The organism is Neptuniibacter sp. QD37_11 (assembly GCF_047778105.1).
In the GTDB taxonomy this organism is placed as follows: Bacteria; Pseudomonadota; Gammaproteobacteria; order Pseudomonadales; family Balneatricaceae; genus Neptuniibacter.
Map to the genome: position 1 here is coordinate 806,860 of NZ_CP180552.1, position 57,671 is coordinate 864,530.

Genomic DNA, 57,671 nt, shown 5'->3' on the forward strand with positions numbered 1-57,671 from the left:
GCCAGCATTCACTAAGTTGCAGTACAAATCATCAAAATGTTCAGGGTGCCGAGTCAATGAGGTTGAGAAATCTGTTCCGCTGTTTACGTCATTTTTAATTTCATAAACAATATCTTTTAGTTTTTGTTTTTCTATACCTCCAGCAGTAATTTCTAGTCCTTGGAGTAATGGAACGCCCGAACGCATCATCGTAGCCATTTGACGGGTAAAGAAAGCAATGTCTACAGGCTTTATAGGCTTGTTTTTTGCGCTAAATAAGCCGGCAGATTGCTCTTTGGATATTTTAGAAGTTAAGATTCCTTGAGTGCGAAGTTGTGCTTTAGCTTGAACTGCGCTGCTTGCATCTATCTTGCCTTTGCTTTTGTTACCGCTTTTATCTTTCCCTTGCCAGGTGAAAGTATATAACTTGGCATTTTTAGCCATAAATTAATTCCCGTTATCAGGTCTTGATGACTCGGTTCATTTCTTCAAGACTGGTGATTCCTTCCGCGACTTTTTTCAAACCAGAGCGTCTCAGGCTCTGGAAATTCTGTGTTTCAGCTACTCTTAGTATATCTAGTGAGTTGCCATTCTCCATAATAACTTCAGCAATTTCTGGCGTCATAGGAAGCATTTCATAAATGCCTACTCGACCTTTATAGCCGCGATTGCACTTGCTACAGCCATCATGATTAGCTTCAAAGAGAGTTAGATTATCAAGTTCTTCATTGCTAAAGCCTTCTTCTATTAGTGTGACTTCAGGAAGAGAAGTCGGTTTTTTGCAGCTTTCACATAAACGCCTACCTAATCGTTGAGCTATGATGAGACTAACCGATGTGGCTATATTAAATGCAGGAACCCCCATATTTCGTAAACGAGTGAGTGTTTCTGGAGCGCTATTTGTATGTAGCGTGGATAATACCATGTGTCCTGTCTGGGCTGCTTTAATAGCTATTTCGGCCGTTTCAAGGTCTCGAATTTCACCAACCATTACTACGTCAGGGTCTTGGCGAAGGAATGCACGAAGAGCTTCAGCAAAATTTAAACCAACTTTGGCATTTACATGTACTTGGTTTATCCCTTCCAAGTTGATCTCAACAGGGTCTTCTGCAGTAGATATGTTCCGTTCTTCAGTGTTGAGAATATTTAAGCCTGTATAAAGACTTACGGTTTTACCACTTCCTGTTGGACCTGTTACTAATACCATGCCTTGTGGGCGATGAAGGGTTGTTAAATAAAGATCTTTCTGGAAATCTGCAAAGCCCAGAGCTTCGACTCCCATTTTTGCACTGCTAGGGTCTAGTATACGAAGTACAATTTTTTCACCCCATAGAGTGGGAAGAGTATTTACACGAAAATCTATGGCGCGTTTTTTAGATATCTTCATTTTAATGCGGCCGTCTTGGGGCACACGCCTTTCAGAAATATCCATTTGCGACATTACTTTTAACCGAGCAGATAGCCTCGCTGCTAGGTTGGAAGGGGGTTTGGCTACCTCTTGAAGGATACCGTCAATCCTAGAGCGAATTCGATAGCTTTTTTCATAAGGCTCGAAATGAATATCGGATGCACCATTTTTAATGGAATCTAAAAGGATTTTGTTAATAAAACGCACGATAGGTGCATCTTTTGTAGCGTCTTCTTCGGAATCTTGCTCTTCAGGCTCTGGAGCAGATCCGTCTGAAATTTCTAGATTATCTAGATCACTATCTTCTAATTCATCTAAAGCAGAATCTTGCCCTTCTAAAAATGTTTCTATAGCCCGTGTAAGTTTGTCTTCTTCAACAATGATAGCTTCAGTTGTGATACCGCATTGAAACTTAAACTCATCTAATGCTTGTATATTTGTGGGGTCGGATATAGCAACGAATAGGCGGTTATCACGTTTCTGTAAAGGCAGAGCGTGATGTTTCGAAATAAGAGAATCGTTAATTAGGCCTTGGGGCAAATTGGTTAGGTCTAGTGCATCCAAATCCAATAAAGGAATACCAAATTCTTCAGATGCTGCTGCGGCGGCTCTATATGCACTTACAAGGCGTTGTTCAATGACATATGAGATAAAGGTTTGCTGCTTTTCTCTTGATTGAAGAGAAGCCTCTGCTGCAACTTCAGCTGAACATACACCTTCATTAACCAGTCGTTTTGCTAGTCCACTTAATGGTTGGCTAGGTTGCAAAGTGTGACTCCCGTCTCATTCCATGACACCAATTTTGATTACTAAAACTAACGAATCAGTGATAAATAGCTCAGATCTATTTTTGTTACAGTGCTACCCACTTAAAATAGCATTTGCATAGCAGTTTGAAAATGCGCTATATAAGTATTATGAAATAAAATCGGATAGGTCACTGGCGTGTTTTGAAAAATGCGCTACAATCAAAGGACTTGGTGATACCAAGGATTTTTATTCGCTGGAGAAAAAAAATGAAAAAAGTACAACAAGGTTTTACCTTAATTGAATTAATGATCGTGGTTGCGATTATTGGTATTTTGGCTGCAATCGCATTGCCTGCATACCAAGATTATACGCTTCGCTCAAAACTATCTGAAGTTGTTGCATTGTCTGGTGGTAACAAAGTGGCTGTTGAGGAGTATTACCACGTAAATGCTGCACTTCCTACGTCTTCTGCATCTATCACTGGTTGGGATGCTACTATGGAAGGTTCCCATGTTGGTACAGTTAACGTGACGTTGGTTTCTAGTGCGATTAACAATACTCTTGCTACGCAGATGGATACTGACGACAACGCTGCCGACGTAGTAATCCTAACACCAACGGCTACTAGCGGTAATGTTACTTGGGCAATTACTTGTACTGGTATCCAAGATGCCCGTTGCCCAGCTCGTTAAGGTTAGTCGTATCTTTTAAAAAAAGAGGGTGTTACCCTCTTTTTTTTGTTTTTAAAGAACCTAAACATAGAAATGAAACGAAATATAATAATTATTCTAATCGCGGCGTGTGTTGGTGTGACTTGGTATATCGCTAATACAACTGAAAGGCTCACCCCACAAATTAAAAGCGCAGCAGAAAACGCTATTCTCGAACAGCCAGAATTTCCTGCACGTCCTGTTTGGTGGCATGATGATTCCGTAATGGCTGTTGGTATTGTCCCAGACACTGTTAATCCTCACCATGCAGCAGCTAAAGCTTGTGAAATCATTAAAGCCAAAGGTGTGACGACTGCCATTGTAGAGATCTATGATGTGGTCAAGATTCAGAAAGAAGATGATTGGGATCAGCTAGCCGCAGATAGCTGTCAGTAAACGATAAATTTTAAGTGTTATTTAAAATGAAAAAGGCTGCATATGTGCAGCCTTTTGTCACTCAAGAATAATGTAATCTGGGCATTAATCTTCAATTAGGCGCATAGATAGATCTACTGCTTGGCAGTGCTTAGTCAGCGCGCCGATAGAAATATAATCTACGCCAGTTTCTGCGATAGGGCGTAAGGTTTCGTCAGTAATGCCGCCAGAGGCTTCAAGCTTGGCAATACCGCGAGTTAGCTTAACTGAATCCCTCATCGCTTCTAGAGAGAAGTTATCCAGCATAATAATGTCCGCACCGGCTTCTAGCGCTTGATGAAGTTCTTCCATCGTTTCCACTTCAACTTCGACAGGTTTGCCAGGCTCATTTGATTTAGCTGTGGCAATTGCGGCGTCGATACCACCACAGGCCATAATATGGTTCTCTTTAATCAAGAAAGCATCGAATAAGCCAATGCGGTGGTTGTAGCAGCCACCACAGGTAACGGCATATTTCTGGGCAAAGCGAAGGCCTGGAAGAGTTTTGCGAGTATCAAGCAGTTTTACCGTTGTGCCAGCTACTTTGTCCGCATAGAACTTACTCACAGTAGCTGTGCCTGAAAGCGTTTGTAGAAAGTTTAAAGCCGCGCGCTCTGCTGTTAAAAGGTTTCTAGCAGAACCTTTCGCCCAGAAAAGTACTTGGTCGCGTTGAACGATGTCACCATCATCAACTTGCCAGTCTAGCTCTAGTTCAGGGTCTACTTGGCGAAAAACTTCATTTACCCAATCGATACCGCAAACAACAGCCTCTTGCCGGCTGATGATTCGAGCCGTTGCGGTTTGTTCAGCAGGAATCAGTTGTGCGGTAATATCGCCACTGCCTATATCTTCCTGTAAAGCGTAACGAACGGCGTCTGGGATAAGGTGCTGAATTTCTGCGCGGGTCAACATAGTCGGTCCTGATTGAAAATGTGTGAGGCTTGGCTTTTACAAATGGGCCTCTGATAATATGCAGATTCTATCGAAATAGATCTAGAGCGGGTAGGGGATAAATGAATATTGCATGTCAAAACTGGCACAAAGAAGTAGAGGTTGTGCCTTCGCCGAATTTTAATGAGCGCCCAGACTCTAAAGATATTTCGTTGTTGGTTATCCACAACATTAGTTTGCCTCCGGGTAAGTTTGGTGGTGGCTACATTCAGCAATTTTTTCAGAATAAATTAGATCCTAGTATCGATCCCTTTTTTGAAGAGATAAAAGAGTTAAAGGTCTCGGCCCATTTTCTAATTGAGCGTAGTGGTCATATTGTCCAATTTGTGCCAACCGGCTGTAGAGCTTGGCATGCTGGGGTATCTATCTTTGAAGGTAGAGAAAATTGTAATGATTTTTCGATAGGCATAGAGTTAGAAGGAACGGATATAGATCCTTATTCGGATGATCAGTACAACGCTTTAGCTACCCTTACCCAGCAGTTACGCGATATCTATCCAAAAATAGAACTGGATAGAATCGTTGGGCATTCTGATATAGCCCCAGAGCGTAAAACCGACCCTGGTCCATCATTTGACTGGCAAAAATATCGCAAACTATTGGCTGAATTAAACAGGGAATAGTTTAGCTAACAAAACTGGGACTGCATTTTCAACTCTTAAGATGCGCTCACCAATATGGATTGATTTGAATCCGCATTGATTGAGTTTATCTACTTCGTATTCAATAAAGCCGCCCTCAGGGCCAATCGCTAGGGTTGTGGGGATTGCTTCTGGTTCTGGGCACCTATTGGCATTATAGGGATGAGCAATTAAAGAGCGTGTATTTTTCGCGATCTCTGGAAGTTCATCTTCTACAAAAGGCTTGAAACGTTTGCGTAAATGAACGCTCGGCATAATCGTATCGCCAGCTTGTTCCAGGCCAAGCTTTAACTGCTCTTCTACTTGATTAAGTATTGGCGTGCTCCAATAGCTCTTATCTACTCGATAGGAATTAATCAGATAAAGCTCTTTTACGCCCATGGCTGAGACAGTTTGTAGTATCCGTTTCAGCATTTTAGGTCTGGGTAAGGCCAATATTAGGGTTAGAGGTAACGCGGCTGGAGGTTGTTTTTCTAGTGATATTTTTAGCGTTGCACAGTTGTCATTGAGTTCTAACACTTCTCCCTTACCAATAGCTCCATTGAGTAGGCCTACATTGAGTAGGGCTCCAATCTCAGGTTTATGCACGGTGCGAATATGTTCAAAACGATGATCTGTTAGAACTGCAGTATCGCTTGCTACAAAGTCAGCTGTATTAATTAGTATTAGGTTCATGGAATTATCAGGTAGATAGAAGAGGCTAAAGTGTACTGGTCTAGGGCATTTAAGGCTAATTTTAACTCTAATCAAAAAAATAGATGTTTATCTAAATGAGAATGTTTATCTGTAGCGTTATCTTTTGGCGTGTGATATCTTTGCGCCATCTTGTATAAGCGATCAATATTCTGTGAATCCATGAAGGGGGTTTCTGTGAAGCTTAAAGTTCTTGTTGCTAGTGTTGCTATGGTTACTGCACTAGGTGCTAATGCGGCTCAAAATTACGACAATTTCCCTGTAACTCTAAAAGGTTACAAAGGTGATGCTACTAATTCTGTTGCCTACACGGGTCAGGCTGCACGTCAGGTTCTTCACACTTCTTTGAAAAAATTGGCAGGCCAAGGTAACGGTCAGCCAAACGCTGAGCTTAAAGCAAAAATGCTTGCTTACTACGAAGGTAAAGATGCTGGTCGTGAGATCCTTTCTCCAGCAACTAAGGGCGGCTTCGTAGTTGCAGAGACTTCTGTAGACGAGATTTCTAAAGGCAAAAACCTATCCGGTAAAACGTTTAAAGGTGCTGTACCAGGCTGGCCTGGTAACATGACAGGTCCTGAAGTAATTACTTTCATGATCGAGAAAGCAGCAGCTTCTGACAAAGGTTATGACCCTCTAACAGGTTACGACTACCGTCAGCTTATCTCTAAATTCGCAATGGGTGCAGTATTCTACAATCAGGCTGTAGATAACTACCTAGATGAAAAGCTAGATGCTGACAAAAAACCAAACAACAAGCCTTACAAAGAAGGTAAGCATTACACAGGTAAAGAGCACGCTTGGGACGAAGGTTTTGGTTACTTCGGTGCACCAGCGAATACGCTTAACCTGACAGCAGAAGATGTTTACAACATCGCTAAGCAGAAAGAAGGTGCGCTTGCTAAAGCTGACTTCAACAAAGACGGTAAAGTATCTCTTTACAATGAGATGACTTACGCTCACGCATATTACGCAGCTGGCTTCGATAAGGGCGGTAAAACAACTTACCTGCACAATATCATGCAAGCTTTCGTTGATGGTCGTCAGCTGATCACAGATGCTAAAGGTGAAGCACTAACTGATAAGCAGCGTACAGAGCTTAAAGCTCACGCTGCGACTATCGCTGATAACTGGGAAATGGTTATCGCAGAAGCTGTATTCAAATACGCAGGCTCTACTTACAAAGACCTTAAAGAGATCAACAAGCTAGTTGAAACTAACGGCGATGTTGCTCCTGCATTCCGTGCTTACGCTAAGCACTGGGGTGAGTTGAAAGGTTTCGCACTAGCACTTCAAACAGGTAATAAAAACCTTGGTGAAACGGCTGTTAAACTTAACCGTTTGATCGGTTTCAGCCCTGTATTGCTGGGTAATACGCAAGTTGTTGGTCTAGACGACAAAGGTAACTACATCCAAGCGTCTTCTGGCGACATGAAGCAGTACATGCTACACATGCTTAAAGTTCAGCAGTTGATGGTTGATCAGTTTGGCGTTAAAGCGCGTAACAAAGATGTTCTTGGTGACATGGGCGCTCTAGCTGACAAACTGGGTTCTGGCGGTTACGTAGAAAACGACTAAGTCGCTACAGAGCAATTGATAAAAGCCAGCCTTGCTAACAGGGCTGGTTTTTTTGTATTTGAGGGGGCTATGCTCGAGATCTTTTCTGAATTCTATAATTCAGTGCTAGCGGACTTTACCAATAGTAAAAAACGCGTCTATTGGGGCTACTTGTTAGCAGCTCTTGTTATTGCTGTCGTTTGGTTGGTTCAAACTAAACGAGTCTCTTTTGCTAAAGCGATTTCGATTATCTTTAGCGCCAAGGTTTGGTGGTCGCAATCAGCGAAAGCTGATTACCTTATTTTTCTGATCAACAAGTTCTCTTTTTTATTTATAGCGCCTTTGCTGTTAACACATGCGGTTGTTTTCGAATGGCTGTTTTTTAAATTTCATGAGTGGTGGGGTTATCAATCAGTTGGTAATGACTGGCCACTATGGACTATAACTGCACTATTCACATTCAGTTACTTTATCCTGAATGACTTCTCCCGTTTTTTTGTACACAAGCTTCTGCATGAAGTACCGTTTTTGTGGGAGTTTCATAAAGTCCACCACTCCGCCCGGGTCTTAACACCCATCACTGTATTTCGCACCCATCCGGTTGAAGGCATTCTGTTTGCGTTTCGATCGATATTTGTTCAAGGTTTTTTAATCGCAGTATTTACATTCCTGTTCGGTGATCGTGTTGATCTATTTATGTTTTACGGTGTGGTTGTAACGACCTTTCTATTTAATGTGCTGGGATCCAATTTGCGTCATTCCCAGATAGCGATCGGTTATTGGGGCGGAGTAGAGCGATGGTTGATCTCGCCTGCGCAGCATCAGATCCATCATTCAACCTTGCCTAAGCATTTTGATAAAAACTATGGGGTTATCTTGGCGGTTTGGGATCGTTGGACAGGTACTCTGGTTCATTCTGAACGAGATCAGAAATTAGAGTTTGGTATTTCTAGAAAAGTAGAGGCGAATGAGCAAAATGTTCTCTATCTTTATTTTCAGCCGTTTAAATCACTGTTAAGTCGTTTAAGGCCGATATCGAAGCCAAAAGTAGCAAATGATAATTGAATAGATATATATCAATGATAACGGTTATCGTTTATGATTCTATTCTTACTTTAAGACACGTTTTGTATTGTTGAGTGTTGAGGTTTTTAATGAAGATAAATGCTTTAGCTAAGATTGTTTCCTCTGTTGGTGCTGTTGCTGCTGTCACTGTATCCGCTTTATTGCCTACATCTGCTTTTGCTCAAGAAGCAGGTGTTGTAAATGTTTATTCGGCACGTAAAGAAGCCTTGATTAAACCGCTTCTAGATCGTTTTACCGACGAAACAGGTATCAATGTAAACCTTGTTACAGGTAAAGCTGATGCGCTGTTAAAGCGCCTTGAGGTAGAAGGTAAAGCAAGTCCTGCTGACCTGTTTGTGACTGTTGATGCAGGTCGTTTGCACCGCGCTAAAAGTGCAGGCGTTCTTCAGGTTTCTGGAAGCGACACTCTAAATAAAGTTATTCCGCCAAGCCTCAAAGATGCTGATGGCTATTGGTATGGCATGTCACAGCGTGCAAGAACGATCTTTTACGTAAAAGGTAAAGTCGATCCTTCAGAGTTGTCCACTTATGAAGATCTTGCTGATCCAAAATGGAAAGGGCGCATCTGTGTTCGTTCTTCCAATAATATTTATAACCAATCCTTAGTTGCTTCTATGATCGATGCTATCGGCGTAGAGAAAACTGAAGCTTGGGCTAAAGGTTTAGTGAAAAACTTCGCTAAGCCGCCTTCAGGTGGTGATACTGATCAGCTAAAAGCGGCTGCCGCAGGCGTATGTGATATCGCGTTAGCAAACACTTACTATTTTGGTCGTTTGTTGAATAGCGAAAATGCTGAAAAGAAAGCAGTTGGAGCTAAATTAGCAGCGTTTTGGCCAAACCAAGCTGACCGCGGTGTTCACATGAACGTCAGTGGTGCAGGTGTTACTAAGCATGCTCGTAATGTTGAAAATGCTGTGAAGCTAATGGAATTTATGGCCTCTGATCAGTCCCAAGCTTGGTATGCAGAGGTGAATAACGAATATCCTGTAGTAACGACTGCTAAGGTTTCTGATACGTTGGCTGGGTTGGGTGCGTTTACTGCTGACGATATTGTGTTGAGCAAGCTGGGTGAAAATAACCGTAGCGCAGTTGAATTAATGGATCGCGCAGGTTGGAAGTGATCTATTTTACTATCAAGTAATTGTTTATTAAGTGATAGAATAGCTTGACCTAAGCGCCTGTAGAGAAGTCTTACAGGCGTTTTCTGTTTTTTCAGAGCCTTTAAAAAGAATGCCTGCAGTTAAATTCAAACAGTTTGGACAAAATTGGCTTGCGACAAGTTCTTTCGTCGTGACCTTTCTGTTGTTAATGCCAATTGCTGTGATCGTTGGATTTGTTTTTAACGGCTCTGCAGATGTTTTCTCTCACCTATACAACACGGTCTTAGCTGATTACGTCAGTAATTCATTACTACTCATGCTCGGTGTGGGGTTTGGTGTTCTTCTTTTAGGTATCCCAACCGCTTGGCTCACAAGCGTATGCGAATTCCCTGGGCGTAAATTGTTTGCGTGGGCTTTACTACTGCCTTTAGCGGTCCCTGCTTATATCATTGCTTACACTTATACAGGCTTATTGGATTATGCTGGTCCAGTGCAAACTCTAATCAGAGATATCACTGGACTTGGTTACGGCGAGTATTGGTTTTTCGAAGTTCGCTCTTTAGGCGGAGCGATAGTGATGTTGGCTTTAGTGTTGTATCCGTATGTCTATCTTTTAAGCCGAGCAGCCTTTCTCGAGCAATCCTCCAGCACTTTAGAAGTCAGCAGAACACTCGGCTATAACCAGTGGCAGGGGTTGTTTAAATTAGCCTTACCTTTAGCGCGCCCTGCAATCATTGCGGGGTTAACTTTGGCGTTGATGGAGACATTGGCTGATTACGGCACCGTACAGTATTTTGGTGTTAGTACCTTTACTACAGGTATTTTCCGTACCTTTTATGGTTTTGGTGACTCCGCTGCTGCTGCACAGTTGGCAGCTTTTCTACTCGGATTTGTAGCACTCTTAGTGTTGGTTGAAAAATATTCTCGCCGTAAAGCGCGGTACCACTCTTCAGCAGAATATAAAGCGAAGGCAAAGTTAATCGAGCTGAAAGGTGGAAAGGCATTTTTTGCTTTTGTTGTATGTTTATTTCCAGTTCTATTTGGTTTTCTGATTCCGGCAGTCTTGCTTGGATATTGGAGTTTTACACAGGCAGATTTATCGGATGGCGATTTTGTCGAGTTAGCTTGGAACTCTTTCTATTTAGCATTTTTAGCTGCCTTGATTGCTGTAGGCTTTGCGCTATTGCTAGCTTATGCTGGTCGCTTAACGCCAAGTAAAGGTGTGCGTTTCTCTATTGCGACCGCAGGTATGGGCTATGCTCTACCAGGAACGATTATCGCTATAGGGGTTATCATCCCATTTGCGTGGATGGATCACCAACTAATCGCGGCTGCCAAGAATTGGTTCGATATTGATTTAGGGTTGGTCCTCTCGGGGACGATTGTCGCGCTATTATTTGCTTATACTGTTCGCTTCTTAGCCGTCTCACTGGGCGCGATTCAGAGTGGCTTAGGAAAGATAAAACCGAGTCTAGATGGCGCTGCGCGCACTTTAGGCTGTACGCCTTTACAAGTATTGAAACAAGTACATGTGCCTTTGATGCGTAGTTCTGTATTAACTGCGCTTCTCATTGTTTTTGTCGATGTTTTAAAAGAGCTACCAGCGACTCTTATATTGAGGCCCTTCAACTTCAACACGCTAGCCGTTAGAGCGTTTGAGTTAGCGTCAGATGAAAGGTTGATAGATGCAGCGCCAGCGTCACTTCTCATAGTGGCAGTAGGTCTATTACCGGTGATTTTACTAAGCCGCTCAATATCTAAAGGGCGTGCAGGAAACTAAGTTATGAGCCAAGCAAAACACCTTTTAATTGATGATGTGACCTTAGCCTATAGTGATGTTGAGGTTGTGCATAATGTTTCATTGGGATTAGAAAAGGGTGAAATTGGTTGTCTCTTGGGACCGAGTGGCTGTGGTAAATCTACACTGCTAAGATCGATTGCAGGTTTTGAGCCGGTTAAATCTGGCGAGATTTCCATGTTGGGGCAGCAGTTATCCACTTCGCAATTTTGCATGCCTACAGAGCAGCGCAATATAGGTATGGTTTTCCAAGATATTGCATTGTTCCCGCATTTGAGTATCGCGGATAATATTGCGTTTGGAATCAAAAATTGGAGCAAAGCTGATAAGAATACCCGTATTTCAGAGCTGCTTGAGCTTGTCGGCTTACCTGGTGTAGAGGAACGTTATCCTCATTCCTTATCGGGTGGTCAGCAACAACGAATCGCGCTTGCACGTGCGATGGCGCCAAAGCCAGACTTGCTATTGTTAGATGAGCCGTTTTCTGGCTTAGATGCTAACCTACGTGAAACACTAGTGCCTGAGATCCGAGATATCCTCAAGAAAGAAGAGATGAGTGCTATTTTGGTAACTCATGATCAGATGGAAGCCTTTGCAATGGCGGATAAAATAGCCGTAATGCAACAAGGTGTTATTCAACAGTGGGGCACGGCTTTTAATATCTATCACGAACCAAAAACTCGCTTTGTAGCTGACTTTATCGGTTTGGGCGAATTTCTTAAGGCACGTATCAACGATGCTTATTCGGTTGAGACATCATTAGGCGTTTTAGTCGGGGACGAAAAGTTAGTCTATGCGCCAGGGACTGAAGTTGAGTTGTTAATTCGACCAGATGATATTCAGCATCAAGAAAACAGTGATATAACGGGGCTCATCGTCAGCAAATGGTTTAGAGGCTCGCACTACCTTTACCAAGTTCAATTGGATAATGGCGAAATCGTACCTTGTATCACCGCGTGTCATCATGACCATGATGTAGGTGAGCGTATCGGGTTAAAAATTGAATTTGATCACCTTGTTGTCCTTCCGATTTGCGATCCTGAATCAGGAATTTGCGAGATACAAGAGTCAGATGTTGTACCGGCTGCGGGCGCTTGAATACGCGTTTACCCTTAAACTTTCTGTTTAGGTCGTTCTAAATCGTTAAAACTGTTAGCTGCTTCACTATGCTAATAGTTGTTGCGATGCGGTAAAGCATAGATAGTTTAATGGCTTTTCTTACCTATAAATAAAATCTTGTTTAAAATATAACCTGTCTTTTTAACCTGCTGAAAAGTAAGGTTTTATTTTGGTTTTCTGATTCCTGGTGTTTGTTGTTCTATACATCCCTCTTGTCTTTATAGATTCAATCGCAAATATAATTGTTGCGTTGCGTCAGCTTCCTTAGATGTGCTGGTTTGTCACTTTTATTTAATAGTATTGGATTATCCTTATTACTCTTCAACCAAAGTCATATTATTATCGTTGAAGAGATCGGATTATGATCGATATATAACCAACTTATGAAATACCTTATTCAAAGCCTCAAGCTGGTGGGTATTCTTAACTTGGAAATGATGGACCATAAATAATTACTACAAAGCACAAATGCGTAAAAAGGGGATGTAACATGGGTCAGAAAATTGCCCTAGTAACAGGTGGAACAGGTGGCTTAGGTACGTCGATTTGCCGTGAATTGGTTGATGGTGGTTTCAGAGTAGTTGCTGGTTATAACAGCGGTGGAGATCATTCAAAAGCTCAAGCTTGGCAAGAAGAGCAAAAAGCAGCAGGTTATGAAATCGACGTGGCTTACGGCGATGTAACGGACGCTGAGTCTTGTGCACAATGTATCGCTACAGTAGAAGAGCTGACTGGCGGCTCAATTGATATTCTTATCAACAATGCTGGTATCACTCGCGATGGCCAGTTTAAAAAGATGAGCTGGGAGCAGTGGGATGAGGTATTAACAGCAAACCTTGATTCTATGTTCCATATGACCCGTTTAGTTATCAACGGCATGATTGATAGCGGTTGGGGCCGTATCATCAATATCTCTTCCGTAAACGCTCAGAAAGGTCAGTTTGGTCAGTGTAACTACTCTGCAGCAAAAGCAGGTATTCATGGTTTCACTAAAGCCTTGGCTCAAGAGGTTGCACGTAAAGGTGTGACGGTAAATACGGTTTCGCCTGGTTATATTAAAACTGCAATGGTGGCGAAGATCGCTCAAGAGATTCAAGATCAGATTTGCGCTGGTATCCCTGTGGGTCGTTTTGGTACGCCTGAAGAGATTGGTCACATGTGTAATTTCTTGTGTGGCGAGCATTCTGGTTATATCACGGGTGCGGATATGTCGGTGAATGGCGGCTTGCACATGTCATAAAACTGAATAGCTTATATATAAAAAAACCGCTTTTTAGCGGTTTTTTTTGTTACTAAGCTTTTTACAGTAATTGCTGCAATCTTTCTTCAAAGCGTTCATTGAACTCTTCGAAATGAGCGGCAAAAGGTATGCCTAGCCATTCTTGTTCGAGCTGTTTGATCTCACTGAGATTAAAGCCCTGCTTTTGTTCAGCTAATGCCTGCTGTAAACGCTCCATCTGATATTCCATGCGCAGTGCTTGGTCTTCCGGTGGTGAAGGCTGAGAAGTTGCGATCTCCAAGCGAATGCACAGATGACGCAAACGTTGCTCTTGGGTATTGATCATCTCATCCATTTGATCTGGATTAGAGATCAGAGATAGCAGAACAGCAAAGCGCTGATCAATATCTGATGTATCAGAAGGTGATGCAGGTTCGTGTTCCCAAGCTTCTCGTAGTGAGTCTAAGCAGTCGCTTGTCGTTTCATCCAAAATTGCATGTTCAAGCTGTTCACAAATCTCTGCTTTACGCTGAATCGTCAGATATGGCTCAGACTCAAATTGTTTTAACTCGTGCTTTTGGCGCTGCACATAGTTAATCGCTTTCTCGATACGCTCAGATAGCGTTTCGTCCTCTACCGGAAGATGCTGTTGCATTGAGCCAAGCAATTCTTGTAGATGGTTGAGGCTGGCACCGGTTTCAATCAGTTGTTCAAGTTCAGTGCACTGCTTTTCTAAAGCATTACTGTTTTGTGACGGAGAGCTGCCTTCTTTCGATGATGATTTATCAGCGAAATACATTTCAAAAATTTGACTGCAGTTCTCTCTGAACTGGTTCCAAAGCTTTCGTTCCTGATTACGTGGAGCAGGGCCAATTAGTTTCCAAGCCTTTTGCAGCTCTTTAACTTGCTCTGTTGCATCATGAAGATTTGTTGCTTGCAGAAGTTGCTCTGTTTCGGCAATTAAGCTTTGCTTTTCTTTGGCGTTCGCTTGTCGAATCTCTTTTAGCGGAGCATCCAGTTCTTTTAATAATTGATCAAACTGAACTTGTAGCTTTTTACCTGGAGCACGATCAACAGGAGAGTAATTGCGCCATTCTGTTTTCGCTTGATGGATCTGATGACTATAATCTTTCCAGCTTTCGACAGTCTCTTCTTGGGGCGCTTGTAAGTTTTTTAGCTCTTCTAAGATTTGCTGGCGTTTTTCTAAATTGCTCTTACGAATATCTCTCTGTTGAGCAAAGTGTTGGTCACAAGGCGCATACGCAGCGTCAGAGGCTTTTTTGAATCGCTTCCAAAGCTGTTGCGAATGAACAGAGTCGGTTGCATCAAGTAGTTTCCATTCTTTCTGGATTCTACGAACTTGGGTCGCTAAATCTTGTACTGCAAGGTTGGATTGGCTAAGCGCTTCCATCTCTTCACATAGGGATTCTTTTTTCGGTGCAACTGCATAAGCTTGCCAATCCCTAATCTCTTGGAGTTCGGCTCCAAGTGCTTTAATGCGCTGTTCAAGCTCTGGCGTTAGATTGCCATTTAAGCGTTTGCTTAGCTGTTCTGCTTTTTTAATTTGCTTATCTGCCGAGCGAATTTCGCCGGATGAGATCGCAGTTTTTAGTCCATCTAAGACATCGCTAAGCTCTTTTTGTAGCTGTAGCGCATGATTATTACCGGCGTCTAGGCGTAACTTCGCGTTAGCTAAGCCTTCTTCTAGCTGTACTAGTGAAGCAGGCTTCTCTTGTAATTTAGGCCAGCTAAATTTGTTTATCAGCTGTGTTGCTTCTTGCGCGGCTTTGTTTAATGGCTCTATATCAGATGAGCCATTCAATACAGCGCACAGAGCTATAATTTTTTCTTCAGCTTCAAGCAGATGAAAGTAAGAAACCAATAGGTTCTTTAATTGAGCGGTGATTTTATCGAAGCTAGCCTGCTCATCTTTGCTGCTGTATTGCTTAATAGCTGTCCAATCAGTACAAAGCGATTCCAATCGAGACTGGAAGGATTTTAACTGTTGATGATCTGCAGGTAGTGCGGTGCTTTGTTCTTTTAGAATACAAAGCTCAGAGTAAATAGCGTGGCTTTGCGCTTTTTGCTGCTCTAGCTGAGCTGCTTTCTCTTGTTTAGCTTGATGTTCTGCAACATGCTTCTGGATTGTTTCTGAACAACGTTCTAGGTTTTCTTGGAAAAGCTCTTGTTGTTCTTCATTCGTTGAAGCGCGAAGTTTTTCCCAGTCGGCTTCAATAGCCGTCATCTTCGCGGAATACAGCGGGAAGAATTCAGTTGTAGCGAGTTGTTGAATAGACGCTAACTGTTTCTGGATTGCTTCTTGTTGAACTTGTTCTAGCTTCTGTTGTTCACGAATGACTTGAAGCTTTTCCTTCGTGACTTTAACGACGCCTTTATCTTTATTGCGAGCTGCCTTTTGAAGTTGTTCCAGAATTTCTTCACTATTGATCTGTCCGGCAGCTAGGACGCGCAAACTAGCCCGTTGGCTTTTCTCTGCGATAAGAACAAGATCATGATCGTCAGTAACTTGAATGACGGCCTGCTCACGAAGCTGTTCGTCTTGGCTATTCAGTGCAATGTGAGTTAGAAGATCGCCATCACTAATGTAGGCTAGCGCGGAGCTTTTTTCTTCCTGAAGCGGCGTATCTTCTTGGCTCAGAAGAATCTGGCTAATTCGGTGTAGAGCTAATTGTTGGATATTGCTAGAACTGTCGTTCTGGCTGATCTGGACTAATAAATTAAGGTCGGAGAGCTTTTCAGTAGCACTTAAGCGTACTGTTTCATCCTCATCCTTCAGTGCTAGCTGCGATAGGATAGTTTGTGCATCGGCATCAGTTTCGCGAAGCTTTGCAATCGCTTTGATCCGCTTTTCGGGCTTGGCATGTTGCCAATTTGGCTTTAAAAATCTTGCTAGCATAGTGACCTGTACTTCTACGGCTACGCGTATATATGATGGAACGCGCTACCTTTAAGGGCCAACATTCTACCTGAGAATTAGGATTCTGACAGCGTTGACATTAAGATAATGTGCCAGCAAAGAGAGTTTTTTTGAGAGAGTGTGACAAAAGAAAAGGCAAACTCAGACTATTACAGAGTTAGGGTTTGTTGCTAAGCCCAAGAAATAGAAGGTCTTTGGGAAAGGGCACGGATAAAAAAAGCAAATTTTGCTTACCGAGCCCTTATTAAAGATGAAAAATTGTCTTCTTACTAGGTCCTAACCTCTACATCACCATCGACGTAGAACCAGAATCCATCATCTTTGCGGAAGTTCGATTTCTCATACAAAGTACCACTTTGATCATCCGTTTCGAAATTGGCTTCGAACTCAACCATTCCGGTTTCGTCAGATCGATTGCCTTGGTTTGTGTCCAAAATTGTTAGGCCTGTCCAGTTAGTGTATTTCACTTGGTCGGCTAAAATTTCGGCATCGTCTTCGCCGCGGTTTTCTGGCGCAGTGGTATTGATTAGATAATCGATAGCACCCAGCGCAAAGGCTGTGTAGCGGGATCGCATCAATGCTTCCGCCGTTGGTGCAGGTTTTTGCCCTTGTACGATAGGTTTGCAGCAGTAATCAAAAGGTTTGTTGGAACCACAGGGACAAACTTTGTTCATTACATCCTGATTATGAGACATGGGTGAACCCTTAACATTGAAATGTTAATCTGAAATACAGAGCGTTCTATTGGCTATTCTTTTAAAATATATAGCTAATAACCACATTATATCTATCAGATTTACCCTTTTGGCAAGGATAATTTATGGCTAATGCGCCTTTAACATTTTTTTGGCATGACTATGAAACATTTGGCGCAGATCCTAAACGCGATTGGCCGGTCCAGTTTGCCGGTATTCGTACCGATGATCAGCTAAACATCATCGAAGAGCCGGTGATGTTTTATTGCAAACCAAGTGAGGACCAACTCCCTCATCCAGAAGCGTGTTTGATTACAGGGATTACACCGCAAAAAGCGATAGAAGAGGGTGTGTGTGAAGCGGATTTCTTTGCACAGATTCATGAGCAACTTGCTCGCCCTGGCACTTGTGGTGTGGGCTACAACAGCATTCGATTTGATGATGAGGTAACCCGATACGGTTTGTATCGTAACTTCTTTGATCCCTATTCCCGAGAGTGGCAAAACGGTTGCTCCCGTTGGGATATTATCGATATGTTGCGATTAACTCGATCCCTACGTCCCGAAGGTATTACTTGGCCTAAATATGAAGATGGATCTCCAAGTCTAAGGCTAGAAGATTTAACGGTCGCTAATGGTATCGACCATGGTCATGCCCATGATGCTTTATCAGATGTGTATGCCACGATTGAGATGGCAAAACTGGTTCGGGATAAGCAGCCTAAGTTATTTAATTACGTGCTAAATAACCGCAGTAAGCAATCCATTCAAAACCTGCTAGACCCACAAAGCCATAAGCCTGTGTTGCATGTTTCTTCACGCTACCCAGTTGATCATGGCAATGCTGCTATTGTGGCACCCTTGGCTACTCACCCGGTGAATAAAAATGGGGTGTTAGTGTGGGATCTCCGTGTTAATCCAGAACCTCTGATGCAATTGCCGGTCGAAGAGTTAAGGCGTTTACTTTATACCAAGCATTCAGAACTCACTGACGCAGACCCAAAAATTGCGTTAAAGCAGGTGCATATCAATAAGTGCCCGATCATAGCGCCTGCCGGCATGTTAAATACTGAGGAAGCGGCCCGTTTGCAGATTGATGGGGATGTGTGTCGAACGCATTTGCAGATGTTACGAAGTTTTACTGGTCTGTCACAGAAAATTGCCGATATCTATAGTGAGAGTCCTTTTGAAGCGGAAAGCGATCCGGATATGATGCTATACAGTGGCGGTTTCTTTACGCCATCAGATCGTAAATCCATGGATCAAATTCGCCAAACGGGTCCGATGGAGTTAGCTGAACTGGATCTGCCTTTTCAAGATCCTAGGCTCGAAGAGATGTTGCTCCGCTATAAAGCGCGTAATTGCAGTTCCGTATTAACTCAGGAAGAACAGATGCAATGGGAAGATTATCGTCGTCGTAAATTGTTAAATGGCGAAGGCGGTCATTTGACTATGGACACATTCTTCCAACGTTTGAATGAACTCTATGGTCAGCCGGGAATGGATGATAATAAACGCCATATTTTGGAAGAATTAGCTGTATACGCTGAGGCTATTTATCCTATGGAAGATGCTTTTGACGATGCTTACTAGATCGGCTGTTCTCGGTCTTTTACTTTTTTCTTGCGCTACCTATGCGGAGGAAGAGGTCGAACTGCCTATCGAATACGATATCACCTCACCTAAAGGCTATTACTATGGCACGGTAGATGGTGAAACTGCCTATAAAGATTGGCGAAGAGGCACCTTCGATAAAGAAAGGATGAATGAGGTTCAACCTAAAGACCTGCCCAGCAATCTGCCTGAACCTGTGGTGATTCCTTATGTTCCACCAGTGGTAAATGAAGTACCGGTAGGCAAACCGAAAAAGCCACCATTAAAAGGTGAGGACAAGATCTTTGTCCAGATCGGTAAGGATGAGAAAAAAGCGCGATGCCTTATCTTAGGGCAAGGTTGTGAAGAGCTAGTTGAGCCTGAAGTAAAAGATTCTGTTTATTTCCGACCGATAGAAGCGCAAAAGCAAAAACAGTTGGAATTAGAGCAAGAAAAAGCTAAAAATCGCACGATTATTAATCCAGACCAATAATCGTGCGATTTTCTTAGCGAGAGGGATCATCAGTTATCAGGAGTGAAAGCGCCCTGATCTCTACGTTGCTTAAATAATCGAGTTAATTGTGTCGGCTCGGTTGCAGGGCGTTCAAACTTCTTACCTGTGCTTAAGACCGTTAAACGGCGATCAAACAAACCAGCGTAGCGTTTGGATAGATCGTCTAAGGTTACTTTCTCTACAGCTTCCGCAAGCTTCTTGCGGGTATCAAACTCTGTTTCACCCCAATCTAGCTCTCGCCAGAACCGCTTGGTACGACTGGATAGCTTTTTATCCTGCTTAGTGATTCTTGAAATTACACTGCGTTTAAATTTGTTCAGCTCTTCCTGGTTTAATTGCGAGATCAAATTGCTCGATTGCATTAAGAACTGATCAATCTCTTTTACCAGCGTTTTGCCGTCTGCCACAGGGGATTGCACAATAAATGCAATACCCGGTGTTTTGTGCATCTGTAAAGGCGTGCCGAAGACGATGTATCCCAGCTGTTTTTCGGTGCGCAGCTGATTGTAGAAAGGCGCGGATAAAATTTCGCTCAATACAGAGAATTCAGCTTTCTCTTTATTGCTGTTGTTATTGCCTTGTAGCAAAACAGAGATCGCCGAATCATCATGATCAATCACTAACTTATCTGTAAGTTGCTGCTGGCGCGGTACTTGAACTACTTGGACAGGCGCGACTTCTTTAGCGCCTGATTGCCATAGGTTATCTTTGATCAGTGAAGCGATAGTTTCAGCATCTGCTTCGCTTATATTGCCATGTGTAAGTAGTTTAATGTCCGGCGTTTCCTGCAATTTAACTGCATAAGCGGCAAGATCTCTAACCGTCAGTTTTTCTGCTTCAAGACGTTCCTCTGCATTACTCCATTGAGGTAGAAGCAATTCATACAGACGGCTCGTCGTTTGATTGTACGGTTTATCATTCAGCTGGTTCGCTAAGTTATCTAGATACTTCTGCTTAAGGATCTCAAAACGCTCTTTTGGTAGGTCCGGTTTATTAATCGCAGAAACCACATCTTTTGTTAGTAGATCTAGCTTGTCGTTATAACCAGATAAGCGAACCGTAAAGCCCTTCATATGTGGATAAATATTCGTGCCTAGACCAGCTAGATAAGCATCATAGAGTGTTTCATTGAGTTGCTCTTGCAGCATCTCAGTGAAGAGGCTGTTCATCACCCAATTTTTAGCGCTGGTATTGGCAAATGGGGTTTGCAGTGTGAAATAAGCATTCGCTTTCGGCACATTGAAGCTGACATCGGTCAAATGCCAATGTTCGAAACCTTGTTTATCTTGCAGCAGATAAGGCGCTTGTTTAGTTTCGGCTGCTAGAAGATCTAGGTCCTGAGCAATAAATGGGTTAGTGCTGCGAACCGTTAATTTCGGATCAATTGCTTTAACGGCGAAGCTTTTCAAGGTTTCCGCATTAAACTGAGAAACTTCAAAAGGTACGTTGTAGTCAGGTTCTGTTTGGTTGCCTTTAACATTACGCGCTTTAATGGTCACCAGCATATTCTCTGGCTTGATCTGATCCAGATATTGCTTAATCAGCTCAGGCTTAAACTCATTAAAGGTATAGTTCGCTGAGATGACTTTCTCCGTTGGGAAAAATTGCATCTGTCGTGTCAAACCGCTCACCATGTGGATGGGTTCTGATTGCTCCTGAAAGGTGAAACGGATGTTGCTCAGTTGTTTCTCTTCATCAAATAGCGCTTTTTGAATTCCGCTCTGTTTTAGCAATTCAACATACTGGAATACCATTTGGATAACTTGCTGGTACTGCTCTAGGCCTTGTTCGGTTAGGCGCATGCTGACCATAAAGCTAGCTTGGTTATCCAAATCATGACCTTGTGAAGCAGAAAGGGACGTTGCCAAGCCTTTCTCTTTCAGTAGAGAAAGTAAGCTGCCTTTGCCTTCATAGCCAATCAGGTTGCTGATGTAATACAGCGGCTTGCTTTCCCAATGACTGCGAGTTTCAGCAGTAGGGAAGGTTAGCGTAAGTGAGCGGATATCTTTTACGCTTTTGATCTTAACCAACTGCGGTAGTTGCTTCGGATTAAATAGAGAGGTTTTGGTTTCAAACGCTTTAGAATCGTAGTTTTTAACCGCACTGAATTTCTCTCTTACCATCTGCTCTAATTGGTCTAGTGGTTCTCTACCTTGCACGGCAAGTGCCATCAGGTTGGCAGAATAATAGCGCTGATAAAATTCGATTAACTCTTTACGAATTGGGCGCTCGGGAGTATTGGCTAGAGTTTCTAAACTACCCACTGCAAACCAGTTGTGGCTATTTTGTTGGTTCATTAAAGATTTTGTTACGGCATAGCTACGGCGGTAATCATCTTTAATCTTTGATTGATATTCCGAGTGAACAGCATGGCGCTCGCGATCTACGTATTTTTCATCAAATAGCGGTGCAATAAAGAACTGGGCAAAGCGATCTAAAGCGGGTTCTAAATTATCAGCGGCGACATCAAAGAAGTAGTTGGTGTTTTCCATCGATGTATAAGCATTATGTCCGCCACCATGAGAACGTATGAAGCTCTGATATTCATCCGCTGCTGGGTATTTGTCGGTGCCTAGGAACAGCATGTGTTCAAGATAATGAGCTAGACCTGCGCGATCTTTAGGGTTAGCGCTAGAGCCCACCGCTACATTCATAGAGGCAGCCGCTTTGTCACTTTTAGGATTCGAGATCAATAAAACGCGCAGCTGATTATCTAAGGTTAGGCTGCGATACACATTTGGATCGTTGGGACTTTTTTCGACGTCTGCGAATACTGATGTGGATAAAACCGCAGACAATAGACCAGCAAAAACAACTAGCCGTGGCATGGAAAGAGTTAGCATAAAAATAAGCCTTAAATCGTAAAAAACACCAAAATGTTATGTTGTGACAAAGCATAACGGTTAGGGTTCCTTAATCCAACTCAATGGATTTAGTAAGCGTGGGTGTTACAATCCAGATCTTCGTTAAAAAAGTTCAGGAGTTGAAGGAAGCGATGAACAAGGAAAAAGTGATTTTTGCGTTTTTTATTGTGTTGGCATTGACGCTCAACTTTGGCTTCTTTCTTGGGGATATAGAAAACCCAGCTCACCATAACGTTTACGAGTTTTTTGCTGCATTAGTTGTCAGCATGATCTGTACAGTCATTAAATTTGGTGACCGCACTCATTTAGGCGCACTGATGCTAGCCACCTCTTTAGTTGCTGACCTGCAACTAATCGTCGCTGCAGGAATTTGGGGTTACGCAGAGCAGATTAGCGGTGTGGGTATGGACCCTTCTAATATGTCGAGCGTTGTTTCTCTAAGTGCAGGCGCGCTCTTAGCCAATGTTATCTCGGTTATTTTGTTGGTAGTTGAAACTGCCATGCTGCGTCGATAAGCACTGAGCGATTATTCTTTATGAATAACGTTATCTATCTATTCCTACGGCGCTTAAGGGTGCCGTTAATTACTCTAATTGTTGTTTACTCGATCTCAGTACTTGGATTTGTACTGATACCTGGGGAGGATGATCAGGGTAATGTTTACCGAATGGATTTTTTCCATGCGGTTTATTTCGTGTCCTTTATGGGGTCAACCATCGGCTTTGGTGAAATTCCTTATGAATTCACTTCGGCTCAACGTATGTGGACGCTCTTGTGTATCTACGCCACAGTAATCGCTTGGTTATATGGTATAGGTACGACACTTGCTCTGATACAAGAACCCGTATTTGGCCGCATGATGCGCAGGCGCTCCTTCACTGCAGATGTTCGGCAAATGAACGAGCCCTTTTATCTGATTTGTGGCTACGGTGTGACCGGAAGTGTCGTTGTTCGACAGCTAGTAAAACGTGACATCCGCGTGGTTGTTGTTGATATCAATCAGGACAAAATAGATGCGTTAGAGATGGATGAGTTACCTGTCTCTGTTTCCGCGCTGTGTGCCGATGCCTCTCTTCCCGATGTCTTAGATGCAGCAGGCCTTCAGCATCCGAAATGTATAGGCATCATGGCGTTAACGAATCATGATCAGGTCAACCTCTCCATAGCTATTGCTAGTAAACTGCTTAATCCTGAGCGGATGGTGATCAGTCGTACCGAATCTGATATTACCTCCGCCAATCTAAACTCTTTTGGTACGGATCTAGTAGTGGACCCGTTCCGAACTTACGCCCAGTATCTGTCTTTAGCAGCTCATGCGCCTTATATGCATCTGGTGTATGACTGGATTCACAATCCATTCCATCGTCCCCTTTCCAGCGTCTATCAGCGTACAAAAGGACGTTGGATTATCTGTGGGCATGGTCGTTTTGGTCGCGCTTTGTACCGGGATTTTGATGAAAGCGATGTCGAACTGACGGTTTTAGATATTGATGCTGAAAAGATAAAAGACCTTCCGCATCAAGTTACCGGTGTTGGCACTGAAGCGGTTACGCTGATGGAAGCGGGGGTTATGGACGCGGTGGGTATCGTTGCGGGTACCAATAATGATGCCGATAACCTGTCCATCATGATGACCGCTCGAGAATTGAACCCAAAACTCCTGACTGTAGTTAGACAAAACATCCATGCCAATAGCTTGGTTTTCAAAAACAGCCGGGCCGATTTTATTATGGAGCCGGGGCGTATTATTGCTAACCGCATCCTTGCGCATGTTAAATCGCCGCTAGTGCCTATATTTATCGAAGAGATGCGGGATAAATTTGACGATGTCTGGGCACATACATTGATTAATCGGATGAGCAGTGTGGTCGGGGACAGGGAGTTAGATAGCTGGGCCTATACCGTAGGCGAGAAAGAAACACCTGCTTTTATGGAAGCAAAGAGACAAGGTTTCGACTTAACGCTCTCTCTGTTCTTTAAAGACCCTCACAATCGCAAGAAAAATCTACATGCCTTTCCTCTAATGTTAAAGCGTGGGGATTTTATTGATATGTTGCCTGGCGAGTTGGATGAGCTACAAGAGGGCGATGAAGTCCTGATTTGTGGTTTAAATAAATCCAATCGCCGTATGCAATGGACTGTAAATAATTATAATGTCCTGCATTATGTCATTACGGGCAATGATGCGAGTAACAGTCTACTTTCGCGTTTTTTGCAGAAGAATAAATAAGACTTTCGAGGTCATATTTGGCTTATCTACTGTTAACGCTTACCACGCTTTTTTGGGCGGGTAACTTTGTTTTAGCGCGTGCATTTTCTGTTGATATCCCTCCGATTACGTTAGCGTTAATTCGCTGGTCATTAGCTTTCGTTATTTTATTACCTTTTGCTATCCCCGCTATTTATAAGCATCGCGATGTGATTCGACAGTATTGGCCTAGGTTAGTGCTGTTTGGCGCTTTGAGTGTTGCTGGTTTCAACACCTTAGCTTATATAGGTTTGCAAACGACGACCGCTATGAATGGCACTTTGATGCAATCGTCAATGCCGATCATGATCCTCTGTATGAGCACATTAGTGCTTCGAGAGTCTGCATCGATGCGGCAATGGTTGGGTGTATTGCTTTCGCTATTAGGTGTTTTAGCGTTGATCAGTAAAGGTGATCCTGAGGCTTTAATGTCGCTTAATTTCAATAGTGGTGACCTTTGGGTGCTACTCGCAATGTTTGTTTGGGCTTGTTACAGCCTAGCATTGCGTTGGAAACCGAAAGAGATGAGTGGGTTTGCGTTCTTCTCGGTCTCTTTAACTGTGGGGGTGATTATTCTAGTACCGCTTTCACTGTTGGAAACCGAGAGAGCTTTGCAGATTAAGTGGGATACGGATCTGATGTTACTGATCTCTTACTTAGCAGTATTCCCCTCGATTCTGGCTTATCTTTTCTGGAATTACGGTGTTGAGAAGCTCGGTGCGCATAAAGCAGGGTTGTTTATTCACCAAGTGCCAATGTGGGGAATTGTATTGTCGGTGATTTTCCTTGCAGAGCAGGTTCAGGCTTTTCATTTATGGGGTATCGCTTTAATATTCACAGGGATTTATCTTGCTGTAGTTGCCGGTACAGTTGCCGGTAAAAGTTAGTTATTTAGGAGAAACAATGCGGACTTTTTTGGTTACTTTAATGGCGGTATTTTTGATTTCGCTTCCTATCGCTGAGACAGCTGAAGCTAAGCGCTTTGGTGGTGGATCTTCATTTGGTAAAAGCTTTTCTTCACCTAAAAAATCTAAACCTGCTCAACAGCAGCAACAACAAAAGCAAGCTGATAAAACAACCAATGCAGCAACAGCGCCTAAGAAAAAAGGTTTTGGTGGTTTGATGGCTGGTTTGTTGGCGGGTGGTATTTTTGGCGCGTTGCTATTCGGTGGGGCGTTTGAAGGTCTGCAGTTTATGGATCTGATTCTGATCGCTGCGGTGATCTTTATTGTTTACAAAATCTTCTCGATGCGAAAACAGGCGCAGCGTCCGGATTACGCAACGCAAGGTGGTCATGGGCAAGGTCAGCCTTATACACCAGAACAGCAGCCACAGCCAATGCAGCGCGAAGCTCAAACTGAGAACGTGCAGGAGTTTAAACCAATGCCTGCTTATGATTCCGGTTGGGGTGATTCTGCTGAGATCGAGATTCCTTCTTGGTTTAATAAAGACGCATTCTTGGAAGGTTCCCGTGAACACTTTGTAAACCTACAAAAGGCTTGGGATCGTTCTGATTGGGACGAAATCCGTACTTATACTTCTGAAGAGTTGTTTAATGTGCTGCAGCAAGAGCGTGCTAAGTCACCAGCTGATCAGGTAACAGAAGTTGTATCAGTTATGTCTGAGCTAGCTAACTTCATCACTCAAGAAGATGAGGTGATTGTGAGCATTAACTTCTACGGTTGGTTGAAAGAGAATGCCTCTGAAGCGACTGAGTTTAATGAAACGTGGCACTTGGCACGTGATATGACCAAAGAAAATGCGGATTGGTTTATCGTAGGTATCGAGCAAAACTAAGCTGATACCTCACCACTAAAAAAGCCAAAGCAATATGCTTTGGCTTTTTTGTATCTGGGATAAGCGAAGAGGTTTACTCTTCGTGATCGCGGATGAATGTCCAAGTATCGCCTTCAGACATGCTCTCAGCGAAACGGTAACCTTCAAGATCAAAGCCTTTTAAGTCTTCAGGGTTTTCGATCTTATTTTGAATAATGTAGCGGGTCATCAAGCCTCGAGCTTTTTTAGCGTAGAAGCTGATCATCTTATATTGACCATTTTTCCAGTCTTTAAACGCTGGTGTAATGATACGTGCGGAGATGTTTTTCTCTTTGGCGGCTTTGTAGTACTCATTAGAAGCTAGGTTGATTAGTACCTGTTCTTTCTGCTCTGCAAGCTCTTGATTCAAGCGTTCACAGATCTGAGTACCCCAGAATTCGTATAGGTTTTTACCGCGGCTATTAGTTAGCTTTGTGCCCATTTCTAAGCGGTATGGCTGCATTAGATCGAGCGGTTTTAACACGCCATAAAGACCTGAAAGGATACGTAGGTGATTCTGCGCAAAAGTGAGGTCATCATCCGATAAGGTTTCAGCGTCTAACCCTGTGTATACATCACCTTTAAATGCTAGAACTGCTTGTTTAGCGTTCTCAGTATTGAATTCAGGTGTCCATGATTCATAACGGGCAACGTTTAAACTGGCTAGTTTGTCGCTCAACTTCATCATCTGAGCAATATCCTGTACGGAATGCTTTTTCAGTTCATCAATGAGGAGTTGGGAATGATCAAGAAACTCTGGCTGGCTGTATGTTTCAGTGACAGGGGCAGTTTCATAATCCAGAGTTTTGGCAGGTGATACGACAATCAGCATAGGAAGAATCTATCTTTGCAGTAAAAAGTCTCTAGATAATAACCCTGTCTGTAGATACAAAAAAGGCCATTTTTAATATGGCCTTTTATGGATCGAGTCATCTGCAATTAAGAGACGGTTCGTTTCTTGTAAAGCGTATGAGCAACAGTGCAGATGGCTGTGCCAACACAGACGAGTAGTGCTGGAATCAGTGGGTTTTCTAACGTGCCGGTTATTTTCATTAAAAGACCAGAAATAAGGAAACCGCCAAACAGGCATAAAATGCCCGACATTACACACATTACGATTGCATTGAGATTACGCTCAGGGCTTTGAAAAATGTACCAGCCAGCACTGGCAAACAGAGCGGATAAAGTAACCCAGGAAGCGATAGAATCAGTCATAAAATTCTCAGTATTGTTATTGTTGTAGGCCTATTAAGCCCTAACCTAGCAGCGCTGTCATCTCGACATTGGGTGGATACAAGAAACAGCAAAGGAATAGTGAGGGTTATGGGGGCAACCTCCACGTTTTTTCGGTATTATAACCGCCATTAAATTAGTGACATATATTGAGTTGCCATATTTTTTATAGCGGGCAACGCCATGCAGATTAGAGAAGTGAATAATGGATAAGAAAACTGTTCTGACGGGTATCACTACTACAGGTACACCTCACATTGGGAATTACTTGGGTGCGATTAAGCCTGCCATCGAAATGAGTCAGACAGGTGAATACAACAACTGCTATTTCCTAGCTGATTTCCACGCATTAATTAAGTGCCATGATCCAGAGCGTGTTGCTCAATCAACACGTGAGATCGCAGCGACTTGGTTGGCGCTAGGCTTAGATACGGATAAAGCGACTTTCTACCGCCAAACAGATATCCCTGAGATCACGGAACTAACGTGGATTCTAACCTGCATGTGTTCTAAAGGTCTTATGAACCGTGCTCACGCTTACAAAGCTTCTGTTGATGCTAACCGCGATGCGGGTAGCAGCGATCTGGATGATGGCATCACAATGGGTCTATTCAGCTACCCAATTCTAATGGCAGCTGACATCCTGATGTTCAATGCTGATCTTATTCCAGTAGGTAAGGATCAGATTCAACACATTGAGATGGCACGTGATATGGCGGGCCGTTTTAACCACACTTACGAAAACCTATTCACATTGCCAGAAGCGGTAGTGGATGAGCAGACTCAGCTAATTCCGGGTCTGGATGGTCGTAAGATGTCGAAGAGCTACGACAACACGATTCCGTTGTTTGCTTCTGCTGATGAGCTATATAAGCTGATTAAGCAGATCAAAACGGACACGCGTGAGCCGGGTGAACCTAAAGACGCTGATAACAGCACAATCTTCCAGCTATACAACTGCTTTGCTAATGAAAATGAAGCAGCTGCAATGCGCCAGCAGTTCGAAAACGGTATCGGTTGGGGTGATGCGAAGAAAGAGCTATTTGAGTTCCTAGACGCAAAACTTTCTGCTCCACGTGCTCGTTACAATGAGTTGATGAACGATCTTGGCGAAGTGGAAGAGGTTCTACAGAAAGGTGCAGTGAAAGCACGTGAAATCACTGTGCCGTTGATGGATAAAGCGCGAATTGCGGCTGGTATTCGCCCATTAACTTACGTTGCTGAAGCGAAAACGGAAGTTAAAAAGAAAAAAGAGAAGTCTGCTGAAGAGATCGCGCGTGCTGAAGAAGGCCGTCGTCGCGGAATCTTGATGCAACTTAAACCTCTGCTTGAGCAAGTTGAGCAAGCGGACGACAAAGCAGCGGCTGCGCAAACTGTGGTCGCTGAGAAAACGGCTCAGGTTGAAGGCTTAAAGAAAAAGCAGAAGCAGAAAGCTCAGAATGAACTTGATCTACTTCAAGAAGAGCTAGCGGCTTACCTATAAATTTAAAAAGGCTAAGTTAAATATGTTTACGACAATCATTAGCGCCGAAGAGCTTCAGAATCACATATCAGAATCTGATTGGGTGGTTTTTGATTGTCGTTTTAACTTAGCGGATACCTCGGCGGGTAAAAATGCCTACCTTGAAGGGCATATTCCAGGGGCGATCTATCTCGATCTTGATCAGGATCTATCCTCACAGATTACGCCTGAAACGGGTCGTCATCCGCTGCCTGATTTAGAACGGTTTGTAGATCGTTTAGCACAGGCGGGTGTGAGCAATAACACTCAAGTCGTTGTTTATGACGATTGTGCTGGGGCCATGGCGGCGCGTTGCTGGTGGTTGTTACGTTTGGTGGGACATAAAGCAGTAGCGGTGTTGGATGGTGGTCTAGCTGCTTGGCAATCGCTAGGTGGTGAGTTAAATGATCATATCCCACAACCGACTTCTACTGCGTATACATTCTCGTTACTGCCTAATCAGAATTTGACGGTAGCAGAGGTTGAACAGGCACTTGATGCTCAGTCCATCTATCTTGTTGATGCTCGTGCAGCCGAGCGCTATAGAGGTGAGGTGGAGCCAATCGACCCAATCGCTGGTCATGTCCCAAGTGCTTTAAACCGTCCACTGACGGATAACTTAGCCGAGGGTAAATTTAAGCCAGCAGCTCAGCTTCGTGAAGAGTGGTTAAGCGTCTTAGGCAGTAAATCGGTCGAAGCCGTGGTTCACATGTGTGGGTCCGGTGTAACAGCTTGTCACAATCAATTGGCGATGGAAATTGCGGGATTGAGCTGTAGCCGGGTTTATAGTGGTTCTTGGAGCGAGTGGATCAGAGATCCAGCTCGTCCAATTGCGACTAAGTCCTAAATTTATCTACCAATCTCATTAAGATTCCAGTCGTAGTGATAGTCTGAAACCGCTGTAGCGTGTTTCAGTTTCTCTTTTAGATCAGCATTGGCGTATTGCTTTAGGTGCTCGATCAGCTCACTTTCGCTGTTGCCAAAATCCTCTTTAAACCACTTATAAATACTGGAAAGGTGCAGGTCATTACCGTCAAAACGTGCGCCTCGAGGGTGGTTTATATAATCCTTTGCGCCTTGATTTAGAAGCTGTTCGCTATTGTCTGCGGTAAAGGCTTGCGGTTGAAGATTCGGGCAGCCGATTGATGCACAGTTTACGGCATAGTGGATGCGCGGATCTTTCCAAATTGGGCGAAGAATACGATGTTCAATATCGTCTAGGCTTACTTGTTTCCCATTCACTACTAGCAGTTGTTTTTTCCACGGACCATCGCTGAAAAAGCCCGGTGAAATATCGATATCCCGAATCGACTTCACGGGGTAATGATCCAGAATCACATCAACCGTTAGCGCGTTATATAAGTTGATCCAATAAGCTTTCTGTTCAGCGCGGTTGTATTGATGAATATTAATGTCAGCTAGGTTCTGTAGATAAGCTTTAAGTTCAGTTCTATCTGCTTTAGATACATTGGCGTAGTTGATCAGATTGATGCCATCAGAAGAGGGCTTAACATAGCGTTGAAGGGTTCGGTCCCAAGCAGAATGGTCAATAGTGGCTGTGCTTGATTGATCATGTTTAAGCAAAAAATCCCAAAGTTCGGCACTTGGGGCTGCAATAGCTAGGGTACTGAAAAGCCATAGGCAGGCTGTTGCTAAGAATTTATTTATCATCATTCATTACTATTCATTAAAAGCATGTTTTAAGTGTGACTTTGAATATTGCTGAAAATTCCCTCACAGAATATTTTTAAAGCTCTATTTAAAAGCTCTATCGAAGCGATCAATTTAAATCAATGTTGGCAAAGGTAAGATCCCTCTATACTGTGATGGTAATTATTGAGGGGATTTTGAGGACATTGTTATGGCGCAGTATCAAAAGGGTGTGATTGCAGAGGCAAGCCCATTTGCTCTTTTTCTGACGTTTAATCAAACTCGAACAGCAGATGCGTTAAGCAGGGTAAAACTGCTACTAGCAAAGGTACCTAGCCTTGAGCGTGAATTTAACCAAAGTCATCCAGATGGTGAGATTCATATCGTTGCTGCGATCGGTAGCCACTACTGGTCGCAACTGCAGATTGGACCTGCACCGAGTGCTCTTAAGCCATTCCCAAATTTCGAAAATGGTGAAAACGTTGCACCCAATACACCTGTAGATCTGTTTTTCCATATTCGATCTCAAGGGAAAGGCCTTAACTTTATAGTCGCGCAGAAGCTTCGAGAGGAGCTAGCTGATGCGGTAACGCTAGTTGAAGAGGTCGAAGGCTTTAGATATCTGGATTCGCGCGATCTTACTGGTTTTGTCGATGGTACTGAAAACCCTGAAGGAGATAACCGAGTCAGTGTGGCGGTTGTAGGTGAAGAGGATGCCCAGTTTAGTGGCGGTTCGTATATTCATATTCAACGCTACGAGCACAATATGCCATTCTGGAACGCTCAGCCTACTAAACTGCAGGAAGATACTGTCGGGCGAACTAAAACGGATAACATTGAGTACCCATCCTCAGAAAAAGCACTCACAGCGCATACAAAACGGACTTCGCTGAAAGATGCTGATGGCAACTCCATCGAAATACTCAGGCATAGTATGCCTTACGGTGATACTCAGACGTGCGGGTTACTTTTCGCTAGTTACTGCCGTACACCGGATAACTTTACACTTATGCTACAAAGCATGATCGAGGGTGATGGCCATGGTCATACCGATCACCTTTTGAAATATACTCGTGCGGTCACAGGGCATTCACTATTCGCACCGTCGGCCTCGTTTCTCGAATCGTTGGTTAATTAATAAGCAGGTTGATTGGGCTTGGGCTAGGCTTAAAGGTATGCTTATAAAAAGAGTCGATACCATGCAGCCTACTGTAAGAACCCGAGCAATTGCGGTTGTCACCGTGGATGGGGAGAATTACGAAATTGATGGATGCTATCAAGGTAAGCAAAGAAAGGCGTCTTGGTTCAATGTAATTAAAACAAGTGATCGAAAGATACAGGCCGAACACTTAGATGAATTTCCTTCCCCTGACAAGATCCGTGAAATATTAAATTGATCTGAAAATCAGTTAATAAAAAAGCCAGCTAAGATGCTGGCTTTTTCGTTTATGCGAACTCTTGTAGTAAGACTTACTGCACCATTTCGTTATCTGTGAACATGCCTTCAAACAGAGCTGAAGATAGGTAACGTTCGCCAGAATCTGGAAGGATAACAACGATGTTCTTATCTTTGTTTTCCGGCTGTTGCGCAACACGAAGCGCAGCACATAGCGCAGCACCGCAAGAGATACCTGCCATGATGCCTTCTTTTTCCATTAGCAGGCGTGCTGTTTCAATAGCATCTTCGTTGCTTACCTGCTCAACCTGATCAACTAGTTCTAGGTCTAAGTTTTTCGGAACAAAGCCAGCGCCAATACCCTGAATCTTATGCGGAGATGGTTTAACTTCTTCGCCGTTAATCGTCTGTGTAATAACTGGTGAAGAAACAGGTTCAACCGCAACGGATGTGATCGCTTTGCCTTGAGTGTTTTTGATATAACGAGAAGTACCAGTGATCGTACCACCTGTACCTACACCTGCGACTAGGATATCCACTTGGCCGTCTGTGTCGTTCCAGATCTCTGGGCCTGTTGTTTTTTCGTGGATTTCTGGGTTAGCCGGGTTTTCAAACTGCTGCAGCATCATGTGAGTACCTGGATTCGCATCCACGATCTCTTGTGCTTTATCAATTGCACCTTTCATACCTTTAGCAGGTTCTGTCAGAACGATCGTTGCACCTAGTGCTTTCATGATCTTACGGCGCTCAAGGCTCATAGAAGAAGGCATAGTGAAGACAATGTCGTAGCCACGAGACGCTGCTACGAAAGCTAGTGCAATACCTGTGTTACCACTGGTTGGCTCAACCATGGTCATACCCTGTTTTAGGGCACCACTCTTTTCAGCAGACCAGATCATGTTTGCGCCGATACGACATTTTACGGAGCCAGCTGGGTTGCGAGATTCGATCTTTCCGAAAATATTCAGGCCTGGAGCAAAACGCTTAAGGTGAACGAGCGGAGTGTTACCAATAGTGAGGGAGTTATCTTCGTAAATCTTCATTCTGCTACCCTGTTTAATCCTTTTTATTAGGCGATATATCTAAAATGAATATATGTCGCGTCTTTTATTCGATATCAAGTCTAGAAGTTGTATCTCAGAATTGCTGCGCTGATCAAGGCTTTTTCTATCTTTGGTGATATTTACAATCTTTAGGGCCGATGATGGTATTATTTTCACGATCTCAATTGCCTTTTTAGGGTCTTATAATGCGTGCATTTAATCGACTTTTAGCGCCTGTTATTTTTGCTATCGCTTATGCGTTGTTCCGTTCATCGATAAAGCAGCGATCCAAGAAGAAGCATGACTTTGTGATGAAGTTGTTTCGATTTGCGGCCGATAACGGTCATAGACGTGCATTGTCTGTGTATGGGCATTTACTGCATTTCCGTGGAGATGGCGTACAAAATCGCATTCAGGGAGGGATTTACATCCAGCAGGCGGCGGAAAAAGGTGATGCAAAAGCGCAGTATCAAATGGGTAAAATCTTTGAAGAGGGTTTTGAACATTATTTTCAACCTGACCCGACCAAGGCGTTAAAGTTTTACACACAAGCAGCCGAGCAGGCGCATCAACTTGCTGTTCGTCGCTTGGTCGATATCTATACCGATGGCGAGCTAGATCAAGAACCTAATCATGATCTAGCAAAGCAGTGGCAGGCTAAGCAGTCAAAGCTTTAGTTATTCAATTATTCCGACGACATGGTTTCAAACTGAGTTACGCCATCCGGTATTACTTCCCAGTGCGCTTTGGAGCCTACATAAATGTGCTGGCCAATCTCGATCTCAGGGGCACCATTTACGCAACCTAAAGTAACCTGTAATACCTGATCATTGTGTACGGTACACAGGGTTGACCCGCACTTCTTGCAGAACTTTACGCCGTAACCTTGTTGGTTGAGGTATGACGTTAAGAGAGATTCTCCATTGATCCATTTGAACTGATCCGGTTCGACAAGAGCAACTGCAGATGCTTGGGCATTAAATAGCTTTCGACAGCGAGAGCAATGGCAGGATCGGCCGTCTTTTAATTTGCCATCGATACGGTATGTCACTTCGCCACAAAAACATTCACCGGTGATTGGCATACATACTCTCCTTAACTGTCGGTTAGCTGGTTTTGTTTAGATCGTTTGTATTGAGTGATAAATATCTCAAAGGTTCGATCTAACTCTTGTGCGGCTGTGTGTTCGCTATTGAGCTTTAACAGTTCAGTGACGGTTTCTGCGGTGCAGAGATGATCGCTATCAGGATTACGGCGTAGATCGTAACGACTCGGTGTTTCTGGGTCGAATGCCAGTAATGGTAAGTCGGAAAGCCACGGGCTTTTACGAACGATCTTACGTACCTCTTTCCATGTGCCGTCTGGAATAATGATCAGGGTGTTTCTATCTGGTACAGCCCCTGTGAATTTTTTACTTCGACTAACAAGCTCAGGGCGGTCAGCAGGGAATAGCAACCAAGAGTCTGTATTCTCGTCTTGAATACGATCGATTAAGTCCTGTGGCGGATCGATTCGTTGCCAGATATAGGTAGAGCTATTAGGCAAAACCTTTTGGATAATCTTGCTGGTGGATGTTGGGCGCGGCGGCTCATTTTCGTGTAGCAGCAATGCTAACTCTAATTGGCTACCTTGAGGTGTAATTTGGCTGCAGCAGCAATAGGGAATTGCTAAGCCGCAGCCTTCACAAAATGAATCGGGCAAAGTGTTATCGTTTTTCCATTTGAACTTTAAATTTCAGAGTCACTTCGCCTTGAGGAGGTACTTCCAATTTCCAGCGCGCACTGCCGCCCATCACTTTTTCAAATGGATGGCTACTCTCTTTCATCGCCCATTGTAGCGGGAAATTGCCGGTCATTTCTAATTTTGCGGCGGTGGTACGGCTGTTACTGATTTTCAGCTCCTGCGCAACCATAAAGCCGTTAAAGGTCTTGCTGAAATGGGTTTGCTTACGGTGGATAGATACATCGAAGGCTTTGCCTTGCTGGATCTTAACCTCATCGTTTTCACCTGTATGACCAATATTTCCGCCTCCGGCAAACTGCAGTGAGCCTTTGCTATCAGGGGTAAACGTGCGCACTTTACCAGCAGGTAATGGCGTACCCAGATTACTCTCTTTATCGTTTTTAAAGGTCAACGTCAGTTGAGGTTTTACTCGATGCTGATTGCGTTCCAAGGTTGGATAGATCAAGAATTCATAGTTATAGCTACGCGCTACAGGGATCTCTTTGGCTGTCAGGAAAGATACCTGTTTTACTTGCCCATTTAGCAAGTCTACCTTGCGAGGGAGATCGAATAGATGGAAGTCACCTAAACTCTCTTGTGCCATGGTTTTAGGCGCTGAACGAGCCATCGCGCCGACTGCAAAATCGGCCTGAAGCATCTCTGCATGGCGATTGCTGCCAGGGTTATTTAGGCTACCAGCAACGAGTGAGATTTGTGTGTCTTTGTAATCCGCACCAGTATTGTTGGTTAAACTTGCAAGGCCGTCTAGGGAGGCTTTATTACCTGCTTCATTCAGGGTTAAAACGTAGTCCATGCCCCAATTTAAACCGCCTGTCAGATAACTGATACGAGAGAGTTGTGACTTCGATGTACCAGCGGTGCGGAAGTTTACGCTTGGCTTGCTCAATAGCTGTGGCGGTAGGCTAGGGAAAATGAATCGCCACTGATTATTAAGCGGAATACTTTCAAAACGGTTGTTGCGCTTAATCAGAGCGCGGTTACCGTCCATATTGAGCAACTCCACCTGACTAATAACTTCTTGGCCTGAGACAGGGTTTAAGCGCGCTAGTTGTAGCTGCTTACCTACATAATGTTTCAGCAAATTGCGTTGGTTCAGCAGGTTAGTATTTAAGTTTTGCTCTAAAATTTTTCCGGCATTATCAATCCGCAAGCTTTCGACTTGGAGCTGTTCACTGACATCTTCCAGTGTGATTTTCTGATCTGTACGTAGTGGTGGAAGTTGACGTGTTTCTCTAACTAAACCTAAATTTTGGTTATACAGCGTTAGATTAAGTGACTTGCGTTGCTCGGAACTGATTTGAAGAGCGTCCGCTGCTTGCGCAGTTAATGGTAGAAGGCCTGCTACAAGCAAGCACAGGTATGATTGGCGTTTGTTCATATCAATATTGTCCCTGAATCTTTAGTCCATTAATGCAACGTCAGGCTTAACTGAGGCTGAGCAGGAAAGCCTGAGAGTTCGTTTTAGTCTAGATCTAACGCTACACGGAAGCCCCAGCTATTGCGTTTAGAATCGATCGGATGGCGGTAGCGACTGGCAGGTCTAATTAAACGTTCGATCTCAAACCATGACCCACCGCGCATCACTCTATTTTTACAAGCGCGCTCTTCGTAAGCTGAGCCATCTATTGGAGCAGACGCATAGTTTTCGAGATAACAATCTGCAACCCACTCATCAACGTTACCGGTCATATCGTGAAGTCCCCATTCGTTGGCAGGGAAGCTACCGACTGGAGCCGTCTGTTGACCATCCCATTGGCTTCCACAACCGGAGCAGGCAGCCATATTTTCTTTGAGCTCATCACCCCACCAATAAGTGGTTAAGCTGCCAGCTCTAGCGGCATACTCCCACTCAGCTTCAGTCGGAAGACGATAAGGCTGGCCCGTTTCTCCGCTGAGCCATTTTGTATAAGCAACAGCATCGCGCCAAGTGACATTGATCACAGGACGATTACCTCGTCCCCAACCACCGTCATCAGGCAGGGCTCTGCGGGTCGCTTTAGCGAAGGCATCGTATTCGGCGAAGGTCACTTCAAAGCGAGAAAGAGCGAAAGGCTTCTTGATGCTGACAACATGGACCGGTTTTTCATTATCGTCACCAATCCCGGCTTGATCACCCATACGGAAGTCACCTGAAGGTAACACCACCATATCTGGCCCATAAAGAGTGTCGGAGATCTGATCCTTAAACAGCTGTTGGCCAGGCTCATCCGGTTCTTGATTGTTGAGTTTTTTCATCGCTGCTTCTAAATCATGTTCCAGAATAGCTTTACTAGTTTTAAGTGAGCGAAGCTCTTGTTCCTGCTTATTGTGAAGTTCTTGTTGAGCTTGCAAAGAATCGTACATTTGCTGCAAGGCTTCTTGCTGCTTCTTAATTTGCAGAGCCTGGAAGTCTTTCTCTTTGAAGTTCATTAAATCAGAGATAAACCAACCTAGTAGGTAGCCGCTGATAAATATCACCGAGCCAGCGATGGTATAGATTGCCGTTTTAGGTATTTTAGGCAGTTTTAAGGCGCCTTTCAGTTTATCTTTTAAAGAGGGCTTGCTCTCTTCTGATGTAAGCTCTTCGCTCGCTACATTATCGCTTGCCGAAGCGTCGGCTGCCGCTTCACTTTCTTCTGAGCTTTCAGATTCAGTAGGCGCGGCTTCTTCCTCTTTTTGTGGAGGAAAGAGGGCTTTAACTAGCTCCGTACAGTTAGGCGGACGTTCTTCTAAATCGGTTGAAAGCGCCTTTTGCAAAACTTCCCACTGTTCATCATCTAAACCGGAAGGCTGATCTAGTTGCTTTCGAACTCGATCGGCTTCGCCTTCGTTACTTTTAAAAGCCGGCTTTCCGGTAAATAACTCATACAAAATGCAGGCGTAAGAATATACGTCGGTTTTGCGGCTCAATTTACCAGGGTGGAAAGCTTCAGGAGATTGATATTGCTGATAATGGAAAGGCTCTTTGCTAAAGGCTGCGATCGCTTCATAGCATTCACGTACGGCAAAAAGTGTAAGTTTTACTCCGCCCTTACGATTGATAAAGATCGTTTCGCTATCTAAACAGGCATGTGGCTTTCGTAACTTTTGAAAGCCCATATCAATGGCATAAGCCACTTGTCTGATTAGGCCTAGCTGTTGATTCGGTTGAAGCGAATTACCTTTCTTGATCAGGCTCGCTAGGGTTAGGCCATCAAGTTTTTCGTAGGAAAGGAAAAGTAGTCCGCCTTTATGACTGAAGAAACCGTAGCATTCCGCTATATGCTTGTTTTGCAGTTGCTTGCTGAGCGCAGCATGTTTTTTTATATTTTCGGCAAAGCTATTTTGTTTAAGGAAATTGGGATTAAGGATCAGCAGAGTGACTAAAGGGTTGCCGGATACACCTACATCTTCCGCTTGCCAGAGTTGTCCAAACGGATGAGGGCTGTTGTGTTTGATTAGCTTAAAGCGATGATGCTCAGGGCCAAGGAGGGTTCCTTCCTGTAAAGCATCATAAATGGTTGCTGCCGAGTCGCTCATAAAGACTGATCCTGTTCCTTATCCATGTGCATATCATAGACAAGGCCAGCCTTCTTGGTTAGCACTATTTTGCGACTTTTTTGTGGAACACTTTGATTTATAACACCAAGGAAGCTTTGAAAAACTTAAAGCCTCCTTGGTTTTGGCAATTTATGCTCAGATAGAAGTATCTAGAGGAGGGAAGTTTTTAACTAAATCATCTACGGCTTTCATCTGAGTTAGATATGCTTCAAGGGTGCTTAGTGGTAGCGCACAAGGGCCATCACATTTCGCTTTTTCTGGATCTGGGTGAGCTTCTAGGAATAGACCGGCAATGCCCTGAGATAGGCCCGCGCGAGAAAGTTGCGCTGCAAGTGCGCGACGACCACCGGCAGAGTCGGCGCGGCCGCCTGGCATCTGTAGAGCATGTGTCGCATCAAACATAACTGGGTAGCCAAACTCTTTCATGATAGAGAAGCCCAGCATATCAACGATTAAGTTGTTGTAGCCATAACAAGAACCACGTTCACATAAGATCAGACGGTCGTTACCTGCTTCTTCACATTTGTGCAGGATATGTTTCATCTCTTGTGGCGCTAGGAACTGTGCTTTCTTAATGTTGATAACAGCATCGGTTTTAGCCATCGCTTGTACCAGATCTGTCTGGCGTGACAGAAAGGCTGGAAGCTGGATGATATCGCAGACTTCGGCAGCAGGTGCTGCTTGGAATGGCTCGTGCACATCAGTAATCAAAGGCACTTTGAATGTGTCTTTGATCTCTTGAAGGATCTTAAGACCCTCATCTAAACCGGGACCACGGAAAGAGGTTAGGGAAGAGCGGTTTGCTTTATCGAACGATGCTTTAAATACGTAAGGGATGCCTAGCTTTTCAGTAACAGTGACATAGTGTTCGGCAATCTCCATGGCTAAGTCACGGGATTCCAGTACGTTCATGCCGCCAAATAGCACCATCGGTTTGTCGTTGGCAATTTCAAAATCTGCGACTTGTACGCTCTTCTGTTGCATCTTTGTAGTCATCCATAAAAGTCAGAAAGATGCATTATAACGGCTTCTTAACAGAGAGGCTTTTAATTTGTTGTTGGAAAAAGGTGTGCGTATTTTCCAATCCACTCAAGCGCAGCATCTTGATCTGAGAGCTCGCGGCCCTCTTCATTCAGTACATGACTCCTGTAGCGTTGTATATAACAAAGCTGCTCTAACATACGAATGCGTATAAGCGCGTCAGAGTTGTTAAAGGTTATTCCTAGTTCATAACCCTGAGGGGTGTCGTCACAGCTTTGGATAACGCCATAAACCTCTAGATTTTCAGCAATGCTAGGAATTTTGATTTGAATATTCTCACCCAAATGGAATGGTGTAGGTGAGTGACAGATAAGTTGGAGTGAAGAGGGGGGTGTAGAAACCGAATGGGTCTCTTGGAGCTTGAGTTCGATTGGGAACTCATCGGGATGACGTATAAGCACTTTTGAATCGCCCATGATAATCACCTTACCAGTACTGCCAGTATAGCTATGATTCGCATAACTGTTGTATTTTATTTATCGGCTGGTGTTTTCCAGTCTGAAGAAATAAATGGTTAGAAACTGTAAGACTTTGGAGTGAATACGGGGGAACCTTATGTCAGAGCATAAAGAAGGCCAAGCAACACCAGATGAAGCCTGCAAACAATTACAGGAAAGTAAGAAAACCTTGTTGCTGTCGACTCTGAGTGCCGAAGGATTCCCTGAAATTAGCTATGCGCCCTATGTGAAGGATAAGCAGGGGAGCTTTTATATTTTTATTAGTGAGTTAGCAGCGCATACCCAGAGTTTATTAGCGAACAATGAATGTTCCGTTATGTTTATTACCGATGAGGAACAGTCGCAGAATCTCTTTGCGCGTGAGCGTCTAATCTTTAGCTGTTTATCTGAGCGGGTTGATAATCAAGAGGATGCCTATCAGAGCATGCTGGATGATTTAGAAGAGAAGTTTGGGAACGTTGTGGGAATGTTACGTTCCCTGCCAGATTTTCATCTGTTCAGATTAAAACCACAGCAGGGGCGTTATGTCGTAGGTTTCGGTAAAGCTTATGTTGTAGATCCGAGCTCCGGATCGCTTGAACATATTAGCGAGAAAACGTTAAAAGAATCGAAACCTAACTAGATATGAGGATGCTTATGCGGCTCCGCCCATCATCTCTACAACGACAGTTTTTACCAGGAAGGCAGCCAAGCCTAAGCCTAGGGCAAAAAATAAAATGGCAGTACCGAATTTACCGGCGTTGGATTTTTTTGCTAGATCGTAAATGATAAAGAATATAAAACCAGCAAATACTGCAAGACCAATGTTCAGAGCAATTGCTTCCATTTCTGCTAAACGCATTTAGGCTACCTCTGCTTTAAGCTTAAAATTGGGTGCAAATTATACAGGATTTTGTCCTAGAGCGGTACTCGGATATTGTCGGCCAAAAGCGTACATGAAACTTTAAATATGCACCAAAATTTGGCACGGAATTTGACGATTTGCCATGGGTCAAAAAAATAAAAAAAAGTTGGATTGAGGTAAAAAATCTTAGCTCCCCTGAAAGCCCCGTCATATCAATGATTTCGCTGTATTAGAGCGTTCGCCTACACTCTAAAAAATCCAAAATCAAGAGTTGCATTCAACTCTCATATCACTATATTTAGTGTCTTGAATGACTTGAAGCACCACATGTTGTGCCTCTTGAAAGAGTAGAGTCTAAAACCTGCTGCCCGCATGATCGCGTTATTTTTCATGCTTTTGCCAGATTTTAACGGCAAGTTCAGGGTTAAAAGCAGGATCATAATTACAAATATATCTGAGTGTTATTTGGAAGGTCGCATGCAGCAAGATCTGATGGTTACCAAAAGGGATGGTCGGCAAGAAAAGCTAGATCTAGAAAAGATCCATAAAGTAGTTATCTGGGCCGCTGAAGGATTAGAAGCAGTATCACCGTCAGAAGTTGAGCTTAAAGCTCACTTACAGTTCTTCGAAGGTATGAAAACCTTCGATATTCACGAGACTCTAATCAAGTCCGCTGCCGATCTTATTTCGGAAGATGCACCGGATTACCAATACCTATCTGCTCGCTTGGCTATCTTCCATTTACGCAAGCGTGCTTTTGGTCAGTTCGAGCCACCACACCTGTACCAACATGTTGCAACACAGGTAGAAGCGGGTCGTTATGACAAACACCTAATCGCAGACTACACAGAAGAAGAGTGGGGCGTTCTTAACGACTACTTAGATCACAAACGTGATATGAACTTCTCTTACTCTGCGGTTAAACAGCTGGAGGGTAAGTACCTTGTCCAGAACCGTGTGACTGGTGAAGTTTACGAAAGCCCACAGATTCTTTACATGCTAGTGGCAGCTTGCCTGTTCGCGGATTATCCGAAAGAAACGCGTTTGGATTACGTTAAGCGTTTCTACGATGCGACTTCTCTATTTAAGCTATCTCTGCCTACGCCAATCATGGCAGGTGTGCGTACACCTACGCGTCAGTTCAGCTCATGCGTACTGATTGAAACAGGTGACAGCCTAGACTCTATCAATGCTACATCTGCATCGATTGTTAAATACGTATCTCAACGTGCAGGTATCGGTATCAACGCTGGTGGTATTCGTGCACTAGGTAGCCCAATCCGTAACGGTGAGGCGTACCACACAGGTTGTATCCCATTCTATAAGCACTTCCAGACAGCAGTGAAATCGTGCTCTCAGGGTGGTGTGCGTGGTGGTGCAGCAACGCTGTTCTACCCAATTTGGCACTTAGAAGTTGAATCTCTATTGGTTCTTAAAAACAACCGTGGTGTTGAAGAGAACCGTGTCCGTCACCTTGATTACGGCGTACAGATCAACAAGCTAATGTACACTCGCTTGATCAAAGGTGGCGAAATTACATTGTTCAGCCCGCACGAAGTGCCGGGTCTATACGAAGCCTTCTTTGCTGATCAAGATGAGTTTGAGCGTCTATACGTTCAATACGAGAATGATCCAAACATCCGTAAAGAGAAAATCAAAGCGGTTGAACTGTTCGGTATTCTTGCTGCAGAGCGTGCTCAGACAGGTCGTATCTACATTCAAAACGTTGACCACTGTAATACGCACAGCCCATTTGATCCGGCTGTTGCACCTGTTAAGCAGTCTAACCTTTGCTTGGAAATCGCACTGCCAACTAAACCGTTGCAGCATGTGAATGATCCAGAAGGTGAGATCGCACTTTGTACGCTGTCTGCGTTTAACCTAGGTGCCCTAGAGAACCTAGATGAGCTAGATAACCTGGCTGATCTGATCGTTCGTGCGTTGGATAACCTATTGGATTATCAGGATTACCCAATCCCAGCAGCGCATACATCGACAATGAACCGTCGTCCTCTAGGTGTTGGTGTGACTAACTTCGCATACTACCTAGCGAAGAACGGCGTTAAGTACTCCGATGGTTCCGCAAACGGCCTAGTACACAAAACATTTGAAGCGGTTCAGTACTACCTACTGAAAGCCTCTAATGAGCTAGCAAAAGAGCGCGGTGCTTGTCCTAAGTTTGACGAGACTGTTTACTCGAAAGGCTTGCTACCAATCGACACCTATAAGCGCGAAGTAGATGAGTTCTGTGAAGAGCCACTGCACTACTTCTGGGAAACACTACGCGAAGATATCAAAGAGTTTGGTCTACGCAACAGTACCCTAACAGCGCTAATGCCATGTGAAACATCTTCACAGATCACTAACTCGACTAACGGTATTGAGCCACCACGTGGTTACGTATCGGTTAAGGCGAGTAAAGATGGCATCATGAAGCAGGTTGTTCCGGGTTACACCGAGTTACGCGACCAGTATGAGCTGCTTTGGGATATTCCAAATAACACTGGTTACCTACAGCTTGTTGGTATCATGCAGAAGTTTGTGGATCAGTCGATCTCTGCAAATACTAACTACGATCCTTCGTTGTTCCCGAACGACAAAGTACCAATGAAGCAGCTTCTTCAAGATCTGCTTACGGCTTACAAATACGGTGTCAAAACCCTTTATTACCATAACACTCGTGATGGTGCTTCTGACCAAGCAGATGACGGGGGTTGTGAAGGTGGTGCGTGCAAACTGTAATAGGTTTGCCGCTATCCACTGACCACTCAGAGTAGAGCGCCTGTCACAATGTGGCAGGCAATATAACTAGATTTATCCAGGTTTCAGGAACGAACACTCCGATGGCGTACACTACGTTCAGTCACAGTACTCACGATGCAACTAAAGAGCCGATGTTTTTCGGTAAAAGCGTAAACGTTGCTCGTTACGACAGACAAAAATATCCAATCTTTGAAAAGCTGATTGAAAAGCAGCTGTCGTTCTTCTGGCGTCCAGAAGAGGTCGATCTATCGACTGACCGTAAAGATTTTATGAATATGCCGGAGCACGAAAAGCATATTTTCTTGAGCAATTTGAAGTACCAGACGCTACTTGATTCTGTTCAAGGACGTTCACCTAACGTTGCCTTTCTACCAGTCGTTTCTATACCTGAGTTGGAAACATGGTTCGAGACTTGGGCGTTTAGTGAAACGATTCACAGCCGCTCTTACACGCATATTATTCGTAATATCATCACTGAACCGTCTGAAGTATTCGATCAGATCGTGACAAACCCAGAGATCATTCGCCGTGCGGATTCTGTGACACGTTTGTACGATGAGTTCATCAACCTATCCAGTGTTTACAGCATTCACGGTGAAGGTCTACATACGGTTGATGGCAAGGTTTACGACACGTCTATGCGTAACCTTAAGAAGAAACTTTACCTAACGCTAGTATCTATCAACGTACTAGAAGCGATCCGTTTCTACGTAAGTTTTGCATGTTCTTTTGCCTTTGCAGAGCGTGCGATCATGGAAGGTAACGCTAAGATCATTAAACTGATCGCCCGTGATGAAGCGCTGCACCTAACGGGCACGCAGCACATGCTAAACATCATGGCATCTGGCGCTGATGATCCAGTCTTTAAAGAGATTGCTAAAGAGTGTGAACCAGAGGTTTACGCCATCTTTAAAGAAGCAGCTCAACAAGAGAAAGATTGGGCTGAGTACCTGTTCCGTGAAGGTTCGATGATCGGTCTTAACGCTCAGATCCTATCTGACTACGTTGAGTACATCACTAACGTACGTATGAAAGCGTTGAACTTGGAAGAGATCTTCCCATCACGTCAAAACCCACTACCGTGGATGAACGCGTGGTTGATCAGTGACAACGTTCAAGTGGCACCGCAGGAAGCGGAGATCAGCTCTTACCTTGTAGGTCAGATCGACAACGAGGTGGATGAAGGTGATTTCGACGGCTTTGATCTATAAGAGGCAAGCTTATGTCTGGCCCATCACGCATCAAAGTTAACCATCACCATACGTTCTACTATCAGTACGAACCGACCCTACTCGACGCGCTGGAAGCACAAGAGATTCCAGCGCCATACAACTGCCGCGGTGGGTACTGTGGCTGTTGTAAAGTTCGCCTGATCGAAGGTGAAGTTCAATATGTTCAAGAGAGCTTATTGGACCTGCAGGATGACGAAGTGCTTACCTGTTGCTGTATCCCCAAAACACACATCGAATTAGAGATGCCTGACGAGTAAGTGGGCACTTCCTAATCCTTTCTTTGCACTAAAAAATAATGCACAGCTACAAAAAAGTGCGGTGATATCTGTGGATTTCGCCGCTGTGCATTATTCTTGTGCACAGCTAAAAATTTTCCTTGTCAATATTGCATTAATTAATTTTTAAAAGTTTAAAAAATCTTATTGATTTATATAACTAATTGAAATTAAAAGATTAATTTTTATTGGGTTAAATTTTAAACTATTTGCTGAATTCAACGTAATTAGTGCCTTTCAGCGATCTACCCAAAAACTATTCACTGAGTTATCCACAGAAGGTGGGGATGTTTTTCATTTGGTAAAAATTGTCGTTTGTGGACAAGAGGTGGGATAACTCGGTTGGTGTTCTTCCACAAGTAATCTTGTTATGTTGGCTGACTCTTTCTGTTGGTGGAGATAATAGGATTCGATGGTGAAGTGTGTGCTATTCAGTTATTGGTATGCAGGCTATTTCACGGAGAGTTAGTCTAATAAGGGAGATAGTGTGTTTTTCATAGTATTTATATCTGTATTAATTTCTGTGATTTATTTGGTTGTTATCTACTACAGAAAAGTCGCTGAGTGTATGAACTCAGCACGTAACAGTGATCAAATCGAACTATTAGAAAAATGTATGGTAATTCCATTTCGAGATTATAAAGGGAACATTGCTGATATTCATTTGGTGACCCTAGCGTTATGGGGGCGTTATAAGGAGAAAGGGCTTTCAGATGAGCTAGTTGAATTGTTAGATGAAACTAAAAAAGTGTTCTTCTTGCAGTGGGTATTTAGTGTGTTTCTTGTTGCTATCCCTGTAATTAATAAACATCTTACGGGTGGGTAAAGTTCTTATTCTTAAGATAGGGTTAGTTTTGTGAGATTGTTAATGGAATTTTTACTCTGAAACCAGCTAGCGTTTGCGATATACAAGGAGAGCGTCTTGTTTAATGTGCTTACTGTCTTCCTACTTTTACTAAGTGTTTCTGTATTTGCTGATTGTGATCGCCAGCAGCTTTTTTCAAAGGAGAATGCGAACTTAGAGCAATATCTCTCCCAAGGGAATTATGATTCAAGTATTTTCTTGATCAAATACCGTTTAGTTAATCTACCTCTGCCAAATCGATACAAGGTTTCTTTGATTGTGGATCCGATAACGGTTGATACTAGTCTTAGCTCAATAGCTAGTTTTGAAGATGAGTATTTAGGGTGCAAAGGTAAAAAGATTCCGTTCGGTCACCTTTACTCTGGGTTAGTTAAGGATTGTACGCTTTGTAACCGCTCGGACTATATTTCTCAAAATGTTAGAGAAAATGGTGCTGATAAATATAAGTTGTTTGAGATGAAGGAAGGCTTGTTTCTATCAGTTTTCTATAACGATCTCGCCTATATGGAAATTGCAGATGAAAATCTAAATTTGTATAGAGCGTGGCAAACTTTGATTATGCAAGCTTGGGGTAAGCAGGATCAGTTCACTGAATGAATATTTTAAATATTTGAGAGCTGAGCAAACGTTTTAGTTGATTTTCATCCAGAACAAATCTGATTATTTTGGTTGAGCCGTCACATGGAATAAACATGACAAGTTTGTACTTTGCTAGTGGTGTTCTCTGTCTATGATCGCTCAAGTGACAGAGCGTTTTTAATATTTGAATGCAATAGCGAAGTATATTGCACCGTCTTTCTAGAGTTCCAGCTATGCCAAAACTTGATGATAATCCATACGAACATATACACGATATGTCATTAGCCGCGGGCGGGGCTACCGGGATCATGATTTCTATTGGCTTTTTCTTATCATTAGAGCTGGTAGGTGGATTAGCAGGGTTATTCTTAGCTGTAATGGGGCTTTCTCACAAAGCGGTTTACAAGCTAGTGTTTAATAAGCTGATGGCGAAAGCTAACTGGGTGCTGATAGTTGGTGGAGGTTTGATCTTTCCCTTTGGCTTTTTGTTTCAGCCGTTATTTTTTATCCCATTGATATGCATTGTTTTGTGGTGTGCGTTATTTTTTGGGAAATTTGAGCAGCTTTAATAAGGGCTATGCTCGATGGTGAGGGAACAGGCTTAGTTATTCATTTCCCACAAAAAATGATTGATAACTCTTCGGCGTTACCGCCACGCGTTTCTTAAAGTGCCTCTGAAAATGGCTTTGATCGGCAAAGCCTAATTCCAGTGCTGTTTCCGCTAAACCGTTCCCTTGTTGCAGTAATTGCTTAGCTCGGTTGATTCGTTGGTTAAGTTGGTATGCATGCGGGGCTTGGCCGTATTGCTGTTTAAAGCTGCGGATCAGGTGGTAGCGGCTTAAGCCTGTTTCGGCGCAAAAATCATCGAGAGACCAAGGCGAATCGAGCTGATCCATGATTAGCTCTTTTACTCTGTGGATGTGGAAGTTATCCAGCGCCTTATGATCACTTTGGGTGTTAAGGTCTTTACCGAAAAGCACTTTCAGATATTCAATCAATAGAGTTTCAGCAGCGAGTTTATTGTCGTTCTCTCTGAGCTGCTTAAACAGGCTATCAAACTGCGCAAATAAGCTAGGGTTACTTTGCTGAACTTGGTTAAACGCGAGGTAATCCTGATTGTTGCTGTTGAATAGCTCGCTCTGTAACTCGCCAATCCAATCGGTATCGATAAACAGCATTCGATAAGACCATTCTCTGGCATCAGGGTTGCAGGAGTGAGCATCGCCAGGATTAATCGTTACCGTGGTGCCTTGATGGATCTTATTAGCTTGTTTCAGGTTGTGGTATTTAGCGCTACCGTTATCAATCACGCCGAAAGAAAACTCATCATGGGAGTGAGTTTGGTAGCAAGCTGCCGAGCGATGGGCTGAGCGCATTTCAATAAAAGGCAGCGAAGCACAGCGAGCAAAAAACTCGGCTGGCTTTTGAGTGTTGGGTTTGCTGGTCTTTTTCATCGGCTAACTCAGGCGCTAATTTATCCAGATTGGTGCAATCGTTAGAAATAGCATTATGCCCATAATGCGGTTAAATAGCTTTTGCTGTTTGGGTTGCGCTAGATAATCCTTAATCAGATGCCCAGCGATAGCCCAAGTTCCAACTCCAATCAGGCACGCAGCAAAAGAGATTACGCCAAACACACCTAAATATAGTTGAGGCTCGGACTGGTTTAGTACAAATACACTCACACCTGAGATAGAGACTAACCAGGCTTTAGGGTTGAGCCCTTGGCTGAGTGCGCCTTGCATAAAAGTAGGTGGTGTTGAGCTTTGTTCTTGCTCATTGGACTCACTGGCTGCTGTGGCAATTTTGTACGCCATATAGATAAGAAAGGCGCTGCCCAGATATTTAAGGATAACTAATAGCTGTGGATTGTTTTGAAATAGCTGATGCGTACCTGCACCTGCAAGCAAAACAATCAATGTGTAAGAGATAGTCGCCCCAAGCACATGGGGCAGGGTGCGTAAAAAACCATAAACCGCAGCAGAACTGGTCGCAATAATATTAACTGGGCCGGGGGTAATCGCACCGACAAGGGCAAAGACAGCCATAGATAGGGTGAGTGCAAACATAGGAAACCTTCTAACGTAAAATATTGGCTTACTATGGCAGTGCTTAAAACCAATTTATTGAACGAAATTGCGCTGGGCTACGCTTGTTTGTGAAGAGTAGATTTCTTGTGCTTTTAGGGAACCCTCGGTAAACTTTTGTGTCCTTTATATAGGCTATAAAAAACAGCTTTTTTATAACTTATTATTTGTTTCTTATAACGGTGAAAAAATTCTATGAGCGTGCAGTTTCCAACAATTGAAGACTATGTCGGTAAGACCCCACTTGTGCGTCTACAGCGTATAGGTCAGGGCAACGGCAATGTGATTCTATGTAAACTGGAAGGTAATAACCCTGCAGGCTCAGTTAAGGATCGTCCTGCGCTTAGTATGATTCAGCGTGCTGAAGATCGCGGCCAGATTAAGCCGGGTGATACTCTGATCGAAGCAACATCAGGTAACACAGGTATTGCCTTAGCTATGGCGGCTGCAATCAAAGGTTATAAGATGAAGCTGATCATGCCTGATAACAGCAGTGAAGAGCGTAAAGCCTCTATGACGGCTTATGGCGCAGAGTTAATCCCTGTAACCAAAGAAGAGGGTATGGAAGGTGCGCGTGATCTAGCCCAGGCGATGCAAGAGCGTGGTGAAGGTATCGTACTTGATCAGTTTTCTAACTTTGATAACCCAGAGGCACACTATCGTGGAACAGGCCCAGAGATCTGGGAACAGACTCAAGGTAAAGTGACTCACTTTGTCAGCTCTATGGGGACTACAGGTACCATTATGGGAACCTCTCGTTTCCTTAAAGAGCAAAGCGCTGATGTTCAGATTGTCGGTTTGCAACCAAGTGAAGGTGCACAGATTCCTGGTATTCGCCGTTGGCCGCAGGAATATCTACCAAAGATCTTTGATGAAAGCCGTGTAGATAAAGTTTTGGATATTGGTCAGCAAGAAGCGGAAGACACTATGCGTGAATTGGCGCAGAAAGAAGGCATTTTCTGTGGTGTATCTTCTGGCGGGGCTGTCGCTGGTGCTTTGCGTTTAGCTGAGCAAGTCGAGAACGCGGTGATTGTGTGTATTATCTGTGACCGTGGTGATCGTTACCTTTCAACTGGTGTGTTTAACGGTTAATTCAAGGTCTTAAAGGCGTGGATTAACAATATAGAAAAGCCCCAATGGGGCTTTTTTTGTGCTTGGCATAAAATATTAGTTGGTCTTAATGCATAAGAAATTCGCGCTTTGGCTTCTGAAGGAATAGAATATGCGCCGCATGAGTTGGGAGCAGAAGTTGATTAATCACTTCTAGCCCATATATTTAGTGCAGATAAAAATAATAATAAAAGCCGGTAAACGGTAGGGTTAATTTCTGGGAGCAGTAGTAGAACATGGTTAAGGTACGTCAAGACCAGCCAATTCTAGACGATGGATCTGTAGATCTAGATGTTTGGTTGGAGCATCTTCAAGATCTTACAGACATTGAAGATATCGATGTTATTCGTCGTGCTTGTGAAATGGCAAAGCAAGCGCAGGATAAAAGCGAAGTATCAGAAGATGTTTGGGCTGAAAATAGCCATAATAGCTACCGTACAGGCCTAGAAATGGCGCAGATCTTAGCGGATCTGCATCAGGATCAAGATTCCCTAGTTGCCGCTATTCTTTATCGCGCAGTGCGTGAACGTAAACTGCCTATCGAACGTGTTCGTAAACAGTTTGATAAAGGCATCGCCCAATTGATCATGGGCGTTCTCCAAATGGCTGCAATCGGTAGCCGCAAAAACCCTCGAATCGATGAAAGCGTATTGGGTAGTGAAACTACTCAGATGGACAATGTCCGTAAGATGCTGGTGGCGATGATTGATGATGTGCGTGTGGCGCTGATCAAAATTGCTGAGCGTACTTGCGCTATTCGAGGTGTAAAAGACGGCAGTCGCCGCAAGCGTTATCTTGTGGCGCGTGAAGTATTTGATATATACGCGCCGCTTGCTCACCGTCTTGGTATCGGTCATATCAAATGGGAATTGGAAGACCTTTCCTTCCGCTATCTAAAGCCTAATGACTATAAACACATTGCCAAGCTTCTGGATGAGAAGCGCTTAAACCGTCAGGACTATATCGATAAGGTAGTTCTACGTTTAGAAAGCGAGCTAGAAAACGTCAATATTGATGGTGAGGTTAGCGGTCGTGCTAAGCACATCTACAGTATTTGGCGCAAAATGCAGCGTAAGAATATCGAGTTTAGCCAAGTTTACGATGTTCGTGCTGTACGTATTTTGGTGCCGCAAAGCCGAGATTGCTATGCGGTACTGGGTATTGTGCACAGTTTATGGCGCAATATTCCGCATGAATTTGATGACTACATCGCGTCACCAAAACCGAATGGCTATCGCTCCCTGCATACCGCTGTATTTGGCCCAGAAGGTAAGGTTCTAGAGATTCAGATCCGTACCTTCGATATGCACGAAGAGGCGGAGCTAGGTGTATGTGCCCATCACCTATATAAAGGCACAGACACTAAGCAAAGCAGTGATGCCTATGAAGACAAGATTGCATGGTTGCGTCAGGTACTTGAATGGCACGATGACTTGGGCGAAAGCGAAGAGTTTGGTGACATGCTGCGTGGTGATGTTGTTCAAGATCGCCTATACATCTTTACCCCTGATGGCCATGTTATCGACATGCCTAAAGGTGCGACGCCGGTTGATTTTGCCTACCGCGTTCACACCGAAATTGGCCACCGTTGCCGTGGTGCCAAAATTAATGGGCGTATCGTTCCACTAAACCGTCGTCTGCAGACCGGAGATCAGGTCGAGATCATGACGGGTAACGAAGAACGTCCTCGTCGTGACTGGTTAAACATCAACCTTGGCTTTGTAACTACGCCACGCGCGCGTGCCAAAGTTGCACACTGGTTCAAGTTCCAGGCGAAAGAGCAGAATGCCGATGCCGGCCGCTCAATCGTTGCGAAAGAGTTTAAGCGTTTGGCAATTGATCTGGACGAGCTAGATATTAATCAGATCGTTGAACAGGTTAATTACAAGAATACTGAAGATATGTATGCCGCTTTAGGTGCGGGTGATCTACGTCTGTCGCAGATCATTAATGCCGCTCAGAAGCAGGTACTGCGTGAAGAGGAAGAGCAGCTTGATCTGGCGCTACCTGCACAAAGTGCAGGTGATTCTGGTCAGCCAGAAGGAATCCGAATTCGTGGTGTGGGTAACCTGCTGACTACGATGGCGAGCTGCTGTAAGCCAGTATTGGGCGATCCTATTGCCGGTTATATCACTCAAGGCCGTGGTGTTTCTGTTCACCGCGAAGACTGTATCAACATGATTCAGTTGCAGGAACGTGAGCCTGAAAGGGTGATCGAAGTTGATTGGGGCGAAACAGGCCAAACAACTTACCCTGTGGACATTTATATCGAAGCGTTCGACCGTTCTGGTCTTCTGCGTGATGTTATGTTGTTGATGGCGGAAGAAGATCTAAACATTATTGCTGCGAATACTCTGTCAGATAAACGCGACAATATTGCACGTCTAACTCTGACTACCGAGATCTCCAGTCTGGATCTTTTGGGTCGTATTATGGACAAGATCAATCAGGTGCCAAACGTTATGGAAGTTCACCGTCAACGCGGTGGTACTAGCTAATAAGCTATTAAAGGTTTTTTGCGTTATGGCTCAGTACACAATTGATGATCTTATCTATCTGATGTCACGTTTGCGTGACCCTGAAACCGGTTGCCCTTGGGATCTTAAGCAGACCTACGCCACTATTGTGCCGCATACCTTGGAAGAGGCCTATGAGGTTGCAGATGCCATTGAACGTGAAGACTGGGAACATCTAAACGACGAGTTAGGTGATCTACTGTTCCAAGTGATCTTTTATACCCAGCTGGGTTCTGAAGATCAGCGATTCGACTTTTCCACAGTCGTAAACAACCTGATCGAGAAGTTAGTTCGTCGCCATCCTCATGTTTTTCCAGATGGTACCTTGCACTCCAATTGTGCAGATAATCCGATATCGGAAGAGGAGATTAAGCGCAATTGGGAAGCGATCAAACAGCAAGAGCGAGATGCTAAAGAAGCTAAAGGTATCAGTCGAGTCTTAGACGATGTACCGCGTGCTTTGCCTGCACTGTCTCGTGCTGCGAAATTGCAAAAGCGTGCTGCACAAGTGGGTTTCGATTGGAACGAAACTGAAGCTGTATTGGATAAGATGGAAGAGGAGCTAGCAGAGCTTCGTGAAGCCATTAAGTCCGGTGATAAAGCTGCGGTCGCTGATGAGATGGGCGATATGCTATTTGCTCAGGTCAATCTTGCCCGTCACCTAGGTGTAAACCCTGAACATGCTGTGCGTGGAACCAACCAAAAATTCGAGCGTCGTTTTAGTTACGTTGAAGACCAAGTACTCGCATCTGATCGTGACTGGGATGGTTTCTCTTTAGACGAATTAGATGCTTTTTGGGATCAAGCTAAAGCTAAAGGTCTGTAACTGCTTTTAAAGCTTCGTAGCAGGCTTCTAGCATGCAGTTAAAGTACTTTACACCTCCTTACACTCCTTTCTTATAGCCCTGTTTTAGTGCGCTATTCCTTAAATAATTAACTGAATTTACTGTATTTTTCTTCTTTTTAATGGGTTAGCATCGAAGAAAACCGACTCCATCGGTATGCGAATTTTTGCGTCAGGAGGGATATATGACCAATCTGCACGAAGCTTTACGCGATGATGTTCGAATGCTCGGCTCCAGCCTTGGGGAGACTATAAAAGCACACCTTGGCGATGAACTGTTTGATAAGATTGAAGTGGTACGCCAGTTAGCGAAAGAGGGACGTACGGAAGAAAACCCGGAACACGAAGAGCTACTCAAAGCGCTACGTGAACTGGGCGAAGATGAAGTATTACCGGTTGCCCGTGCGTTTACTCAGTTTTTAAACCTCGCCAATATTGCCGAAGAGCACCACAGGGTACGTCGTTACCTTGAAGTCACCGATGTTTGTACTCCCGATTCTCTCTGTACTCTGTTTGCTCAGCTACGCCAGAAAGGCTTTACGCCACAGCAGATAGCTGAGTCACTTAAAGATACCCAGATTGATCTGGTATTAACTGCCCACCCTACCGAAGTAAATCGCCGTACCTTAATCCAAAAATACGATGATATTGCTGACTGCTTGCGTCGTTTAGATAGCGGTGATGAGGATGCTCAAACTCGCCTAGATGAACTGATCAGACAGATCTGGCATACCGATGAGATTCGTAAGCAACGCCCAACGCCGGTTGATGAGGCGAAGTGGGGCTTTGCTGTAATCGAAAATTCCCTTTGGACAGCGGTACCTAAGTTCCTACGTCGACTAGATGCTCAGTTAAATGAGACGTTGGGTGAGCGTCTACCACTCGATAGTTCGCCAATTCGCTTTGCCTCTTGGATGGGGGGGGACCGAGATGGTAACCCGAACGTTACGGCCAAAGTCACCGAAGAGGTGTTACTGCTTTCCCGTTGGATGGCGGCTGATCTTTATCTTAAAGATGTTGATGCTTTACGTGCCGAACTGTCAATGTATCAGGCTAGCAAAGAACTGATGGCCCGCGTTGGTGACTGTGCTGAACCTTATCGCAAGTTACTGGGTGAAGTACGTAGCCGTTTGCAGGGCACAAAGAACTGGGTTGCGCGTCAGCTGAAAGGGGACGTTGATGGCGATTACGATGTTTATGTCCACGAGGAAGAGCTATTAGAACCCTTGATGCTTTGTTATCGCTCTCTGCAAGAGTGCGGTATGGGCATCATTGCTGAGAATGCGCTGGAAGATATTATCCGTCGTATTGCTTGTTTCGGCCTAACCTTAGTGAAGTTGGATATTCGCCAGAGCTCTGATCGTCATGCGCAAGTATTTGAAGAGCTATCACAGTTTTATGGCCTAGGTTCATACAGCGGTTGGACCGAAGAGGGGCGTCAAAGCTTCTTGTTGAAAGAGCTACAAAGCAAGCGCCCGTTGTTCCCAAATGAGTGGGTGCCATCAGATGAGGTGCAGGAAGTTCTAGATACTTGTCAGGTAGTCGCGACAGCCGATAAGAGCGCATTAGGCTCGTATGTAATCTCTATGGCCAGCCATCCTTCCGATGTATTAGCCGTTATCTTGCTTCTACGTGAGATGGGTATCAGCCATAACATGCGAGTTGCACCGCTGTTTGAAACGCTGAATGATCTTGAAAATGCTCGTGATTGTATCGATGCCTTGTTAAGTGTTGATTGGTACAAAGCCTACACTCAAGGCCATCAAGAGGTGATGATCGGATACTCCGATTCTTCCAAAGATGCTGGACAACTAGCTGCGGCTTGGGGCCAGTTTAAGGCACAGGAAGGGCTAACTCAGCTATGTAAAGATCATGGTGTTCACTTAACCTTGTTCCACGGTCGTGGTGGTACAGTGGGCCGTGGTGGCGGTCCAAGCCATACAGCGATTTTGGCGCAACCTCCGGGTTCGGTAGATCATAGCCTGCGCTTAACTGAACAGGGTGAGATGATCCGCTTTAAGTACGGTATGCCTGACTTGGCGATTCGTAACTTAGAGTTGTGCACAGGTGCCGTTTTGGAAGCGACGCTAAGTCCGGCGCCGGGGCCTGAGCAAGCGTGGCGTGAGCAGATGGAAGCTATGGCTAAACGCGGCTTAACCGAGTACCGTGCCATTGTGCGGGAAAACTCCATGTTTGTGCCGTATTTCCGTGCGGCTACCCCGGAGCAAGAGCTAGCGAAACTGCCATTGGGATCGCGCCCAGCTAAACGCCGTCAGGATGGTGGGGTAGAGAGTCTACGTGCGATTCCATGGATCTTTGCGTGGACGCAGATTCGCTTAATGCTGCCAGCTTGGTTGGGCAGTGATAAAGCATTGCAAGAAGCGCTGAATGAGAGCAGTCAGTCGCTGGTTAAAGAGATGTATCAGAAATGGCCATTCTTTAGATCGACCATCGACATGCTAGAGATGGTATTGGCGAAGAGTGATCGTAACATCTCAGCTTACTATGATGAGCAGTTGGTTTCTGAAGAGCTGGGCGTGTTGGGTTCTAGTTTACGACAACGCCTTGGTGATATTGTTGGGCTGATCAATCAGATCAAAGAGCAAGATGGCTTATTGGATGCTAGCCCTGTGATTCGCCAGTCGATCGATGTGCGAAACCCGTATATTGATCCGCTGCATTTCTTGCAGGCAGAATTGCTTCATCGAGATCGTAACCAGCCAAATGAACGCTTAGAGCAAGCGCTAATGGTAACTATGGCGGGTATTTCCGCCGGTATGCGAAATACTGGATAAGCTGATTTTTAAGCGATTTTCGCTGTTTATATGATCTAAGTTACTGCGGTGCAGCAATAATTGCTTGTGCTGTAGTGACTTGATAACGTAGTCTCTTATACAGATTTTTAATTCAAAGCCGCTGTTGAAACTCCCGAACTTTCAATAAGTTTGCTGGAGATGTGGCCGCTTTGACGATGACAACCTATCAAACTAACGGACTTATACCTTGGTTCCATAAGTCCTGTATTGGTAGTCCTAATGTCGAATTGTTCGCTTTTAAGGTCATGGTATCGTCCGGCATTAGCATTTTTTTATGACAGATTTCTGCTTATTCGATCAACATAGATCGGATGGCGACAACTTTAAAATTTTAAACTTACTAGTTAGGAGTTTCCTGTATGCGTATTATCCTTCTGGGCGCACCAGGCGCAGGTAAAGGTACTCAGGCACAATACATCACTGAGAAGTATGGCATTCCTCAGATCTCTACTGGCGACATGCTACGTGCTGCGGTAAAAGCGGGTACCCCTCTGGGCGTGAAAGCCAAAGAAGTTATGGACGCAGGCCAGCTTGTTTCTGATGACATCATCATCGGTCTAGTTAAAGAGCGTATCGCTGAATCTGATTGTGCAAATGGTTTCCTATTCGACGGTTTCCCACGCACTATCCCACAAGCTGATGCTCTAAAAGATGCTGGCGTTAACATCGATGCAGTAGTTGAAATTGATGTTGCTGACGAAGAGATCGTTAAGCGTATGGCTGGTCGTCGTGTGCACCCAGGTTCTGGCCGTACTTACCACGTTATTTTCAACCAGCCTAAGGTTGAAGGTAAAGACGACGTAACTGGTGAAGACCTAGTTCAGCGTGCTGACGATGCAGAAGACACTGTTCGTGACCGTCTGAAAGTTTACCATGACCAGACTGCTCCACTGATCACTTACTACAAAGGCTGGGCTGAAGAAGACGCAGCTGCTGCACCTTCTTACGTTTACGTAGCAGGCGTTGGTTCTGTAGAAGATATCCGTGACGGCGTATTCGCTGGCTTGGAAAATGCTTAATTAGCATTGATCTAAAAGATTTAAAAAACCGTACCCCACCGGGTGCGGTTTTTTTATGCCTATAATCAGCGCTAACTATAGGATTTTAGTCGCACATCCGAGATAATCTCCCCCTTACATAAAAGGAAAGATGCTGAATGAGCCCAACAGATAAAACCGCCGTTGTATTAGTTAACTTAGGTACGCCTGACAAAGCTGAAAAAGGCGCTGTTCGTCGTTACCTAAAAGAGTTTTTATCTGACCAGCGTGTAGTTGAAGGCAAAGGCCTAAGGCGTATGCTGTGGTTGTCTGTTCTTAATGGCATCATCCTTAATGTTCGTCCAGGTAAAGTAGCGAAAGCTTATGCCAGCATTTGGGAAGATGATTCCCCGATGCGCAAGATTTTGGACAAGCAGGTGGCTGGCCTCCATCTTTTGCTTCAGCAAAAGCATGGCGAACATGCACCCGATGTATTCTCGGCGATGACTTATGGCAAGCCGGGTCTGACGCCTCGTTTGCAAAAGTTACAAGAGAGCGGTTACCACAAAATTCTATTGGTACCTATGTATCCGCAATATTCAGCAACCACGACGGCACCTATCTATGATCAGGTAGCAAAGTTCCAGCTTAAACAGCGGGAAGTTCTGGATATTCGTATCGTGAACTCTTATTACAGCCATCCAGAGTATATTGCTGCCTTGGCAGACCAAGTGCAAAACTTCCGTACCGAGCACGGCACACCGGATAAATTGATCCTTTCCTATCATGGTATTCCAAAAGAGTATTTTGATAAGGGTGATCCTTATCCAAAGCAGTGTCATGAAACGTCTGAACTGTTAGCTGCGAAGCTAGGTTTGGCAGATACTGAATGGATGACCACATTCCAATCCCGTTTTGGGCCTAAGGAGTGGATGCAGCCTTATACCGACAAAACGTTGGAAGCGCTGCCTGAAAAAGGTGTTAAATCGCTACAGATTGCTTGTCCTGCGTTTTCAGCGGATTGCTTGGAAACCTTAGAAGAGATCGCTATCGAAAACCAAGAAGTGTTTATGGAAGCTGGCGGTGAATCT

General features: G+C 44.0%; 53 protein-coding genes (2 of these 53 only partly in view). 33 read left to right on the forward strand and 20 right to left on the reverse strand.

The window, feature by feature from the left end; translation table 11 throughout:
- Window positions 1-423 carry the 5' end (the start) of a type II secretion system F family protein gene (locus ACMXYT_RS03555; protein ID WP_415900242.1) on the reverse strand. Its footprint begins 798 nt before the window's first position, so 423 of the gene's 1,221 nt are visible here — the first part of the coding sequence; it begins with the start codon at window positions 421-423; its stop codon lies off the left edge, out of view.
- A 16-nt stretch (window positions 424-439) separates the two neighbouring features.
- Window positions 440-2,155 carry a type IV-A pilus assembly ATPase PilB gene (pilB, locus tag ACMXYT_RS03560; RefSeq protein WP_415900244.1) on the reverse strand — a complete coding sequence of 572 codons (1,716 nt, stop codon included), beginning with the start codon at window positions 2,153-2,155 and terminating at the stop codon, window positions 440-442.
- 248 nt (window positions 2,156-2,403) lie between these two features.
- Here pilB and ACMXYT_RS03565 point away from each other — a divergent pair, with 248 nt between their 5' ends.
- Window positions 2,404-2,829, forward strand: a complete 426-nt coding sequence (locus ACMXYT_RS03565; protein ID WP_415900246.1) for a pilin — start codon at window positions 2,404-2,406, stop codon at window positions 2,827-2,829.
- 72 nt (window positions 2,830-2,901) lie between these two features.
- Complete coding sequence (locus tag ACMXYT_RS03570) at window positions 2,902-3,243, forward strand: hypothetical protein (RefSeq protein WP_415900247.1); 342 nt, start codon at window positions 2,902-2,904, stop codon at window positions 3,241-3,243.
- 84 nt (window positions 3,244-3,327) lie between these two features.
- On the opposite strand, the gene nadC is transcribed toward ACMXYT_RS03570, so the two are convergent.
- Window positions 3,328-4,173 (reverse strand): carboxylating nicotinate-nucleotide diphosphorylase, encoded by an 846-nt coding sequence (nadC, locus tag ACMXYT_RS03575; RefSeq protein WP_415900249.1) that lies wholly within the window; start codon window positions 4,171-4,173, stop codon window positions 3,328-3,330.
- Window positions 4,174-4,274: 101 nt separating this feature from the next.
- Between nadC and ampD the strand changes: the two genes are divergently transcribed.
- Window positions 4,275-4,835, forward strand: a complete 561-nt coding sequence (ampD, locus tag ACMXYT_RS03580) for a 1,6-anhydro-N-acetylmuramyl-L-alanine amidase AmpD (protein WP_415900251.1) — start codon at window positions 4,275-4,277, stop codon at window positions 4,833-4,835.
- Here the strand turns inward: ampD and ACMXYT_RS03585 are convergent.
- Window positions 4,821-5,528 carry a 16S rRNA (uracil(1498)-N(3))-methyltransferase gene (locus tag ACMXYT_RS03585; protein ID WP_415911857.1) on the reverse strand — a complete coding sequence of 236 codons (708 nt, stop codon included), beginning with the start codon at window positions 5,526-5,528 and terminating at the stop codon, window positions 4,821-4,823. The genes ampD and ACMXYT_RS03585 overlap by 15 nt on opposite strands.
- Before the next feature lie 195 nt (window positions 5,529-5,723).
- Between ACMXYT_RS03585 and ACMXYT_RS03590 the strand changes: the two genes are divergently transcribed.
- The 6 genes from ACMXYT_RS03590 to phbB all read left to right on the forward strand — a co-directional run bounded on the left by ACMXYT_RS03590 (window position 5,724) and on the right by phbB (window position 13,443).
- Window positions 5,724-7,121 (forward strand): DUF4856 domain-containing protein, encoded by a 1,398-nt coding sequence (locus ACMXYT_RS03590; RefSeq protein ID WP_415887132.1) that lies wholly within the window; start codon window positions 5,724-5,726, stop codon window positions 7,119-7,121.
- Window positions 7,122-7,190: 69 nt separating this feature from the next.
- The gene (locus ACMXYT_RS03595; RefSeq protein WP_415900254.1) at window positions 7,191-8,165 is read left to right on the forward strand and encodes a sterol desaturase family protein; all 975 of its coding nucleotides are present in this window, start codon (window positions 7,191-7,193) and stop codon (window positions 8,163-8,165) included.
- 89 nt (window positions 8,166-8,254) lie between these two features.
- Window positions 8,255-9,307 (forward strand): Fe(3+) ABC transporter substrate-binding protein, encoded by a 1,053-nt coding sequence (locus ACMXYT_RS03600; RefSeq protein WP_415900256.1) that lies wholly within the window; start codon window positions 8,255-8,257, stop codon window positions 9,305-9,307.
- Between the two features lie 109 nt (window positions 9,308-9,416).
- Window positions 9,417-11,066, forward strand: a complete 1,650-nt coding sequence (locus tag ACMXYT_RS03605; RefSeq protein WP_415900258.1) for an ABC transporter permease — start codon at window positions 9,417-9,419, stop codon at window positions 11,064-11,066.
- 3 nt (window positions 11,067-11,069) lie between these two features.
- Window positions 11,070-12,182 (forward strand): ABC transporter ATP-binding protein, encoded by a 1,113-nt coding sequence (locus ACMXYT_RS03610; RefSeq protein ID WP_415911858.1) that lies wholly within the window; start codon window positions 11,070-11,072, stop codon window positions 12,180-12,182.
- 511 nt (window positions 12,183-12,693) lie between these two features.
- The gene (gene phbB, locus ACMXYT_RS03615; protein WP_415900261.1) at window positions 12,694-13,443 is read left to right on the forward strand and encodes an acetoacetyl-CoA reductase; all 750 of its coding nucleotides are present in this window, start codon (window positions 12,694-12,696) and stop codon (window positions 13,441-13,443) included.
- Between the two features lie 61 nt (window positions 13,444-13,504).
- On the opposite strand, the gene ACMXYT_RS03620 is transcribed toward phbB, so the two are convergent.
- Together ACMXYT_RS03620 and ACMXYT_RS03625 are read right to left on the reverse strand one after the other, a co-directional pair.
- Window positions 13,505-16,339 carry a DUF349 domain-containing protein gene (locus ACMXYT_RS03620; protein ID WP_415911859.1) on the reverse strand — a complete coding sequence of 945 codons (2,835 nt, stop codon included), beginning with the start codon at window positions 16,337-16,339 and terminating at the stop codon, window positions 13,505-13,507.
- A 290-nt stretch (window positions 16,340-16,629) separates the two neighbouring features.
- Complete coding sequence (locus ACMXYT_RS03625) at window positions 16,630-17,055, reverse strand: YchJ family protein (protein ID WP_415887140.1); 426 nt, start codon at window positions 17,053-17,055, stop codon at window positions 16,630-16,632.
- 125 nt (window positions 17,056-17,180) lie between these two features.
- On the opposite strand from ACMXYT_RS03625, the gene sbcB reads away from it, so the two are divergent.
- Window positions 17,181-18,647: an exodeoxyribonuclease I gene (gene sbcB / locus ACMXYT_RS03630; RefSeq protein ID WP_415911860.1), complete on the forward strand. Its 1,467-nt coding sequence runs from the start codon at window positions 17,181-17,183 to the stop codon at window positions 18,645-18,647.
- On the forward strand, window positions 18,637-19,140 hold the full coding sequence (locus tag ACMXYT_RS03635; RefSeq protein ID WP_415911861.1) for a hypothetical protein: 504 nt from the start codon (window positions 18,637-18,639) through the stop codon (window positions 19,138-19,140). The genes sbcB and ACMXYT_RS03635 overlap by 11 nt, the downstream gene beginning before the upstream one ends.
- 29 nt (window positions 19,141-19,169) lie before the next feature.
- Here the strand turns inward: ACMXYT_RS03635 and ACMXYT_RS03640 are convergent, their stop codons facing one another.
- Window positions 19,170-22,004, reverse strand: a complete 2,835-nt coding sequence (locus tag ACMXYT_RS03640; protein WP_415911862.1) for an insulinase family protein — start codon at window positions 22,002-22,004, stop codon at window positions 19,170-19,172.
- A 98-nt stretch (window positions 22,005-22,102) separates the two neighbouring features.
- On the opposite strand from ACMXYT_RS03640, the gene ACMXYT_RS03645 reads away from it, so the two are divergent.
- Genes ACMXYT_RS03645 through ACMXYT_RS03660 form a run of 4 tightly spaced genes read left to right on the forward strand, consistent with a single transcriptional unit; the run spans window position 22,103 to window position 26,070 of the window.
- Window positions 22,103-22,540, forward strand: coding sequence for a DUF6394 family protein (locus ACMXYT_RS03645; protein ID WP_415900267.1), 438 nt, complete (start codon window positions 22,103-22,105; stop codon window positions 22,538-22,540).
- A gap of 20 nt (window positions 22,541-22,560) precedes the next feature.
- Window positions 22,561-24,255: a potassium channel family protein gene (locus ACMXYT_RS03650; RefSeq protein WP_415900268.1), complete on the forward strand. Its 1,695-nt coding sequence runs from the start codon at window positions 22,561-22,563 to the stop codon at window positions 24,253-24,255.
- Between the two features lie 17 nt (window positions 24,256-24,272).
- Window positions 24,273-25,160, forward strand: a complete 888-nt coding sequence (locus ACMXYT_RS03655; protein ID WP_415911863.1) for a DMT family transporter — start codon at window positions 24,273-24,275, stop codon at window positions 25,158-25,160.
- Window positions 25,161-25,176: 16 nt separating this feature from the next.
- Window positions 25,177-26,070, forward strand: a complete 894-nt coding sequence (locus tag ACMXYT_RS03660) for a Tim44 domain-containing protein (RefSeq protein WP_415900270.1) — start codon at window positions 25,177-25,179, stop codon at window positions 26,068-26,070.
- 73 nt (window positions 26,071-26,143) lie between these two features.
- Here ACMXYT_RS03660 and yaaA read toward each other — a convergent pair whose 3' ends face one another.
- On the reverse strand, window positions 26,144-26,920 hold the full coding sequence (gene yaaA / locus ACMXYT_RS03665) for a peroxide stress protein YaaA (RefSeq protein ID WP_415900271.1): 777 nt from the start codon (window positions 26,918-26,920) through the stop codon (window positions 26,144-26,146).
- Window positions 26,921-27,027: 107 nt separating this feature from the next.
- Entirely contained in the window at window positions 27,028-27,303 is a 276-nt protein-coding gene (locus ACMXYT_RS03670) for a hypothetical protein (RefSeq protein WP_415900272.1), read from the reverse strand.
- A 223-nt stretch (window positions 27,304-27,526) separates the two neighbouring features.
- On the opposite strand from ACMXYT_RS03670, the gene ACMXYT_RS03675 reads away from it, so the two are divergent.
- Together ACMXYT_RS03675 and ACMXYT_RS03680 are read left to right on the forward strand one after the other, a co-directional pair.
- Window positions 27,527-28,804: a tryptophan--tRNA ligase gene (locus ACMXYT_RS03675; RefSeq protein ID WP_415900273.1), complete on the forward strand. Its 1,278-nt coding sequence runs from the start codon at window positions 27,527-27,529 to the stop codon at window positions 28,802-28,804.
- A 22-nt stretch (window positions 28,805-28,826) separates the two neighbouring features.
- Complete coding sequence (locus ACMXYT_RS03680) at window positions 28,827-29,669, forward strand: sulfurtransferase (RefSeq protein WP_415900274.1); 843 nt, start codon at window positions 28,827-28,829, stop codon at window positions 29,667-29,669.
- 2 nt (window positions 29,670-29,671) lie between these two features.
- Here ACMXYT_RS03680 and ACMXYT_RS03685 read toward each other — a convergent pair whose 3' ends face one another.
- A complete protein-coding gene (locus ACMXYT_RS03685; RefSeq protein WP_415900275.1) occupies window positions 29,672-30,496 on the reverse strand; it encodes a DUF547 domain-containing protein in 825 nt (274 codons plus the stop codon).
- Between the two features lie 187 nt (window positions 30,497-30,683).
- On the opposite strand from ACMXYT_RS03685, the gene ACMXYT_RS03690 reads away from it, so the two are divergent.
- Together ACMXYT_RS03690 and ACMXYT_RS03695 are read left to right on the forward strand one after the other, a co-directional pair.
- Window positions 30,684-31,610 carry a Dyp-type peroxidase gene (locus tag ACMXYT_RS03690; protein WP_415900276.1) on the forward strand — a complete coding sequence of 309 codons (927 nt, stop codon included), beginning with the start codon at window positions 30,684-30,686 and terminating at the stop codon, window positions 31,608-31,610.
- Window positions 31,611-31,647: 37 nt separating this feature from the next.
- The gene (locus ACMXYT_RS03695; RefSeq protein ID WP_415887158.1) at window positions 31,648-31,869 is read left to right on the forward strand and encodes a hypothetical protein; all 222 of its coding nucleotides are present in this window, start codon (window positions 31,648-31,650) and stop codon (window positions 31,867-31,869) included.
- 73 nt (window positions 31,870-31,942) lie between these two features.
- Here the strand turns inward: ACMXYT_RS03695 and cysK are convergent, their stop codons facing one another.
- Entirely contained in the window at window positions 31,943-32,911 is a 969-nt protein-coding gene (gene cysK, locus ACMXYT_RS03700; RefSeq protein ID WP_415887160.1) for a cysteine synthase A, read from the reverse strand.
- Between the two features lie 206 nt (window positions 32,912-33,117).
- Between cysK and ACMXYT_RS03705 the strand changes: the two genes are divergently transcribed.
- Complete coding sequence (locus tag ACMXYT_RS03705; protein WP_415900277.1) at window positions 33,118-33,588, forward strand: tetratricopeptide repeat protein; 471 nt, start codon at window positions 33,118-33,120, stop codon at window positions 33,586-33,588.
- An 8-nt stretch (window positions 33,589-33,596) separates the two neighbouring features.
- Here the strand turns inward: ACMXYT_RS03705 and ACMXYT_RS03710 are convergent, their stop codons facing one another.
- The 6 genes from ACMXYT_RS03710 to ACMXYT_RS03735 all read right to left on the reverse strand — a co-directional run bounded on the left by ACMXYT_RS03710 (window position 33,597) and on the right by ACMXYT_RS03735 (window position 39,630).
- Window positions 33,597-33,995 carry a GFA family protein gene (locus ACMXYT_RS03710; RefSeq protein ID WP_415900278.1) on the reverse strand — a complete coding sequence of 133 codons (399 nt, stop codon included), beginning with the start codon at window positions 33,993-33,995 and terminating at the stop codon, window positions 33,597-33,599.
- A gap of 11 nt (window positions 33,996-34,006) precedes the next feature.
- A complete protein-coding gene (locus ACMXYT_RS03715) occupies window positions 34,007-34,612 on the reverse strand; it encodes a tRNA-uridine aminocarboxypropyltransferase (RefSeq protein ID WP_415900279.1) in 606 nt (201 codons plus the stop codon).
- Window positions 34,613-34,616: 4 nt separating this feature from the next.
- Window positions 34,617-36,032 carry a DUF4139 domain-containing protein gene (locus tag ACMXYT_RS03720; protein WP_415890474.1) on the reverse strand — a complete coding sequence of 472 codons (1,416 nt, stop codon included), beginning with the start codon at window positions 36,030-36,032 and terminating at the stop codon, window positions 34,617-34,619.
- A gap of 83 nt (window positions 36,033-36,115) precedes the next feature.
- The gene (locus tag ACMXYT_RS03725; protein ID WP_415900280.1) at window positions 36,116-38,152 is read right to left on the reverse strand and encodes an SUMF1/EgtB/PvdO family nonheme iron enzyme; all 2,037 of its coding nucleotides are present in this window, start codon (window positions 38,150-38,152) and stop codon (window positions 36,116-36,118) included.
- A gap of 156 nt (window positions 38,153-38,308) precedes the next feature.
- Window positions 38,309-39,157, reverse strand: a complete 849-nt coding sequence (gene kdsA / locus ACMXYT_RS03730; RefSeq protein WP_415900281.1) for a 3-deoxy-8-phosphooctulonate synthase — start codon at window positions 39,155-39,157, stop codon at window positions 38,309-38,311.
- Window positions 39,158-39,219: 62 nt separating this feature from the next.
- Window positions 39,220-39,630, reverse strand: coding sequence for a hypothetical protein (locus ACMXYT_RS03735; protein ID WP_415900282.1), 411 nt, complete (start codon window positions 39,628-39,630; stop codon window positions 39,220-39,222).
- Window positions 39,631-39,769: 139 nt separating this feature from the next.
- Here ACMXYT_RS03735 and ACMXYT_RS03740 point away from each other — a divergent pair, with 139 nt between their 5' ends.
- The gene (locus tag ACMXYT_RS03740) at window positions 39,770-40,294 is read left to right on the forward strand and encodes a HugZ family protein (RefSeq protein ID WP_415900283.1); all 525 of its coding nucleotides are present in this window, start codon (window positions 39,770-39,772) and stop codon (window positions 40,292-40,294) included.
- A 12-nt stretch (window positions 40,295-40,306) separates the two neighbouring features.
- On the opposite strand, the gene ACMXYT_RS03745 is transcribed toward ACMXYT_RS03740, so the two are convergent.
- Entirely contained in the window at window positions 40,307-40,513 is a 207-nt protein-coding gene (locus tag ACMXYT_RS03745) for a DUF2788 domain-containing protein (RefSeq protein ID WP_415883698.1), read from the reverse strand.
- Between the two features lie 480 nt (window positions 40,514-40,993).
- Here ACMXYT_RS03745 and nrdA point away from each other — a divergent pair, with 480 nt between their 5' ends.
- From nrdA to ACMXYT_RS03775, 6 genes are all read left to right on the forward strand, one after another.
- Window positions 40,994-43,258 carry a class 1a ribonucleoside-diphosphate reductase subunit alpha gene (nrdA, locus tag ACMXYT_RS03750; protein ID WP_415900284.1) on the forward strand — a complete coding sequence of 755 codons (2,265 nt, stop codon included), beginning with the start codon at window positions 40,994-40,996 and terminating at the stop codon, window positions 43,256-43,258.
- Between the two features lie 101 nt (window positions 43,259-43,359).
- A complete protein-coding gene (gene nrdB, locus ACMXYT_RS03755; protein ID WP_415883700.1) occupies window positions 43,360-44,490 on the forward strand; it encodes a class Ia ribonucleoside-diphosphate reductase subunit beta in 1,131 nt (376 codons plus the stop codon).
- Window positions 44,491-44,501: 11 nt separating this feature from the next.
- Window positions 44,502-44,768, forward strand: a complete 267-nt coding sequence (gene yfaE, locus ACMXYT_RS03760) for a class I ribonucleotide reductase maintenance protein YfaE (protein ID WP_415883701.1) — start codon at window positions 44,502-44,504, stop codon at window positions 44,766-44,768.
- A gap of 586 nt (window positions 44,769-45,354) precedes the next feature.
- Window positions 45,355-45,612: a hypothetical protein gene (locus ACMXYT_RS03765; protein WP_415911864.1), complete on the forward strand. Its 258-nt coding sequence runs from the start codon at window positions 45,355-45,357 to the stop codon at window positions 45,610-45,612.
- A gap of 96 nt (window positions 45,613-45,708) precedes the next feature.
- Entirely contained in the window at window positions 45,709-46,248 is a 540-nt protein-coding gene (locus ACMXYT_RS03770; protein WP_415900287.1) for a hypothetical protein, read from the forward strand.
- Between the two features lie 215 nt (window positions 46,249-46,463).
- On the forward strand, window positions 46,464-46,799 hold the full coding sequence (locus tag ACMXYT_RS03775; RefSeq protein WP_415900289.1) for a hypothetical protein: 336 nt from the start codon (window positions 46,464-46,466) through the stop codon (window positions 46,797-46,799).
- A gap of 36 nt (window positions 46,800-46,835) precedes the next feature.
- On the opposite strand, the gene ACMXYT_RS03780 is transcribed toward ACMXYT_RS03775, so the two are convergent.
- Both ACMXYT_RS03780 and ACMXYT_RS03785 read right to left on the reverse strand, forming a co-directional pair.
- A complete protein-coding gene (locus ACMXYT_RS03780; protein WP_415900290.1) occupies window positions 46,836-47,684 on the reverse strand; it encodes an AraC family transcriptional regulator in 849 nt (282 codons plus the stop codon).
- A gap of 15 nt (window positions 47,685-47,699) precedes the next feature.
- Window positions 47,700-48,299 carry a LysE family translocator gene (locus tag ACMXYT_RS03785; RefSeq protein ID WP_415900291.1) on the reverse strand — a complete coding sequence of 200 codons (600 nt, stop codon included), beginning with the start codon at window positions 48,297-48,299 and terminating at the stop codon, window positions 47,700-47,702.
- A 213-nt stretch (window positions 48,300-48,512) separates the two neighbouring features.
- Here ACMXYT_RS03785 and cysM point away from each other — a divergent pair, with 213 nt between their 5' ends.
- From cysM to hemH, 6 genes are all read left to right on the forward strand, one after another.
- Complete coding sequence (cysM, locus tag ACMXYT_RS03790) at window positions 48,513-49,409, forward strand: cysteine synthase CysM (RefSeq protein WP_415900292.1); 897 nt, start codon at window positions 48,513-48,515, stop codon at window positions 49,407-49,409.
- Between the two features lie 254 nt (window positions 49,410-49,663).
- Window positions 49,664-51,925, forward strand: a complete 2,262-nt coding sequence (gene relA / locus ACMXYT_RS03795) for a GTP diphosphokinase (RefSeq protein ID WP_415900293.1) — start codon at window positions 49,664-49,666, stop codon at window positions 51,923-51,925.
- Window positions 51,926-51,950: 25 nt separating this feature from the next.
- On the forward strand, window positions 51,951-52,769 hold the full coding sequence (mazG, locus tag ACMXYT_RS03800) for a nucleoside triphosphate pyrophosphohydrolase (protein ID WP_415897655.1): 819 nt from the start codon (window positions 51,951-51,953) through the stop codon (window positions 52,767-52,769).
- Between the two features lie 203 nt (window positions 52,770-52,972).
- Window positions 52,973-55,582: a phosphoenolpyruvate carboxylase gene (gene ppc, locus ACMXYT_RS03805; RefSeq protein WP_415911865.1), complete on the forward strand. Its 2,610-nt coding sequence runs from the start codon at window positions 52,973-52,975 to the stop codon at window positions 55,580-55,582.
- A gap of 380 nt (window positions 55,583-55,962) precedes the next feature.
- Complete coding sequence (gene adk, locus ACMXYT_RS03810) at window positions 55,963-56,622, forward strand: adenylate kinase (RefSeq protein WP_415883710.1); 660 nt, start codon at window positions 55,963-55,965, stop codon at window positions 56,620-56,622.
- 137 nt (window positions 56,623-56,759) lie between these two features.
- Window positions 56,760-57,671: the 5' portion of a ferrochelatase gene (gene hemH / locus ACMXYT_RS03815; RefSeq protein WP_415911866.1), read on the forward strand. The gene runs 99 nt beyond the window's last position; only the first 912 of its 1,011 coding nucleotides appear in the window; it begins with the start codon at window positions 56,760-56,762; its stop codon lies off the right edge, out of view.

Bases quoted from the DNA above. Each gene is read 5' to 3' on its own strand.
- ACMXYT_RS03600 (WP_415900256.1), top strand. From the start codon at position 8,255: ATGAAGATAAATGCTTTAGCTAAGATTGTTTCCTCTGTTGGTGCTGTT.
- nrdA (WP_415900284.1), top strand. From the start codon at position 40,994: ATGCAGCAAGATCTGATGGTTACCAAAAGGGATGGTCGGCAAGAAAAG.
- ACMXYT_RS03610 (WP_415911858.1), top strand. From the start codon at position 11,070: ATGAGCCAAGCAAAACACCTTTTAATTGATGATGTGACCTTAGCCTAT.
- mazG (WP_415897655.1), top strand. From the start codon at position 51,951: ATGGCTCAGTACACAATTGATGATCTTATCTATCTGATGTCACGTTTG.
- ACMXYT_RS03745 (WP_415883698.1), bottom strand. From the start codon at position 40,513: ATGCGTTTAGCAGAAATGGAAGCAATTGCTCTGAACATTGGTCTTGCA.
- ACMXYT_RS03635 (WP_415911861.1), top strand. From the start codon at position 18,637: ATGCTTACTAGATCGGCTGTTCTCGGTCTTTTACTTTTTTCTTGCGCT.
- ACMXYT_RS03570 (WP_415900247.1), top strand. From the start codon at position 2,902: ATGAAACGAAATATAATAATTATTCTAATCGCGGCGTGTGTTGGTGTG.
- sbcB (WP_415911860.1), top strand. From the start codon at position 17,181: ATGGCTAATGCGCCTTTAACATTTTTTTGGCATGACTATGAAACATTT.
- ACMXYT_RS03740 (WP_415900283.1), top strand. From the start codon at position 39,770: ATGTCAGAGCATAAAGAAGGCCAAGCAACACCAGATGAAGCCTGCAAA.
- ACMXYT_RS03720 (WP_415890474.1), bottom strand. From the start codon at position 36,032: ATGAACAAACGCCAATCATACCTGTGCTTGCTTGTAGCAGGCCTTCTA.
- ACMXYT_RS03690 (WP_415900276.1), top strand. From the start codon at position 30,684: ATGGCGCAGTATCAAAAGGGTGTGATTGCAGAGGCAAGCCCATTTGCT.
- cysK (WP_415887160.1), bottom strand. From the start codon at position 32,911: ATGAAGATTTACGAAGATAACTCCCTCACTATTGGTAACACTCCGCTC.
- ACMXYT_RS03685 (WP_415900275.1), bottom strand. From the start codon at position 30,496: ATGATGATAAATAAATTCTTAGCAACAGCCTGCCTATGGCTTTTCAGT.
- kdsA (WP_415900281.1), bottom strand. From the start codon at position 39,157: ATGCAACAGAAGAGCGTACAAGTCGCAGATTTTGAAATTGCCAACGAC.
- nrdB (WP_415883700.1), top strand. From the start codon at position 43,360: ATGGCGTACACTACGTTCAGTCACAGTACTCACGATGCAACTAAAGAG.
- ACMXYT_RS03695 (WP_415887158.1), top strand. From the start codon at position 31,648: ATGCTTATAAAAAGAGTCGATACCATGCAGCCTACTGTAAGAACCCGA.
- cysM (WP_415900292.1), top strand. From the start codon at position 48,513: ATGAGCGTGCAGTTTCCAACAATTGAAGACTATGTCGGTAAGACCCCA.
- nadC (WP_415900249.1), bottom strand. From the start codon at position 4,173: ATGTTGACCCGCGCAGAAATTCAGCACCTTATCCCAGACGCCGTTCGT.
- ACMXYT_RS03785 (WP_415900291.1), bottom strand. From the start codon at position 48,299: ATGTTTGCACTCACCCTATCTATGGCTGTCTTTGCCCTTGTCGGTGCG.
- ACMXYT_RS03780 (WP_415900290.1), bottom strand. From the start codon at position 47,684: ATGAAAAAGACCAGCAAACCCAACACTCAAAAGCCAGCCGAGTTTTTT.
- ACMXYT_RS03620 (WP_415911859.1), bottom strand. From the start codon at position 16,339: ATGCTAGCAAGATTTTTAAAGCCAAATTGGCAACATGCCAAGCCCGAA.
- ampD (WP_415900251.1), top strand. From the start codon at position 4,275: ATGAATATTGCATGTCAAAACTGGCACAAAGAAGTAGAGGTTGTGCCT.
- ACMXYT_RS03675 (WP_415900273.1), top strand. From the start codon at position 27,527: ATGGATAAGAAAACTGTTCTGACGGGTATCACTACTACAGGTACACCT.
- ACMXYT_RS03595 (WP_415900254.1), top strand. From the start codon at position 7,191: ATGCTCGAGATCTTTTCTGAATTCTATAATTCAGTGCTAGCGGACTTT.
- relA (WP_415900293.1), top strand. From the start codon at position 49,664: ATGGTTAAGGTACGTCAAGACCAGCCAATTCTAGACGATGGATCTGTA.
- ACMXYT_RS03605 (WP_415900258.1), top strand. From the start codon at position 9,417: ATGCCTGCAGTTAAATTCAAACAGTTTGGACAAAATTGGCTTGCGACA.
- ACMXYT_RS03640 (WP_415911862.1), bottom strand. From the start codon at position 22,004: ATGCTAACTCTTTCCATGCCACGGCTAGTTGTTTTTGCTGGTCTATTG.
- ACMXYT_RS03705 (WP_415900277.1), top strand. From the start codon at position 33,118: ATGCGTGCATTTAATCGACTTTTAGCGCCTGTTATTTTTGCTATCGCT.
- adk (WP_415883710.1), top strand. From the start codon at position 55,963: ATGCGTATTATCCTTCTGGGCGCACCAGGCGCAGGTAAAGGTACTCAG.
- ACMXYT_RS03765 (WP_415911864.1), top strand. From the start codon at position 45,355: ATGAACTCAGCACGTAACAGTGATCAAATCGAACTATTAGAAAAATGT.
- ACMXYT_RS03725 (WP_415900280.1), bottom strand. From the start codon at position 38,152: ATGAGCGACTCGGCAGCAACCATTTATGATGCTTTACAGGAAGGAACC.
- yfaE (WP_415883701.1), top strand. From the start codon at position 44,502: ATGTCTGGCCCATCACGCATCAAAGTTAACCATCACCATACGTTCTAC.
- ACMXYT_RS03650 (WP_415900268.1), top strand. From the start codon at position 22,561: ATGAATAACGTTATCTATCTATTCCTACGGCGCTTAAGGGTGCCGTTA.
- ACMXYT_RS03660 (WP_415900270.1), top strand. From the start codon at position 25,177: ATGCGGACTTTTTTGGTTACTTTAATGGCGGTATTTTTGATTTCGCTT.
- ACMXYT_RS03585 (WP_415911857.1), bottom strand. From the start codon at position 5,528: ATGAACCTAATACTAATTAATACAGCTGACTTTGTAGCAAGCGATACT.
- ACMXYT_RS03680 (WP_415900274.1), top strand. From the start codon at position 28,827: ATGTTTACGACAATCATTAGCGCCGAAGAGCTTCAGAATCACATATCA.
- ACMXYT_RS03670 (WP_415900272.1), bottom strand. From the start codon at position 27,303: ATGACTGATTCTATCGCTTCCTGGGTTACTTTATCCGCTCTGTTTGCC.
- phbB (WP_415900261.1), top strand. From the start codon at position 12,694: ATGGGTCAGAAAATTGCCCTAGTAACAGGTGGAACAGGTGGCTTAGGT.
- ACMXYT_RS03625 (WP_415887140.1), bottom strand. From the start codon at position 17,055: ATGTCTCATAATCAGGATGTAATGAACAAAGTTTGTCCCTGTGGTTCC.
- ACMXYT_RS03735 (WP_415900282.1), bottom strand. From the start codon at position 39,630: ATGGGCGATTCAAAAGTGCTTATACGTCATCCCGATGAGTTCCCAATC.
- ACMXYT_RS03775 (WP_415900289.1), top strand. From the start codon at position 46,464: ATGCCAAAACTTGATGATAATCCATACGAACATATACACGATATGTCA.
- ACMXYT_RS03565 (WP_415900246.1), top strand. From the start codon at position 2,404: ATGAAAAAAGTACAACAAGGTTTTACCTTAATTGAATTAATGATCGTG.
- ppc (WP_415911865.1), top strand. From the start codon at position 52,973: ATGACCAATCTGCACGAAGCTTTACGCGATGATGTTCGAATGCTCGGC.
- ACMXYT_RS03710 (WP_415900278.1), bottom strand. From the start codon at position 33,995: ATGCCAATCACCGGTGAATGTTTTTGTGGCGAAGTGACATACCGTATC.
- yaaA (WP_415900271.1), bottom strand. From the start codon at position 26,920: ATGCTGATTGTCGTATCACCTGCCAAAACTCTGGATTATGAAACTGCC.